The organism is Pseudomonas sp. RIT409, assembly GCF_003052515.2.
Taxonomy (GTDB): domain Bacteria; phylum Pseudomonadota; class Gammaproteobacteria; order Pseudomonadales; family Pseudomonadaceae; genus Aquipseudomonas.
This window is the reverse complement of record NZ_QARE02000020.1, coordinates 56,571-105,051: the sequence shown is the minus strand read 5'-3', so window position 1 is coordinate 105,051 and position 48,481 is coordinate 56,571. Positions and strand designations below refer to the sequence as shown.

Annotated in this window: 45 protein-coding genes and 2 pseudogenes; 21 read left to right on the top strand and 26 right to left on the bottom strand. The window is 61.4% G+C overall.

The annotated features are described in order from the left end of the window. Together DBP26_RS21815 and DBP26_RS21810 are read left to right on the top strand one after the other, a co-directional pair. Positions 1-240, top strand: a pseudogene (locus tag DBP26_RS21815) (MFS transporter); the annotation flags it as partial. A 9-nt stretch (positions 241-249) separates the two neighbouring features. Next, entirely contained in the window at positions 250-771 is a 522-nt protein-coding gene (locus DBP26_RS21810; protein WP_108239508.1) for a single-stranded DNA-binding protein, read from the top strand. A 116-nt stretch (positions 772-887) separates the two neighbouring features. On the opposite strand, the gene DBP26_RS21805 is transcribed toward DBP26_RS21810, so the two are convergent. Further along, on the bottom strand, positions 888-1,364 hold the full coding sequence (locus DBP26_RS21805) for a nuclear transport factor 2 family protein (RefSeq protein WP_108239509.1): 477 nt from the start codon (positions 1,362-1,364) through the stop codon (positions 888-890). A gap of 61 nt (positions 1,365-1,425) precedes the next feature. After that, a complete protein-coding gene (locus tag DBP26_RS21800; protein WP_108239596.1) occupies positions 1,426-1,998 on the bottom strand; it encodes a TetR family transcriptional regulator in 573 nt (190 codons plus the stop codon). A gap of 189 nt (positions 1,999-2,187) precedes the next feature. Between DBP26_RS21800 and DBP26_RS21795 the strand changes: the two genes are divergently transcribed. Beyond that, positions 2,188-4,338, top strand: coding sequence for a mechanosensitive ion channel domain-containing protein (locus tag DBP26_RS21795; protein WP_108239597.1), 2,151 nt, complete (start codon positions 2,188-2,190; stop codon positions 4,336-4,338). Between the two features lie 87 nt (positions 4,339-4,425). Here DBP26_RS21795 and DBP26_RS21790 read toward each other — a convergent pair whose 3' ends face one another. Next, complete coding sequence (locus DBP26_RS21790) at positions 4,426-8,730, bottom strand: DEAD/DEAH box helicase (RefSeq protein WP_108239510.1); 4,305 nt, start codon at positions 8,728-8,730, stop codon at positions 4,426-4,428. 222 nt (positions 8,731-8,952) lie between these two features. On the opposite strand from DBP26_RS21790, the gene DBP26_RS21785 reads away from it, so the two are divergent. Both DBP26_RS21785 and DBP26_RS21780 read left to right on the top strand, forming a co-directional pair. Next, positions 8,953-9,837: a sugar nucleotide-binding protein gene (locus DBP26_RS21785; RefSeq protein WP_108239511.1), complete on the top strand. Its 885-nt coding sequence runs from the start codon at positions 8,953-8,955 to the stop codon at positions 9,835-9,837. Next, a complete protein-coding gene (locus tag DBP26_RS21780) occupies positions 9,830-10,759 on the top strand; it encodes an NAD-dependent epimerase/dehydratase family protein (RefSeq protein ID WP_108239512.1) in 930 nt (309 codons plus the stop codon). The genes DBP26_RS21785 and DBP26_RS21780 overlap by 8 nt, the downstream gene beginning before the upstream one ends. A 79-nt stretch (positions 10,760-10,838) precedes the next feature. Here the strand turns inward: DBP26_RS21780 and DBP26_RS21775 are convergent, their stop codons facing one another. The 5 genes from DBP26_RS21775 to DBP26_RS21755 all read right to left on the bottom strand — a co-directional run bounded on the left by DBP26_RS21775 (position 10,839) and on the right by DBP26_RS21755 (position 14,825). Then, positions 10,839-11,525, bottom strand: a complete 687-nt coding sequence (locus DBP26_RS21775; protein WP_108239513.1) for an OmpW family outer membrane protein — start codon at positions 11,523-11,525, stop codon at positions 10,839-10,841. 212 nt (positions 11,526-11,737) lie between these two features. Next, complete coding sequence (locus DBP26_RS21770) at positions 11,738-12,259, bottom strand: DUF3299 domain-containing protein (protein WP_177411112.1); 522 nt, start codon at positions 12,257-12,259, stop codon at positions 11,738-11,740. Between the two features lie 10 nt (positions 12,260-12,269). Continuing rightward, on the bottom strand, positions 12,270-13,535 hold the full coding sequence (locus tag DBP26_RS21765) for an ABC transporter permease (RefSeq protein WP_108239515.1): 1,266 nt from the start codon (positions 13,533-13,535) through the stop codon (positions 12,270-12,272). A gap of 1 nt (position 13,536) precedes the next feature. Further along, on the bottom strand, positions 13,537-14,247 hold the full coding sequence (locus DBP26_RS21760) for an ABC transporter ATP-binding protein (protein WP_108239516.1): 711 nt from the start codon (positions 14,245-14,247) through the stop codon (positions 13,537-13,539). Positions 14,248-14,249: 2 nt separating this feature from the next. Further along, positions 14,250-14,825, bottom strand: a complete 576-nt coding sequence (locus DBP26_RS21755; protein ID WP_108239517.1) for a DUF2796 domain-containing protein — start codon at positions 14,823-14,825, stop codon at positions 14,250-14,252. 200 nt (positions 14,826-15,025) lie between these two features. Here DBP26_RS21755 and DBP26_RS21750 point away from each other — a divergent pair, with 200 nt between their 5' ends. Beyond that, positions 15,026-15,382, top strand: a complete 357-nt coding sequence (locus tag DBP26_RS21750) for a hypothetical protein (RefSeq protein ID WP_108239598.1) — start codon at positions 15,026-15,028, stop codon at positions 15,380-15,382. 47 nt (positions 15,383-15,429) lie between these two features. Here DBP26_RS21750 and trxA read toward each other — a convergent pair whose 3' ends face one another. From trxA to DBP26_RS21735, 3 genes are all read right to left on the bottom strand, one after another. Further along, on the bottom strand, positions 15,430-16,302 hold the full coding sequence (gene trxA, locus DBP26_RS21745; protein WP_108239518.1) for a thioredoxin: 873 nt from the start codon (positions 16,300-16,302) through the stop codon (positions 15,430-15,432). 98 nt (positions 16,303-16,400) lie between these two features. Then, complete coding sequence (locus DBP26_RS21740; protein ID WP_108239519.1) at positions 16,401-17,054, bottom strand: 50S ribosomal protein L11 methyltransferase; 654 nt, start codon at positions 17,052-17,054, stop codon at positions 16,401-16,403. Further along, the gene (locus tag DBP26_RS21735) at positions 17,051-17,503 is read right to left on the bottom strand and encodes a YbaY family lipoprotein (RefSeq protein ID WP_108239520.1); all 453 of its coding nucleotides are present in this window, start codon (positions 17,501-17,503) and stop codon (positions 17,051-17,053) included. Before DBP26_RS21735 ends, DBP26_RS21740 begins: the two co-directional genes overlap by 4 nt. A gap of 163 nt (positions 17,504-17,666) precedes the next feature. Between DBP26_RS21735 and nrdR the strand changes: the two genes are divergently transcribed. The 11 genes from nrdR (at position 17,667) to DBP26_RS21680 (ending at position 26,114) form a co-directional block, all read left to right on the top strand. Continuing rightward, positions 17,667-18,131, top strand: a complete 465-nt coding sequence (gene nrdR / locus DBP26_RS21730) for a transcriptional regulator NrdR (protein ID WP_167362104.1) — start codon at positions 17,667-17,669, stop codon at positions 18,129-18,131. Positions 18,132-18,133: 2 nt separating this feature from the next. Continuing rightward, on the top strand, positions 18,134-19,273 hold the full coding sequence (gene ribD / locus DBP26_RS21725) for a bifunctional diaminohydroxyphosphoribosylaminopyrimidine deaminase/5-amino-6-(5-phosphoribosylamino)uracil reductase RibD (protein ID WP_177411106.1): 1,140 nt from the start codon (positions 18,134-18,136) through the stop codon (positions 19,271-19,273). Positions 19,274-19,306: 33 nt separating this feature from the next. Further along, the gene (locus DBP26_RS21720; RefSeq protein WP_108239522.1) at positions 19,307-19,978 is read left to right on the top strand and encodes a riboflavin synthase; all 672 of its coding nucleotides are present in this window, start codon (positions 19,307-19,309) and stop codon (positions 19,976-19,978) included. 18 nt (positions 19,979-19,996) lie between these two features. After that, entirely contained in the window at positions 19,997-21,088 is a 1,092-nt protein-coding gene (ribBA, locus tag DBP26_RS21715) for a bifunctional 3,4-dihydroxy-2-butanone-4-phosphate synthase/GTP cyclohydrolase II (RefSeq protein ID WP_108239523.1), read from the top strand. A gap of 134 nt (positions 21,089-21,222) precedes the next feature. Further along, complete coding sequence (ribE, locus tag DBP26_RS21710; protein WP_108239524.1) at positions 21,223-21,699, top strand: 6,7-dimethyl-8-ribityllumazine synthase; 477 nt, start codon at positions 21,223-21,225, stop codon at positions 21,697-21,699. Then, a complete protein-coding gene (nusB, locus tag DBP26_RS21705; protein ID WP_108239525.1) occupies positions 21,696-22,196 on the top strand; it encodes a transcription antitermination factor NusB in 501 nt (166 codons plus the stop codon). Before ribE ends, nusB begins: the two co-directional genes overlap by 4 nt. A 36-nt stretch (positions 22,197-22,232) precedes the next feature. After that, a complete protein-coding gene (gene thiL, locus DBP26_RS21700) occupies positions 22,233-23,198 on the top strand; it encodes a thiamine-phosphate kinase (protein WP_108239526.1) in 966 nt (321 codons plus the stop codon). Then, a complete protein-coding gene (locus DBP26_RS21695; RefSeq protein ID WP_108239527.1) occupies positions 23,195-23,704 on the top strand; it encodes a phosphatidylglycerophosphatase A in 510 nt (169 codons plus the stop codon). The genes thiL and DBP26_RS21695 overlap by 4 nt, the downstream gene beginning before the upstream one ends. 24 nt (positions 23,705-23,728) lie before the next feature. Then, positions 23,729-24,517: a transporter substrate-binding domain-containing protein gene (locus DBP26_RS21690; RefSeq protein ID WP_256601889.1), complete on the top strand. Its 789-nt coding sequence runs from the start codon at positions 23,729-23,731 to the stop codon at positions 24,515-24,517. Between the two features lie 111 nt (positions 24,518-24,628). After that, on the top strand, positions 24,629-25,246 hold the full coding sequence (gene ribA / locus DBP26_RS21685; RefSeq protein WP_108239528.1) for a GTP cyclohydrolase II: 618 nt from the start codon (positions 24,629-24,631) through the stop codon (positions 25,244-25,246). 82 nt (positions 25,247-25,328) lie between these two features. Then, entirely contained in the window at positions 25,329-26,114 is a 786-nt protein-coding gene (locus tag DBP26_RS21680) for a cobalamin-binding protein (protein WP_108239600.1), read from the top strand. A 60-nt stretch (positions 26,115-26,174) separates the two neighbouring features. Here DBP26_RS21680 and DBP26_RS21675 read toward each other — a convergent pair whose 3' ends face one another. From DBP26_RS21675 to DBP26_RS21640, 8 genes are all read right to left on the bottom strand, one after another. Next, the gene (locus DBP26_RS21675) at positions 26,175-28,058 is read right to left on the bottom strand and encodes a TonB-dependent receptor (protein WP_108239529.1); all 1,884 of its coding nucleotides are present in this window, start codon (positions 28,056-28,058) and stop codon (positions 26,175-26,177) included. Between the two features lie 150 nt (positions 28,059-28,208). Then, positions 28,209-30,098, bottom strand: a complete 1,890-nt coding sequence (gene dxs / locus DBP26_RS21670; protein WP_108239530.1) for a 1-deoxy-D-xylulose-5-phosphate synthase — start codon at positions 30,096-30,098, stop codon at positions 28,209-28,211. A gap of 186 nt (positions 30,099-30,284) precedes the next feature. After that, positions 30,285-31,172, bottom strand: a complete 888-nt coding sequence (ispA, locus tag DBP26_RS21665; protein WP_108239531.1) for a (2E,6E)-farnesyl diphosphate synthase — start codon at positions 31,170-31,172, stop codon at positions 30,285-30,287. Continuing rightward, positions 31,169-31,411, bottom strand: coding sequence for an exodeoxyribonuclease VII small subunit (locus DBP26_RS21660; RefSeq protein ID WP_108239532.1), 243 nt, complete (start codon positions 31,409-31,411; stop codon positions 31,169-31,171). Before DBP26_RS21660 ends, ispA begins: the two co-directional genes overlap by 4 nt. Before the next feature lie 173 nt (positions 31,412-31,584). Continuing rightward, a complete protein-coding gene (gene nfsB, locus DBP26_RS21655; protein WP_108239533.1) occupies positions 31,585-32,238 on the bottom strand; it encodes an oxygen-insensitive NAD(P)H nitroreductase in 654 nt (217 codons plus the stop codon). Positions 32,239-32,342: 104 nt separating this feature from the next. Next, positions 32,343-33,350: a zinc-binding alcohol dehydrogenase family protein gene (locus tag DBP26_RS21650; protein WP_108239534.1), complete on the bottom strand. Its 1,008-nt coding sequence runs from the start codon at positions 33,348-33,350 to the stop codon at positions 32,343-32,345. 159 nt (positions 33,351-33,509) lie between these two features. Continuing rightward, the gene (locus DBP26_RS21645) at positions 33,510-35,294 is read right to left on the bottom strand and encodes an IlvD/Edd family dehydratase (RefSeq protein WP_108239535.1); all 1,785 of its coding nucleotides are present in this window, start codon (positions 35,292-35,294) and stop codon (positions 33,510-33,512) included. A 91-nt stretch (positions 35,295-35,385) separates the two neighbouring features. Next, a complete protein-coding gene (locus DBP26_RS21640; protein WP_108239536.1) occupies positions 35,386-36,570 on the bottom strand; it encodes a fumarylacetoacetate hydrolase family protein in 1,185 nt (394 codons plus the stop codon). Positions 36,571-36,693: 123 nt separating this feature from the next. Between DBP26_RS21640 and DBP26_RS21635 the strand changes: the two genes are divergently transcribed. The 4 genes from DBP26_RS21635 (at position 36,694) to DBP26_RS21620 (ending at position 41,019) form a co-directional block, all read left to right on the top strand. Then, a complete protein-coding gene (locus tag DBP26_RS21635) occupies positions 36,694-37,635 on the top strand; it encodes a LysR family transcriptional regulator (protein ID WP_108239537.1) in 942 nt (313 codons plus the stop codon). A 131-nt stretch (positions 37,636-37,766) separates the two neighbouring features. Then, positions 37,767-39,152, top strand: coding sequence for an MFS transporter (locus DBP26_RS21630; RefSeq protein WP_108239538.1), 1,386 nt, complete (start codon positions 37,767-37,769; stop codon positions 39,150-39,152). Positions 39,153-39,299: 147 nt separating this feature from the next. Continuing rightward, positions 39,300-40,052 carry an Asp/Glu racemase gene (locus tag DBP26_RS21625; protein ID WP_108239539.1) on the top strand — a complete coding sequence of 251 codons (753 nt, stop codon included), beginning with the start codon at positions 39,300-39,302 and terminating at the stop codon, positions 40,050-40,052. 58 nt (positions 40,053-40,110) lie between these two features. Next, positions 40,111-41,019 (top strand): LysR family transcriptional regulator, encoded by a 909-nt coding sequence (locus DBP26_RS21620; RefSeq protein ID WP_108239540.1) that lies wholly within the window; start codon positions 40,111-40,113, stop codon positions 41,017-41,019. A gap of 58 nt (positions 41,020-41,077) precedes the next feature. On the opposite strand, the gene yiaY is transcribed toward DBP26_RS21620, so the two are convergent. The 7 genes and pseudogenes from yiaY to DBP26_RS21585 form a co-directional block, all read right to left on the bottom strand. Further along, complete coding sequence (gene yiaY, locus DBP26_RS21615; RefSeq protein ID WP_108239541.1) at positions 41,078-42,226, bottom strand: L-threonine dehydrogenase; 1,149 nt, start codon at positions 42,224-42,226, stop codon at positions 41,078-41,080. Positions 42,227-42,680: 454 nt separating this feature from the next. Beyond that, positions 42,681-43,406, bottom strand: coding sequence for an XRE family transcriptional regulator (locus tag DBP26_RS21610; RefSeq protein WP_108239542.1), 726 nt, complete (start codon positions 43,404-43,406; stop codon positions 42,681-42,683). Positions 43,407-43,811: 405 nt separating this feature from the next. Further along, complete coding sequence (gene ppa, locus DBP26_RS21605; protein ID WP_108239543.1) at positions 43,812-44,339, bottom strand: inorganic diphosphatase; 528 nt, start codon at positions 44,337-44,339, stop codon at positions 43,812-43,814. Between the two features lie 101 nt (positions 44,340-44,440). Beyond that, a pseudogene (locus DBP26_RS21600) lies at positions 44,441-45,276 on the bottom strand (zinc-dependent peptidase). A gap of 3 nt (positions 45,277-45,279) precedes the next feature. Next, entirely contained in the window at positions 45,280-45,927 is a 648-nt protein-coding gene (locus DBP26_RS21595) for a DedA family protein (protein WP_108239544.1), read from the bottom strand. Between the two features lie 252 nt (positions 45,928-46,179). Beyond that, a complete protein-coding gene (locus DBP26_RS21590; protein ID WP_108239545.1) occupies positions 46,180-46,632 on the bottom strand; it encodes a GNAT family N-acetyltransferase in 453 nt (150 codons plus the stop codon). Positions 46,633-46,838: 206 nt separating this feature from the next. Further along, a complete protein-coding gene (locus tag DBP26_RS21585; RefSeq protein ID WP_108239546.1) occupies positions 46,839-48,359 on the bottom strand; it encodes an aldehyde dehydrogenase family protein in 1,521 nt (506 codons plus the stop codon). Between the last annotated feature and the right edge of the window lie 122 nt (positions 48,360-48,481).

Here is a 48,481-nt window from a genome sequence, read left to right as displayed (position 1 = left end):
CTGGCATTTGCTGTTACCATGCGTGAACCCCCCTATGTCACCAGCCTTCGCCTGCCGTTGTCGCCCGAGGCTCAACGCGATACAGGGCTTGCCGATCGTGTACTGGCGGTGCGTGGGGTAACAGATGCAGTGGTGGTGGTCGACGAAGGCGCCATTTATATCAAATTTGACAAAGAACAGTTGGATCGGGCGTCTTTCGACGAAGTGGTCAATCCAGCGTCGGAAACGTGTGAAGCCTAGGAGAACGTTATGGCCCGTGGGGTTAACAAAGTCATATTGGTCGGTACATGCGGCCAGGATCCTGAAGTTCGCTATCTGCCTAACGGAAATGCCGTGACGAATCTGAGTCTGGCGACCAGCGAGCAATGGACCGACAAACAGACGGGCCAGAAAGTCGAACGGACCGAATGGCATCGCGTCTCGATGTTCGGCAAGGTCGCCGAAATCGCGGGTGAGTACCTGCGCAAAGGCTCCCAAGTCTACATCGAAGGTAAATTGCAGACGCGTGAGTGGGAAAAAGACGGCATTAAGCGCTACACCACCGAGATCATTGTCGACATGCAGGGCACCATGCAGCTGCTGGGCGGCCGTCCTCAAGGTGATGCGCAGCAGGGCCAGGGTGGCGGTGGCTATCAGAATTCCGCACCTCGTCCGCAGCAATCGCGCCCGCAATCGGCACCACAGCCGCAGCGTGAGTCGCGCCCGGCCCCACAGCAAGCGCCTCAGCCTGCACCTGATTTCGACAGTTTCGATGATGACATTCCGTTCTGAGGAACCGTCCTACCGGCGCTGACGCATCAAAAAAGCCCCCGCACAGCCTAGCTGCACGGGGGCTTTTTAATGGGGCACCCATACCGAAGTGCCGTGCTCGAACCTTGCGGCAGGCGTTACAGCCCTAGTTCTGACAGGCCAGGATGAGTGTCAGGACGTCGCCCCAGTGGCCAATGGAATTTGCGCTCCGATTCCTTGATGGGCATGTCGTTGATGCAAGCGAAGCGGCGGTGCATCAAGCCGTCTTCGTTGAACTCCCAGTTCTCGTTGCCGTAAGAGCGGAACCAGTTTCCGGAGTCGTCGTGCCATTCGTAGGCGTAGCGCACCGCAATGCGGTTGTCGGTGAATGCCCAGAGTTCTTTGATCAGGCGGTAGTCGAGTTCCTTTTTCCATTTACGCGTCAGAAAGGCCTTCGCTTCCTCGCGGTTGGTGGCGAACTCGGCGCGGTTACGCCATTGAGTGTCGAGGGTATAGGCCAGCGATACTTTTTCCGGATCACGGCTGTTCCAGCCGTCTTCGGCAAGTCGAACTTTTTCGATGGCCGATTCACGAGTGAAAGGGGGAAGTGGCGGGCGAGTCTGAGCGTTGGACATGGCAGAGCCTCCAGGGGAAATTGGATACAGCGGTCATTGGAGCGTTCTTGGAGCTCAGGCCCTATGGCGGAGTGGCCTGTTTCAGTAATAACTGCGCAACATCCCTTGCGCTATTTGCGGCGTCGTAATCACCCATGACGCGGGCGGTTGTGATCGCGCCCTCCATGAGCACCAGCAGCTGTTTGGCCAGCACTGCCGGTTGCGCGATGTTCAGTTCCTCGGTCAGTTCCTGGGTGTAGTCGAGCAGTTTCTGCTTGTGCAACTTGGCGATCAGCCGGATTGGGTCGTTTGGATCGCCCACTTCCCCCGCGGTGTTGATGAATGCGCAGCCGTGGAAGCCTTCCGATTCGAACCAGCCTTTGAGCACCGTAAACATATTGAGGATGCGGCCTTGCGGGGTGTCGGCCTTATCGGATTCTGTCCTGAACCAGTTCATCCAGCGCACATCGCGGGCATTAAGCGCGGCGGCGGCGACTTCATCCTTGGTTGCGAAGTAGCGGTAAATACTTTTTCTGGCCACGCCGGATGTCTTTACCAGCAGGTCCATGCCAGTGGCATGAATCCCGTTTCGATAAATGAGTTGTTCCGCCGTCGCGAGAATTCTTTCGCGTGTATCAGTCAGGGGTGCGTTCATGAAATTAAAGGTAGAACGATCGTTCTCCTTGGTCAAGCGGCTTTTGAAAATTTCCTGCTTTGCAAGATCGTTGGCCGAAGTCGGCAGATGAAGCTTGCTCAAACCGCCGAACTTGCAGGGTAAATTTCGATCAGTTCCTGAGGGCTTTGATTTTGCCGTCCTCATGACTGACAGGGAGTGACCTGCGTTTTGTCGAATCTTTTCAAATCCGTTCTGTTTCTGTTCCTCGTCTTCGGTTTCGGCAGCTTCAATGTGCAGGCGGCAGATCCGCCCGCTGCAGCCACGGCCCAATCGAGCGCGCCCGCAGATGCCCCGGCCGAGCCCGAAAAACCGGAGATTCTGGTCGAAGGCGGCCTGCTGGGGGCGCTCAGTTCGAGCATTGACAGCGTCCAGGACAAGCTTGATTTGGACAAGCATCTGCTGGATTCCTGGCGATTGCGGGCCGATCGTGCGGCCGACGAATTGGGCGTGCTGGTCAACAAGCCTTCCTCCCGTTCACGTTGGGCAATGGTGGGGGATTTCCTCATCTTGTCGACGGTCTGGATTGGGGCGTTTCTCCTGCTGAACTGGATCGGCAGGTTTGCCGCCAGCCGTTTGGCTCGGCATCGGTTTCTTCAAAGGCGTGAGCGGGTCAACGGCGTATTGAGTTACGTGTTGCCGTACATGATCCCGGCACTGATTTGCCTTCCGCTCACGCTGTATGTGAGTCACTTCATGCCAGTGTCGATCGGGCGCGCGCTGGCGCTGTGCCTGGCCTACTCCACCAGCAGCGGTATCTTTTCAACGTCGGTGCTGATGTCGGTCATCATGCTGTTCAACGCTGGGCACAAGCGTCCGGCGGTTCGGGTCATTCGAGGCTACGCGCCGCACCCGCTATTCATTGTCGGGTTCTTTGCGGCCCTGAGCGACGCACTGACCAGCCCGCAGATTTCTCGGCAGATTGGCGGCAATGTCACCACCAGTGTTGCGGCATTTACCGGGCTGATGGCCTCGATCATGTTCTGCATCGTAGTGATTCGGATGCGTCGCCCCGTCGCGCACCTGATCAGAAACCGGCCGTTGAGCGCCCGGCTTTCTCAGCCGGCATTGCAACAAACGCTGAAGATATTTTCGAGCCTGTGGCATTTGCCTATCTTGCTGATGATTCTGGTCTCTGCGGTAAGTCTGATTGGCGCTGGAGAAGACAGCCAGGAAGCTTTGCGCTGCGCGATCCTCACTACGATTCTGCTGATCGGGACGGTGTTTCTCAGCACGCTTTTCCAGCACATGTTCAAGCCGGTGGAAGCCCGCACAGGGCGTGTCTATAAGGAGCGGCTGCTCAGTTTGCTGCATGCGGTACTGCGAATCGGACTGGCCATCGGCTTCATCGAGCTGTTGGGACGGATCTGGGGGTTTTCGCTGTTCGAGTTTGCTCAGCGCAACGCCTTGGGCAAGGTCATCAGTGACTCACTGAGCAGTATCGGCCTGATCCTCCTGGTGACCTGGCTGCTGTGGGTCGTCATGGACACGGCCATTCAGGAGGCGCTCAAGCCGCCCACCAATGGCCGTTCCGCGCGTCAGCCCAGCACCCGAGTCAAGACCATCCTGCCGCTGCTGCGCAATGCCATAAAAATCATTTTGGTGGTGATCTGCACCATCACCACAATGGCCAACCTCGGCATCAACGTTGCCCCTCTGCTGGCGGGTGCAGGGGTGGTCGGTCTGGCCATCGGTTTCGGCTCGCAGCAATTGGTGCAAGATGTGATTACCGGGCTGTTCATCATCATTGAAGACACGATTTCCATCGGCGACTGGGTGGTGCTGGATTCGGGGCACGCCGGCACTGTGGAAAGCCTGACCATCCGCACGCTGCGGTTGCGCGACGGCAAAGGGTTCGTTCATTCGGTGCCCTTTGGCCAAATCAAGGCAGTGACCAACCAATCCCGACAATTTGCCTATGCCTTCTTCTCGTTCCAGTTCACGTACGACTCGGACATCGATTCGGCCACCTCGCTCATCCGTGAGGCCGGGCAGGCGATCAGCGATGACTTCCTGCTGTCGAGCAAACTTCAGGGGCCATTGGAGGTGTTCGGTCTGGACCGCATGGACATGAACGGTATCGTGATCACGGCCCAGTTCCGGACTTCATCGGGCGGGCAATATGCAGTGAGCCGTGCCTTCAACGATCGACTCAAGCGTCTGGTGGACAAGGCGCCTGACGTCCGCTTCGCGCAGACCTATCCACAGCTCGTGATGAGCCCGCACAATCCTCAGCCCCCACAGGAAGAGGGGAGCGTCCAAGCACCTGTGCCCGGCAAAGCCACGGTGGTTAACAAGGATGGTTCGGAAAGCCCCATCTGATCGCCCTTCGTGTGAATGGCCTCTTAGAGGCAATGCGCTCCCCGGAAGATGCCGAACCGGGGGGCGATCACTCAGGCGTTGTGGAGGTCATCTGAAAAGCCGTTCCCGCACCTGCAGCATCAATTCGGCGTCTAGCTCGCCCCAATATTGGGGCTTGCCGGCGATCACGGCGGCAATGGGTACGCCGTCGCAGTACACCAATCGATTTCCGACCACCGCGGGGACCTTGACGCCGGGCAGCAGCGTGCCCGCCAAGTTGAGCGGATCGACGCCACTCACACCGATCAGGCTGCCGTCCAAGGGCCGTTTGCGCACTTCTCGCAACACCGGAATCGCTTCGGGCAACGCGAACTGCTCCCCCGCGAGCCCGGCGACGAATCGGCCGCCCCGAATCACGCCACGAGCCTCCAGGCGATGGAAGGTACGCAGCAGCTCGCGCCAGCTTGGCAGCCAGTCCGCTTCGCGTTCCAGCAGGCGCCAAAACACCACGCCGTAGCGTCGCAGCAGCGTCATGGCAATGTGTTCAAGGGTATCGCTATCCGGTTTCGGAGACGGACCACCGGGCGCGCGCCGCAACAATGCCCAACGCCCTGCATCGTCCATCCCGCCGATGAATGCCCCTCGATTGCGCCGATGGGACGGCACTGTACGTCGGCTGGCGGGCGCAATGAGCGCGCGCAAGCCGGCGAAGCTGTCAGCGTTGACCAGGCCTGCGCCCACCAGCTCCTGTAAAGCGTTCTCCAATTCGGTACGCAGCAAGTGCGCCTCGGCACTGAGTTCATCGAAGAACATGGCGCCCTGAGTCGACAGCACCTCATGCACCCGCTGTGCCCGCAGGGACAACTCGGTGGGAGCCGGTTGCTCGGTAAGAGCGCTCCACAGTCGCACCTGTGGGCGGGGCAGCAGGACAATGGGCGTGCTTTTCAGTGCGGCGCTGCTCACCTTGTTGCGGCTGGTGAGACGCATCCATACCACCTTGCCGGAGCGGCACAGTTCATCCAGCCAATGGGCGGAGTAGTCCTTCAGACGCGCGGGGAGAATGTCGCTGTCCCATGCGCTGGCGGCCGCGGAAAACCCTTCCAATTGGCCGACCACTTCTGGCAGCGCGGCTTTGCCCTGACTTTGCGCCGCGCGCGACACATGCTGCCAGTCGAAAAGGAAACGCACGAGGTCTTGCAGCGACACCGGTTCGATTTCCCGGCGCAGCCGCTTGACGGTGTAGCGATGGATACGGGACAGCAGATGCCGCTCGCACCATTGCTCTTCGTCGGCACCGGGGCTGAAGCGACCTCGCAAGACGTAGCCTTCGCTTTCCAGACGGGTCAGCACCTGAACAATGTCGCTGGTCGATAACGCCAAAGGTTCGGCAATGGCGCGGACCGTCAGAGGACCAAACCCGCTGAGCCGTGCACGCACCAGTTCGACCCTGGCTTCGTCTTCGTTCCACGTTTCATCGAAGCCAGGCAGTGCGGCCAGTGGGGGATGCATTTCCGCGCAGGGATAGACCGCCTGCACACATGCCAGGCGCTCCAAGGCAATCCACACGGCCTGATCGGGCGTCACCTGCAACCGGGTCGCGTGGCCCGAACGAGCAAGGCTTTCCAGCCACGACATCCAGCCGGTTTGATCTCGGGCCTCGGTGCCACTGATACAGCCCAGGCTCATCAAGGCTTCGTGCATCTCATCAGCGCCCTGCGGCTGTGGCCAGGCTTCCTCGGCCACAGCACGTATGGCTTCATCGTCCAGCGCGCCCAAGTCGTCGGCCGATTCCGGGTCGCTCCAGCGTCTGCTGAGGACGGCTTGGGTGCGCCGTTCCTCCAACGGTGCGTCGTCGAGGAACGTGTAAGGTTTGGCATTCAGGATCTCGGCGGCGAGCGGGGAAGGGGCCGGCAGGTCACGGCTGATCAGCCGGACCTCACCCGTTTCCATGCGCCGCAACACCGTCAGCCAGCCTTCGGCGTCCATCGCTTCGTGAAGGCAATCGTCAAGGGTCTGCTCGACAAGGGGATGGTCAGGGACTTCACGCTCGCCCACCAGGTTTTCCAGGCAGGCGATCTGGTCGGGAAAGACCGTCGCGATCAGGTCTTCGCTTTTCATCCGTTGCAATTGCGGTGCGACCTTGCGCCCGCCTGCGTAACGCGGCAAGGCCAACGCCACACCGGCATTCCAGCGCCAGCGCACGCCGAACAACGGTGCATCGAGCACTGCCTGGGTCAGCGTGTGCTCGGCAGTGTTGGAATGCAAGTAACGCCAGACCTCGTCCAGCGGAAAACTGTGGGTGGTAGACAGCGACAGTACGATGGTGTCTTCGCTGGCCGCCGCCTGGAGTTCGAAGTTGAAGGTGCGACAAAAGCGTTTGCGCAGCGCCAGGCCCCAGGCGCGGTTGATGCGGCTGCCGAATGGGGTATGAATCACCAGTTGAGTGCCGCCGGATTCGTCGAAAAAGCGCTCCATGACCAGCGTGTCCTGGGAGGGCAGCGCGCCCAGAACGTTGTACGCCCGCGCCAGGTACTCCACCAATTGCTCGGCGCTGTCGTTGCCCAGGCCCAAGGTGCTCATCAGCCATTCGACGCAGGGGCCGGGCTGGCCGGAACTCTCGCCGAGTCGATGATCGATCGCCGCCTGCAAGCGCGCCACGGCAAATGAGAGTTCATCGCTGCGCCCAGGCGCTTCTCCGAGCCAGAATGGAATGTTCGGCGGTGCGCCTTGGGCGTCTTCGACCCGTACGCGGCCCGATTCGACACGCAAGATCCGGTACGACGTGTTGCCCAACTGGAAGATGTCTCCAGCGATGCTTTCCACTGCGAAATCTTCATTGACCGTGCCGATGTTCAAAGCCTGTGGCTCAAGGATCACGCTGTAGTCGGCATTGTCCGGAATCGTCCCGCCGCTGGTCACTGCCGTGAGCTTGCTGCCTCGGCGCCCCCGCAGCGTGCGAGTGACGGCGTCACGGTGCAGGTAGGCGGCCCGCACGCCCTGACGGCCACTGTAGCCTTCGGCGAGCATGGCCAGCAGCGCTTGGTAGTGGCCTTCGTCTACTTCTGCGTAGGGGAACGCTTTGCGAAACATCGCCAGCAGCGCCTGCTCTTCCCACTCCTGGCAGCTGACCTCGGCGATGATTTGCTGGGCCAGCACATCCAGCGGAGCCTTCGGAATCGACAGCGTGTCAAGTTCGCCCCGGCGTACGCAGTCCAGCAGGGCCGCGCACTCGATCAGGTCGTCGCGAGAGATGGCAAACAGTCGCCCCTTGGGGGTTCCGCCGACATGGTGGCCCGAACGTCCGACGCGTTGTAGAAAGGCGGCGATGGAACGTGGGGAACTGATCTGGCACACCAGGTCGACATCGCCGATATCGATCCCCAGTTCCAGTGAAGCCGTGGCGATCAGGACCTGCAATTCACCGCGCTTGAGCCGTTGCTCGGCGTCCAGGCGCTGCTCCTTGGCCAGGCTGCCGTGGTGGGCCGCCACGGCTTCCTTGCCCAAGCGCTCACTCAGATGGCGTGCCATGCGTTCGGCCAGCCGCCGCGTGTTGACGAAAATCAGCGTGGTCCGGTGCTCGCGCGTCAGTTCGGCCAGACGGTCATACACCAGTTGCCAGACGTCGTTGGCCATCACGGCGCTCAGCGGGACGGGAGGGACTTCAATGGCCAGATCGCGAGGGCGAGCATGGCCGATGTCGACAATGGCGCAGGGCCTGCTGACCGGGTCGGCCCCCACCAGAAAGCGCGACACCCGCTCGATGGGTTTTTGCGTGGCTGAAAGTCCGATCCGCAGCAAGGGTTCGGCGCACAGCGCCTGCAGACGCTCCAGGCTGAGTGCCAAGTGGCTGCCGCGTTTGCTGGCGGCGATCGCGTGGATCTCATCGACGATGACTGTTTGGGTACCCGACAGCATGCGTCGCCCCGATTCAGAACCCAGCAGCACGTAAAGCGATTCGGGGGTGGTCACCAGAATGTGTGGCGCGGACTTGCGCATGGCGTTGCGCTCTTTCTGCGGGGTGTCGCCGGTGCGCACGGCAGTGCTGATCCGCAATCCCGGCAGGCCCTGCTTTTCGAGCTGCTCCGTGATGCCGGCCAGCGGGTGCTGAAGGTTGATCTGGATGTCGTTTGACAGCGCCTTGAGGGGGGAGACATACACGACGAAGGTCTGGTCAGGCAATTGCCCGCCCATGGCCAGGCCTTGGTGAACCAAATCGTCGATTACCGCAAGGAACGCCGTCAGGGTTTTGCCCGAGCCCGTAGGGGCTGCGATCAAGGTGGATTGGCGCTGCTTGATCAGCGGCCACGCCTGGGCCTGCGCCGTGGTGACGGCGGCAAAGGTGTGCGTGAACCAGTCGCTGACCGCCGGGTGAAAAGCGTCAAGCACCGGGTCCGGGGACTTGAGAAAATTCATGAGAGCTTTATGCGGGCGCCGGGCCGCAGATGCAAGGCCCGGCGATCGGCGCTTGCACCCCTCTCGCCGTGGACGGCAAGCGATGGGCAAATGCCTGCACAGAAGGGGCGCCATTGCATTGCAGCCCGTGCACCTCTTGGGGCTTGTCCCTGGTACGTGTTATGTTTGCGACCGTTTTTCACTTCTTTTTCAATTGAATCCAAGACCGAGCCTGCTGACTCTATGCGAATGCGCCTTATGCTGTTGGGCGGTGGGAATGCCCTTGGGCAGGCGTTGATTCGTCTGGGTGCCGAGGAGGACATTGGCTTCCTCGCACCGCGTCCACCGCAAGACGGATGGGATGCGGCAAGCCTGACGCAACTGCTCGATGACACCCGCCCGGATGCCTTGATCAACCTGGCCTACTACTACGACTGGTTTCAGTCGCAGAGCGTGAGTGCTGAACGCCTGGAGGGCCAGGAGCGTGCTGTCGAGCGTCTGGCCGAGCTGTGCCAGCATCACAATATCATTCTTGTCCAGCCGTCGAGCTATCGCGTGTTCGATGGCTCGCGGGCGACGGCTTACAGTGAAAAAGACGAACCCATGCCGCTCGGCGTCAGGGGCCAGGCATTGTGGCGTATCGAACAGAGCGTTCGCGCAGCGTGCCCTCAGCATGTGCTGGTGCGTTTCGGCTGGCTGCTGGACGACAGCGCCGATGGCGTGCTCGGTCGCTTCCTGACCCGGGCCGAGACGGCGGGCGAGTTGTTGCTCGCTGACGACCGCCGCGGCAACCCGACGCCCGTCGATGACGCGGCTCGTGTGATCATCTCGGTGCTCAAACAGCTCGACTGCGCAGCGCCTTTGTGGGGCACCTACCATTACGCCGGTCACGAAGCCACCACGCCGCTGGCGTTGGGTCAGGCCGTGCTGACCGAAGCGCGACTGATGCGTGAGCTGGCAATCGAAGCACCCACCGCTCAAGCCCATGCCGCGAGCCCTGATGCTGCCGAAGAGCCGCAGAACGCGGTGCTCACCTGCAAGAAAATCCTTCACACCTTTGGTATCAAGCCCCGCGCATGGCGTGCCGGTTTGCCCAGCTTATTGGACCGCTATTACCGTCATGTCTGACGCACCTGTTCTCATCACCGGCGGCGCCGGTTTCATCGGCTCGCATCTGGTGGACGCCTTGTTGGCCAAGGGGTACGCGGTGCGCGTGCTGGATGACCTGTCTGCCGGTAAACGCAGCAACCTGCCACTGGACAACCCGCGGGTCGAATTGATCGAGGGCGACGTTGCCGATGCCGCATTGGTCGCGCACGCTGCCAAAGGTTGTCGGGCGGTGGCGCATCTGGCGGCGGTGGCATCGGTTCAGGCGTCCGTGGATGACCCGGTAAGAACGCACCAGAGCAATTTCGTCGGCACGTTGAATGTCTGTGAGGCCATGCGCCTGGCCGGGATCCAGCGTGTCGTTTTCGCTTCCAGCGCTGCCGTCTACGGCAACAATGGCGAAGGTGAGGCGATTACCGAAGACACCCCCAAAGCCCCGCTGACGCCTTACGCTGCGGACAAACTGGCCAGCGAGCACTATCTGGATTTCTACCGGCGTCAGCACGCGCTGGAACCGGTGATCTTCCGCTTCTTCAATATTTTCGGGCCCCGGCAGGATCCTTCCTCGCCATACTCTGGCGTGATTAGCATCTTCGCCGAGCGGGCCGAGAAGGGGCTGCCGATTTCGGTGTTCGGCGATGGCGAACAGACTCGGGACTTTTTCTACGTCGAAGACCTCGTCGACATCGTGGTGCAAGGGCTGGAAATGCCGGGCATCGAAGAAGGGGCGGTCAATGTGGGTCTCAATGCCACCACTTCGTTGAATGAGTTGCTGGCTGCGTTCGGCCAAGTCGTGGGCGATCTTCCGCCGGTGACCTATCTGCCCGCGCGGTCGGGCGACATCAAACATTCGCGAGCCGACAACCGCCGCTTGCTCGCGCGCTTCAAGGTCCCAGAGCCGACCCCGCTGAACGCCGGGTTGGCCCGCCTGTTGGGGCGCTGAGCCCATAAACGCAAAAAGGCTCCGGTGAGCGGAGCCTTTTCTGACGCTCCCCAGGCAGTCTGGCTGGGGGCAAGAGCGTTTAGAACTTGTAGCCGAAACCGACCATGTAGACCCACGGGTCCACGTCCACACTGACCTTGGTGCGGCCGACGCCCAAGGCGGATGGGCCGTCCAGAGTGGCCTGGGTGTCGATATCGACATACCAGACGGCGGCGTTGATCATGATCTTGTCGGTCAGCATGTAATCCATGCCCACTTGACCGGCCCAACCCCAGGAGTTTTTCAGGCTCAGGTTGTTCATCCCCTGGGCTTTACGGTTGCTGCTCAGGTTCTCGTCATAAAACCAGGTGTAGTTGACCCCAACGCCCGCATACGGCTGGAGCCTGGAGTTGGCGTCCAGCGGGTAGTACTGCAAGGACAGCGTCGGCGGCAATTGCTTGACGTCCGCCAACTTGCCATCCAGGCCCGGGCCGAGGCCCTTTACCCCGACGGTGTGCTGAAAGGGCGTCGCGGCCAGCAGCTCGACGCCAACGTGGTCAGTCAGCATGTAGGCGAAGGTCAGGCCCAATTGGGTGTCGCTGTCCAGCGTGGCTTTGGTACCGGGTGCCTTGGCGCCGTCGAGCTTGAGGTTGCCGCTGTCCTCGTTCGGAGCGGTCGTCGCGGCTCCGGCACGCACAATGATGTCTCCAGCCTGGTGGGCTTCGGCGACAACGGGAATGCCGAGGGCGAGCGCAAGGCACGACGCGCCAAGCAGGTATTTGTTCATGGAAGGCTCCGTAAGGGCGTTTGAAAGGGATGCCTTAATGGTACGGAGCGGGTGGCGCGGGCTTTTTGATTCAGCTCAATGGAAGGTCATTTAATTCGACTGCGATGAAACTCACTCGAGGGGGGGATGCAGCCATTTCTATCGTCTTCAAGCGCCATCCCATCGGGTGGACGCCTTCAGGAGCACCTCCATTCGCGGCATAAGCCCTTCGATTACTGATCTGGAAGCTCATAGACCAAAATCTTGTCCGCTTCCATTTGGTACCCCGCATCGGCCAGGTCAGTGCGGGTGGACTTGACCTGCATGGGGCCTTCGATCCAATAGGGCTGGTACAGCTCGTCGACCTTGACGCCCAGTTCGCTGGTGACGTGGACAATCTGGTTGGGCGGTGGTGGCGGCACGTGGATGCAGGCCCCGAAATAAGGGACCAGCAGGAAGTCCGTCACCCGGCCTTCTTCGCTGACTTCCAGCGGCACGATGTAGCCGGGCAGGCGGACCGTCTGCCCGTCGAGGGCCTTGACTACCGGCGCGTCTGGCGCGAGTTGATGGGCGGCAGGGGCGGACTCCACCGAAAGGGTGTCGGCCATTTTCGAGAGGTCGTGTATCGGTGCCGTGATCAGTTTCACAGGGGGCGCATCGGGCGGGATCATCTCCTCCCATGTCAGCACCCGCAGGTCTTGTGCCCACGACGCGCTTGCGAACAACAACGACCACACCAGCCACCCTTTACGCATCATCACACCCTCATAAACGGATCGACAGGCCGTCGGCCAGCGACTGACGGTACGCCCGCCACGCGGGCACCGTGCCCATCAGCAGAGCCGCGGCGAGGATGCCGCCCAGCAACGTCCACTCATAAGCGCTCGGCAGCGACAGGGGCAAGTACAGCCCGTAATTGGCCTGGACGTAGCCCTGAGCCGCAGCAATGCCGACATACAGCAACGCCAGGCCGCTGACTGCTCCAGCCAATGCCAGTGCGAAGGCTTCGAGAACCAGAAGGCTGGCGACATGCCACGGCCGCGCGCCCACCGAACGCAGGATGGCCATCTCCCGGCGGCGCTCATTGAGGCTGGTAAGGATCGCCGTCAGCATGCCGATCAGGCCGGTCAGCACCACGAACAGCGAGATCACGAACAGAGCTTTCTCCGCCGTGCCCATCAGGCTCCATAGCTCTTGCAGTGCCACACCCGGCAGGATCGCCAGCATCGGCTCGCCACGGAATTCGTTGATCTCCCGCTGCAATGCGAAGGTGGAAATCTTGCTGTTCAGGCCCAGCAGAAACGCGGTGATCTGGGTCGGCGTCAGGTCCATGTTACGCGCCTGATCGGCGCTGATTCGGCCGGCGCCTTGCGCGGGCACACCGTTGTGCCAGTCGATATGGATCGCTTCCATGCCGCCCAGGCTGATGTGCAGCGTGCGGTCCACCGGCGTGCCTGTGCGCTTGAGGATACCGACCACCGTAAAGGGCTTGTCGTCATGCTTGACCAAGCTCACCGTCGCCACGCCATGGGCCAGTACCAGCTTGTCGCCGAGTGTGTAATGCAGCGCCTCAGCGACCTCGGCACCCAGCACCACCTCGAACGGATCGGTGGCGAAGGGGCGGCCATCGGCGATTTCCAGATGCTGCTGCCGACCGTACTGGTAATGCTCGAAATAGGACGAGTTGGTGCCCATCACGCGATAGCCGCGATGACTGTCACCCAAGGAAATCGGGATGGCCCATTTCACCTGCTTGCTGTTGGCAAAGTGCTCGAAACTGTCCCAGCGAATATTGTTCGTGGCGTTACCGATGCGGAACACGGAATACAGCAGCAGATTCACCGAACCCGAGCGGGCACCGACGATCAGGTCCGTACCGCTGATGGTGCTGGCGAAACTGGCGCGAGCCTCGGTACGCACCCGCTCCACCGCCAGCAGCAGGCAAACGGAGAGGGCGATGGCAAACGCCGTTAAAAAGGCCGTGAAACGGCGATTGGCGAGGCTGGCCAGCGCCAGGCGAAGAAGATACATGTCAAACCTCGGTGACGACGGCGGCGCGATTGAGCTCGGCCAATGACAGATTGCGGTCGAACAGCGGTGCCAGGCTCTGATCATGGCTGACGAACAGCAGGCTGGCCCCGGCTTCCCTGCATTCGGCGAACAATAACCGGATGAAAGCTTCCCGGGCGTCGGCGTCCAGTGCCGACGTCGGTTCGTCAGCGATCACGAGCTCAGGCTGACCGATCAAGGCACGCGCCGCAGCGACTCGCTGTTGCTGGCCGATGGAGAGCGAATCTGCGCGTCGCTCCAGCAACGGCGAATCTTTGAGCCCAAGGTGAGCGAGCAGGGTCACTGCAGCCTGCTCGACACTGCCATGGCGCTGCGTCGCCCGTGCGGTGCGCAGCTTCGAGAAGTGACACGGCAGTTCGACGTTTTCTCTCACCGACAGAAATGGCAACAGATTGAATTGTTGAAAGATGTAGCCCGTGTGGTCGACTCGAAAGCGGTCGCGGGCGCTGGCCGAAAGCTGAGTCAGCTCCTGGCCGAGCAGCCGGATGGTGCCCCGATCCGGTTTTTGCACACCGCCCAGCAACCCCAGCAGGGTCGTTTTACCGCTGCCACTGGGCCCCTTGAGGAACAGGGTTTCGCCTGTCTCAAGCCGGAAGGCCGGAATGTCCAGCAACGGCCCATGGCCCGGCCAGGCGAAACCGAGGTCGGAGAGTTCGATGAGCGCTTGGGTCATGGTCAGAATTTGACGACGGGGTTGCTCGGACGCACTTCTGCGCCCATCTGGCGTTTCGGCGTCACCAATTGGACCTGGATCGTCTGGGTGGCCGGAAAACTGTTGAACAGTTGAGTCAGATCCAGTTGGTTGAGGACGGCGGGCGAAGTGCAGGTGAACTGATAGTGGCCATGGATTTCGCTGTGTTCATGTTCGTGTTCATCCGCGTCCCCGTCGTCATGGTCGTCATCCTTGTCACCGAACAGGGGGCTTTCCAGCTTCGCCTTCACGGCAGAACACCCCGCACCCTCTGGAATGCTGAACAGGCCGTGAGGCTTGAGCAGGGTTTCCCGGGCCAGGGCGAGTTTCATCTTGTCGGCATCGGTCGTAGCAGCGTGCTCGAAACCGACGATGTTCATGGCCGGCGAGTCCAGTTCGAGCTCCAGGGTATGACCGTCCAGCGCCATGTCCAGCCGCGCCACGCCGTGCACATGTGCCCCCAGGCTGCCGTGCTCGTGATCGTGATCGTGTTCGTCGGCGGCATGGGCAATGGCGAGGGGAAGCAGCGCGAAAGGCAAGGCAAGTAGCAGACGACGCATGGGGGAGCTCCGACAGGGTTACGAATTGTTATGTGATCTTATAACAATGTTGCGCATTGGTTCTTAACTTTTTCCATCATGAGGATGCGATATGAACGCGTCGGCCCTGATGAGCGCGGCCTCGATTGCCTCGCAGCGGTTATGATGCAGCACCCAGGCGCCGGTGGGACCCTGCTACGGCGCCGCTTAGAGGAGACATTATCTTGCGAATCCGTGGAACCATTGGCGCGCTGCCAGTGGACCTCACTGTGGAAATGGATGAGGACGATTGGGCCAGGCTGGGAATGCAGTGGGGCACCCAGCCCGCAAACGTTGACGCTCAGCCTGCCGCAGCCTCTAAACCACCCCCTAACCGTAATGATGCGGTGTGGGACATCGCACAGGAACTGTTACGCAAGGCTGGGCATCTGAGCGGCCCGGAATTGCTCGGGCAACTGGAGGGGCTGGCGGGCAGCACTGCGGCGGGCAAGCGCCTCATGGTGCGCATGCGCCACAGCGCCAACGTCAGGGTCGAAAGCCATGGCGATGCGCCGGAATATTTCTGGGTCGAATCCTGAAGACGATGCGGTGGCAATACGGCCGTACTGCCACCGAGAACAGCGACTCAATAGAGCGCTGCGAACAGTTTGCGCCGGTAGGTCGTGACCAACGGATGGTCGTTGCCCAGCAGGTCGAACACCTGCAGCAGGGTCTTGTGTGGCAGGCCCTCGTTGTAGCTGCGGTTACGGGTGAACAGCTTGAGCAAGCCGTCCAGCGCGCCTTCGTATTGCTGACGGGACAACTGCTGAATCGCCAATTGATAGGCTGCTTCGTCGTCCTGCGGGTTTTGCGCCAGGCGCGATTTCAGCTCGGCAGCATCGGGGAGTGCCGATGCTTCACCGAGGAATGTCAGCTGCGCCTTGGCACCTGCCAGCGCGGCCTTATGGTCATCGCCTTTCACGGCGTCGAGGACTGCGCGGGCTTCGGCCAACTCGCCACGTTCGGCCAGGCACCGCGCATAGAGAATCAGGGCGGCGGCATTGGTGTTGTCTTCGGCCAGAATCGTCTGCAGGACGGCCTCAGCTTCCGCGAAATGGCTGTCAGCGAACATCGCCTGAGCGGTCTGCAGCGGATCGGCTGCGGCGGGTGGCGGCAGCTTCACATGGGGCTCGAGCAGTTTGCGGATTTCTGATTCAGGTTGCGCCCCGGCGAAGCCGTCGACCGGCTGACCGTCCTTGAACAGCACGACGGTCGGCAGGCTGCGGATGCCGAAGCGCCCCACGATTTCCTGCTCGGCATCGCAGTCGACCTTGGCCAGCAGCAACTCACCCTGGTAGCTCTCGGCGATCTGCTTGAGCAGCGGCATCAGCACCTTGCACGGTGCGCACCACTCCGCCCAGAAGTCCACCAGAACGGGTTTGTGAAAGGAATTCTCGATGACCAGCTGATCGAAGGTGGCGGTGGTCGCATCGAAGATGTACGGCGTTTCCTGGCTCATCAGACGTCTCGAAAAAAGGCTCAATGGCGCCAACTATAAAGGGCTGAGGGCAATGTCGGAAGCGTGGCGATCGGAGGCTGAGCCGGGCGTACGGGGGGCTACCGCTTGGCGTGATACAGGCTGACGTTGCGAAACTCCCAGGGCTCTGCCAGATCCGGCAGGGTGAGCGCTTCAAAAATGCCCAGTCGGCGATAGGCCGGGTGCTGAAAATCGCGTACCCGCGAATCCGCTACCAGGGCCTCTTTACCGCGGGTAAGAAAGTGATCCAACAGCGGCAGATTGGCGCGGTCGTACAGCACGTCGGCGACCAGAATCAGATCGAAGCGGTCCTGTTCGGCGAAGAAGTCCGTCGAGTAGCCGAGCGTGACATCGTTGAGTTGCGCATTGGCCGCACAGGAGGCGAGCGCCGCTGGATCAATGTCGCAGGCCACCACTTCCAACGCCCCCGCCTTCGACGCGGCAATGCCTGCGACGCCGGAACCGGCACCGAAATCCAGCACGCGCTTGCCTTCGACCCACTGCGGGTGCTCGGCCAGGAATCGCGCCAGCGCCAGGCCGCTGGCCCAGCAAAAGCTCCAGTAGGGTGGCTCGTCGAGGATGCGCCGTGTTTCTTCGGGGCTGAACGCGCGGTCCATGTTCGCCGCATCGATCAACCACAGCTTCAGGTCGGTTCCGGGCAGCGGTTCGGCCACCAGTTTCGCATCGCCCAGCAGTTCGCTCAGTGTCCTTTGCAGAGCGGACGGTGGCGTCATGGGGCGGCGACGAACTGTAGCTGCCCGACGGATTGGGTGTCGGGGCTGGCAATCAGCACTGAGGGCAGGTGCAGGATCAACTGGCCGGATTGGCTAGCCCGGCCACGCAGCTCGACCCGTGCGCCGACGGGGAATGCTTCGGGATTGAAGCGCAACTGAAAGGGCAGCGACTGGTTATTGCCCGTCAACTTGGTGCTGCTCAGCAGTTTCTGAGGACGATTACGCTCATCGATCACCAGCACGGCCAGCTCCACTTCCGCACCCGCAGGCACACCGAGCAGTTGGCCGCTGATTTCCCGCTGATAAGCAGGCAAAGGGCCCGGGCCGGCGGGCAGTTTTATTGCGTTGGGCGCGGGTTTGGCAGGCGCCGACGCTTTAGGCGCTTCAGGGGTGCTACAGGCGGCGAGCAGGCCGACCAGGCTGAATACGGCAAGCAAACGTAGCGTCATGAATGGCTCCGGCAAGAAACGAAAAAACGGGGGGCAGGCGCAGTATCGCCGAGATGAAGCGCTTTCGCTGCGCGAATGGGCGTCTATATACCTCAAAGGTCGATACTTGTCTTGCGAGCGGGATGCGCTACCATGGCCCTCCCTTTTTTTGTTGCCTGCCACCATGCACTGTCCCTTCTGCGGTGCCAACGACACCAAAGTCATCGATTCGCGCCTCGTTGCCGAAGGCGATCAGGTCCGCCGCCGTCGCGAGTGCGTGGCCTGCGGTGAGCGTTTCACCACTTTTGAAACCGCTGAGCTGGTGCTGCCCCGTCTGATCAAACAGGACGGCAGCCGCCAACCTTTCGACGAGGAGAAGCTGCGCGCAGGCATGCAGCGTGCGCTGGAGAAGCGCCCTGTCAGCGTCGAGCGTCTGGAAGCTGCACTGGCGCATATCAAAAGCAAGCTGCGGGCGACCGGCGAGCGCGAGGTCAAATCATTGATCGTGGGCGAGTTGGTAATGGCCGAGTTGCAAAAGCTCGACGAGGTCGCCTACATCCGCTTCGCTTCGGTGTATCGGCGGTTTCAGGACCTCAACGAATTCCGCGAAGAAATCGACCGACTGGCGCGAGAGCCGGTTAAAGAGTGAGCATGCCTTCCACTGAACAAAGCGTGCTCGACGCCTTTTACATGAGCCGGGCCCTGGAACTGGCGCGCAAGGGTGTCTATTCGACCCACCCCAACCCGCGTGTCGGCTGCGTCATCGTGCGTGAGGGGCAGATCGTTGGCGAAGGCTGGCATGTGCGTGCCGGCGAGCCCCACGCCGAAGTCCACGCCCTGCGTCAGGCGGGTGACAAGGCCCGCGGCGCGACTGCCTACGTCACGCTCGAACCGTGCAGCCATCACGGTCGGACTCCACCCTGTGCCGATGCACTGGTCAATGCCGGCGTCGGCCGCGTGGTCGCCGCGATGCAAGATCCCAATCCCGACGTCGCGGGTCGGGGTCTGCTGCGCCTGATGAGTGCTGGCATTGCCGTGCAGAGTGGCGTCCTGGAATCTGAAGCTCGCGCGCTTAACCAAGGTTTCCTCAAGCGCATGGAGCACGGTTTGCCGTATGTGCGGGTGAAGCTGGCGATGAGTCTCGACGGGCGCACGGCCATGGCCAGTGGCGAAAGCCAATGGATCACCGGGCCCCAGGCGCGGTCGGCGGTGCAGCGGCTGCGCGCGCAATCGAGCGTGATCCTTACCGGCGCCGATACCGTATTGGCTGACGATGCCCGGTTGACCGTGCGCCCTGACGAGCTGGGCCTGAATGCTGAGCTCACGGCGTTGGCCGGTACCCGCCCCCCTCTGCGTGTGTTGATCGACGGGCGCTTGCGCGTGCCGCTGCAAGCACCGTTCTTCCTGGCCGGCAATGCGCTGGTTGCCACGTGTGCCGCTGCCTCGGCCCGCGAACGCTATACCGCCGAAGGCCACGAACTGCTGGCACTGCCGAGCAGTGGCGGCCATGTCGATTTGCGCAAGCTGCTGGTCGAACTGGCGGCGCGCGGCGTCAACGATGTACTGGTCGAGGCCGGTCCGAAGTTGGCGGGCGCGTTCACGCGGCTGGGGCTGGTCGACGAATACCAGATTTTCGTGGCCGGCAAGTTCATGGGCTCGTCTGCGCGGCCGCTGCTCGATCTGCCACTGGCGCAAATGAGCGAGTCGCTGGAGTTGAAAATCGTCGAAATGCGCGCCGTCGGCAATGACTGGCGAGTCATTGCACATCCTGTCCCGAGCGCGAGCGTATAATTCCGCTTCTCGCCCCGCTCTCCTGGAGGACCCATGTTTACCGGCATCATCGAATCCATCGGCAGCATCCGCGCCATCACTCCCAAGGGCGGCGATGTCCGCGTCTACGTCGAGACCGGCAAGCTCGACCTCTCCGACGTCAAGCTCGGCGACAGCATTGCCGTGAACGGCGTGTGCCTGACTGCCGTCGAGCTGCCGGGCGACGGTTTCTGGGCTGACGTCAGCCGCGAGACCCTGGACGTGACTGCCTTCGTCGATCTGAAAACGGGCAGCCGCGTCAACCTGGAAAAGGCTCTGACGCCGACCACGCGGCTGGGCGGCCATCTGGTCAGCGGCCACGTCGATGGCGTCGGCGAAGTCCTGTCTCGCGAAGAAAACGCTCGAGCCATTCAGTTCCGCATGCGCGCCCCCCGGGAGCTGGCCAAATACATTTCACACAAGGGCTCGATCACCGTCGACGGTACCAGCCTGACCGTCAATGCGGTCAACGGCGCCGAGTTCGAATTGACCATCGTCCCGCACACTCTGGCCGAAACCATCATGGGCGACTACCGGCCGGGTCGTAAGATCAACCTTGAAGTGGATCTGCTGGCGCGTTACCTGGAGCGTCTGCTGCTCGGTGACAAAGCCGCCGAACCGACGCCTGCCCAAGGCGGGAACATCACTGAAAGCTTTCTGGCCGCCAACGGCTACCTCAAATCCTGAATCGAAGGGGGGTGCCGCGTGGCGCTCAATAGCATCGAAGAACTGGTTGAAGACATTCGCCAAGGCAAGATGGTCATCCTCATGGATGACGAAGATCGCGAGAACGAAGGCGATCTGATCATGGCCTCCGAGTGCGTCAAGGCCGAGCACATCAACTTCATGGCGCGTTATGCCCGCGGCCTGATTTGCATGCCGATGACTCGCGAGCGTTGCGAAACCCTCAAGTTGCCACTGATGGCCCCACGCAATGGCTCCGGGTTCGGCACCAAGTTCACCGTGTCCATCGAAGCCGCCGAGGGCGTCACCACCGGTATTTCCGCGGCCGACCGTGCGCGCACCGTTCAGGCTGCCGCCGCGAAGGACGCCAAGGCAGAAGATATCGTCAGTCCCGGCCACATCTTCCCGCTGATGGCGCAAGCCGGCGGCACGTTGTCCCGCGCCGGTCATACGGAAGCGGCCTGCGACCTGGCGCGTATGGCCGGTTTCGAACCGACCGGCGTCATCTGTGAAGTCATGAACGACGACGGCACCATGTCCCGTCGCGCTGAGCTCGAAGCTTTCGCGGCCGAACACAACATCAAGATCGGCACCATCGCCGACCTGATCCATTACCGCATGATCCATGAACGTACCGTTCAGCGGATTGCCGAGCAGCCTCTGGACACTGAGCAGGGCCACTTCAACCTGGTCACTTATCGCGACTCGGTCGAGGGCGACGTTCACCTCGCATTGACGTTGGGCAAGATTTGCGCAGAAGAGCCCACCTTGGTCCGGGTGCACAACATGGACCCGCTGCGCGACCTGCTGATGGTCAAACAGCCTGGCCGCTGGAGCCTGCGAGCCGCAATGGCTGCGGTGTCCGAGGCCGGCAGCGGCGTGGTGTTGCTGTTGGGCCACCCGCTGGATGGCGATGCCGTGCTGGCCCATGTCCGGGAAACAGCGGGCGCCGCACCGATCAAAACGCCGACCACCTACAGCACCGTGGGTGCCGGCTCGCAGATCCTTCGCGACCTGGGCGTGCGTAAAATGCGCCTGATGAGTTCGCCAATGAAGTTCAATGCGATATCCGGTTTCGATCTGGAAGTTGTAGAATACGTGCCCTCCGAATAAAGACCGGCAGGTTCTGGACCGTGAAAACCCTGTATTTTCATCCCGTCCAGCCCTGCGGTCGCCGATTCGTGGCCTAAAATCCCTGAAAGCGCGCCCCGCTGCGCGCTTGCTCTTTAATGACGAGATCCAGCCGAATGACCCTGAAGACCATCGAAGGTACCTTCATCGCCCCACAAGGTCGCTATGCCCTGGTGGTTGGCCGCTTCAACAGCTTCGTCGTGGAAAGCCTGGTGAGCGGTGCCGTTGATGCACTGGTTCGCCATGGCGTGAGCGAAAGCGACATCACCATCATCCGTGCACCGGGTGCGTTCGAAATTCCGCTGGTCGTGCAGAAAGTCGCTCAACGCAGTGAATACGCCGCGATCATCGCCCTGGGCGCCGTGATCCGTGGTGGCACCCCGCACTTCGAATACGTGGCCGGTGAGTGCACCAAAGGCCTGGCTCAGGTTTCCATGGAGTTCGGCGTACCGGTCGCCTTTGGCGTCCTGACCGTCGATTCGATCGAGCAGGCCATCGAACGTTCCGGCACCAAGGCCGGCAACAAAGGCGCAGAAGCCGCGCTGTCCGCCCTCGAGATGGTCAGCCTGTTGGCGCAGTTGGAGGCCAAGTGATTAACGACGAAAGCGATCGCTTCAACCCTCGCGAGCCGCGCCCAGCGGACGCTGGCAAGCCATCGAAAAGCGAAAAACGCCGTGCGGCCCGCCAATTGGCGACCCAGGCCCTGTATCAATTGCACATGGCCAAACAGTCGCTGAACGAGATCGAAGCGCAATTTCGCGTGGATAACGATTTCACTGAAGTCGACGGTGCGTACTTCCGCGAGATCCTGCATGGGGTGCCTGCGAAGAAGGACCAGATCGACGCCGCGCTGGCGCCTTGCCTGGACTTGACGATAGACGAACTGGACCCAGTCGAACTCGCCGTCCTGCGCCTGTCAACGTGGGAACTGCTGGAGCGTATCGACGTGCCGTACCGCGTGGTCATCAACGAAGGCATCGAACTGGCGAAAGTCTATGGTTCGACCGATGGTCACAAGTTCGTCAACGGCGTACTCGACAAGCTGGCTCCGCGTCTGCGCGAAGTCGAAGTGAAGGCCAACAAGCGCTGAGGCGTCTGGGTTTCCAGAACCTCTGCGTCTGACGCCATGGGCGAGTTCGAGCTGATCCGCAACTACTTTGCCGCCGCGCCCTGCGCGCAGCCCGGCGAAGGCGTCGCGTTGGGGATCGGCGACGACTGCGCCCTGTTGTCCTTGAAGGCCGGTGAGCAACTGGCTGTCTCGACTGACACGTTGGTCGCCGGGGTGCATTTCCCCGAAGTGTGTGACCCCTTCCTGCTGGGCCAGCGCGCCCTCGGCGTTTCCGCCAGCGATCTGGCCGCCATGGGCGCCAGTCCCCTTGCCTTCACCCTTGCCCTGACCTTGCCTGCCGTTTCTGCGACCTGGCTGGAAGCGTTCGCCCGTGGATTGAACGCCATGGCCCAGCAGTGCTCCCTGCGGTTGGTGGGCGGGGACACGACCCGCGGCCCGTTGAGCCTGACCGTCACGGTCTTTGGTGCCGTGCCCGTGGGGCAGGCGTTGACGCGGGCTGGGGCGCGGCCCGGGGATTTGCTGTGTGTGGGTGGCACGCTGGGGGATGGCGCTGGTGCGCTGCCGTTCGTGTTGAACCAGCGTAGCGCCGAGGCGTCTACCACTCAGGCCTTGCTGGCCCGCTACTGGTCCCCGCTGCCGCAGCTCGCATTGGGCCAGGCGTTGCGGGGCAAGGCGACCTCGGCGCTGGATATCTCCGATGGGCTGCTCGCGGACTGTGGGCATATCGCGCTGGCCTCAAGCGTAGGCTTGAGGGTGGAGCGTGACAAGGTGCCAATGTCTGACGCGCTGCTGGCGCTTTTCAATCCTGACGAGGCGCTGAATGCCGCGCTAAGTGGCGGCGATGACTACAGACTGGCTTTCACCCTCCCGGCATCATGCTTGGCTGAACTGATCGACGCGGGCTGGTCGATCCGCGTGATCGGTCAGGTAGTGGAGGGGCAGGGCGTGGTGCTTGTCGACGGGCTTGGCCATGACGTCACGCCATCGACTCGGGGTTACCAACATTTTCGGGAGACACGGTGACAGATCATCCTAATCAGGTCCCGGCGGAAAACGTCCCGCCCTCGGTATGGACCAATCCATGGCATTTCCTGGCCTTCGGTTTCGGTTCCGGGACCTTGCCCAAAGCGCCGGGCACCTGGGGTTCCATGGTCGCGGTGCCCTTCATTCCGCTGTGGCAAATGCTTCCGGATTGGGGCTACTGGTTGATGCTGGGTATCACCATGCTGTTCGGCTTCTGGCTGTGCGGCAAGGTGGCCGACGACTTGCGCGTGCATGACCACGAAGGCATCGTCTGGGACGAAATGGTCGGCATGTGGATCACCCTGTGGCTGGTGCCCGAAGGTTGGGTATGGTTGCTGGTGGGTTTTCTGGTCTTCCGGTTCTTCGACATTCTCAAACCCTGGCCCATCCACTGGGTCGACAAGCATGTGCATGGCGGCGTGGGGATCATGCTCGATGACGTTTTGGCGGGCGTTTTTGCATGGCTCGCCATGCAGGGTCTAGTCTGGGTATGGGGTGTGATTTAGGCAACGACCGGGAAACGACCGATGATGGGCGTGGGGATGACAGGGTTACGGGGCCTGTTGCTGCTGATCGCGGGCCTCTGGCTAGCCAATGTTCCCGTGCATGCCGAGTCTGTGCCTGAAAAGCCGGCTGACATCGTTTTGGTCAGCGAGCAGTGGAACGCTTACACCGAAGCCGATGGCTCAGGGCTGGGGTGGGACCTGATGCGTGAAATCTTCGAGCCTGCAGGCGTCCAAGTGGCCTTGCGAATCGAACCCTACACGCGCGCAGTCGGGCTGGTGCAACGTGGCGAAGCCGATGCGTGGGTCGGTGCCTACCAAAACGAGGTCGACGGTACCCTCTATCCGAAATGGCACTACGATACTGACGAGATCTATGCGCTGACCCTTGCCTCTCGGCCTGCTCCTACGCTGAGGTCATTGGCGAGCTACCGGCTGGCCTGGGTGCGAGGCTACGCGTTCGATCATTACCTGCCCAACGTCGTTCACTTCAATGAGGTCCCACGGCGGGACCACATTCCGACGATGCTCGAGCATGGTCGCGCCGACGTGTATATCGACGCAAAGCCCGAAATCGGCTTTATCCTCGCGCAAACCCAAGAGCCGCAACGCTTCCGAACAACCTATCTGACGGCGATCCCGCTCTACCTGAGCTTCGCCGACAATGACCGCGGTCGTTATCTGCGGGATCTGTTCGATCGGCGCATGGCGCAACTGGTCCGTTCCGGCCAGTTGCGTCCCATCTTCGCGCGCTGGAAGCAGCCCTATCCGTTCGATGCAGACGATGGTGCAAGCCAGGTCGGCGCCAGCCAATGATCACACTATCCGATCTGATTAGCCGACAATTCAGCCTAAGCTTCTACCGGAACCTGCTGTTACAATGCGGCCTTGCTTATTTCCAGCCCTCATACTGATCAGGAGCACACGGTGCCCGTCGTATTTGTCGCGGCTTCCAAGCTGCCTACCCCTTTTGCCACTTTCAAAATGAACGGCTTCCTGGAGCAGGAAACCGGTCGAGAACACGTTGTACTTAGCCTGGGCGATGTATCCGACGGCGCGCCGGTCCTTGGTCGTGTGCACTCCGAGTGCCTGACGGGCGATGCCTTGTTCAGCCAGCGTTGCGATTGCGGTTCCCAGCTTGAAGCGGCGCTGCGCGCGATCGCTGCCGAAGGCCGTGGTGTGTTGCTGTACCTGCGCCAAGAAGGGCGCGGCATCGGTTTGATGAATAAGATCCGCGCCTATGAGTTGCAGGACGGCGGAGCGGATACTGTTGAAGCGAACGAGCGTCTTGGTTTCGCCGCCGACCAGCGTGACTACGGGATCTGCCTGCCGATGCTGGAGCACCTGGGCGTGAAATCCCTGCGGTTGATGACCAACAATCCCCGCAAGGTCAAAGCCCTGACTGAAATGGGCATCAAGGTCGCGGAGCGCGTCCCGCTGCACACCGGCCAGAATCCTCATAACAAGCTTTATCTGGCCACCAAGGCAGGCAAGCTGGGCCACATGATGGGCAACGAGCATCAAAGCGAGGTCGATCCCGCGTGAGAGGTGGCGGTCAGCGCCGAGGCCTGTCGATGACACATGTTGTCGTTCCGTCCCTGTGCTGCAGTCTTCGCCCGTCGACCTGATGCGCCGCGTTTTTGCCTGTCTGCTGCTGATGGCGGCATTGCCGGTCGAGGCGGCCGAACGCGTGATCAGCCTTGCGCCGTCCTTGACGGAAATCGTCGTTGAACTCGGTGCCGCCGATCGGTTGGTCGGTGTGCTGGACGGCGGGGAGCGGCCGGCCGCCGTCGCTCAGTTGCCCTCGGTCGGTCGTTACGGGCAGCTTGAGGTGGAGCGCCTGCTAGGCCTGCGACCCGATTTGCTGCTGCTCTGGCCCGGCAGCGTCAGCGCTGCCCAGCGTGACCAACTGCAGCGCCTGCACATTCCCTTATTCACCGCCGAGCCTCATACCCTCGACCAGTTGGCCGATCAGATCGAACAGGTCGGCGAGCGGCTGGGCCGTTACGAGCGAGGGCGACAGGTCGCGGAGGCGTTTCGTCAGCGGCTGGCGGAGTTGAGAACCCGCTATCGCCGAGATACCCCCATCAGCGTGTTTTATCAGGTCTGGAATCAGCCGCTGTACACCGTGGGTGGCGGGCAAATCATCAGCGATGCGTTGGCTGTGTGCGGGGCGCGGAACGTTTTTACTGATCTGACCCTACCGGCCCCGCAGGTTGGCGTTGAGTCGGTCTTGCAGCGGGCGCCGGAAGTGATCGTCGCCAGCACGGCGTCTCAACTCGACATGTGGAAAGCCTGGCCATCGCTGAAGGCACGGTTGGAAACGGTGCCGGATAAGGGTATCGAGCGGCCGAGCGGGCAGATGATCGAGGCGGTGGCAAAACTCTGCAGAGCCCTTGCCCCAGATCGTTGATCCACGGACATGGGAGTGGTGCCCGCCGAGCATCGATCCTCTGGCTGACGACCTGGCGTTTCAGCGTTCGGGCGTCCAGGTTATGCCCAACATCCATGTCCGACCTTCTTCCCGATATCCATGGTCATAGCCATCAAAACTGTACAGCGTGCGGCTATAGCGCTTGCCCAAGGCGTTATCCACTTTGAAGTCCAACTTCACTTCGTCGCTGGCTTTCCAACTGCTGCGCAGCCCAATCAGCGCGTAGCCGCCGATGCTACGGGTATTGGCCTCGTCGTCGAAACTGCCGCTCACCGCCTGCCAGCTTGCCCCGACGCCAAGGCGGTTGAATTGGCGATCGATATCCAGGTTCAGCGTCCGGCGCGCGCGGCGGTTCAATGTGTGGCCGGTGTCGCGGTCGCGCGGGTCGATGATCGAGGCCCCCAGTTCCCCGGTCCAGCCATACAGTCGCTGTTCGAACGACGCTTCAAAGCCGTTGATCCGGGCTGAACCAATGTTTTGTGGACGGTAGTTGCTGTCCAGCGCAATGGCATCCTCCAGATCGGTCCGATACAGCGAGGCTTCCAGTGAACGGCTATCGCTCAGGCGGCTGCGCCATTGCAGTTCGTAGCTCTTCGAGTGCTCGGGCTTTAGGTTCGGATTGCTGAAACCGGGGTAGTACAGGTCGTTGAACGTCGGGGCGCGGAAGCCCTCGCTGTAGGAGGCCAGCAGATCGTTGGCGTCATTCAGCGCCAGGGTCAGCGTGCCGCTCCAGGTGTCCTGACTGCCGAATTGCTGATTCCGATCGCGGCGCAGGCCCAGTTCAGTGGACACCGGGTCGCCCTTGAAACGGTGCTGGATGAACAGCGCACGGTTCCAGCGGCTGTCTTCGTCGAACGCCGTGCTGCTGTTGACCCGATCCTCGTACGCTTCGGCACCGAGCATCAGGCTGTTGTGGGCGTCCAATGCCAAGTCGTGTTGCCAGTTGACCGAGTCGCGATAGGTATTGAAGACGTATTGGTCGTCGCTGAGCTTGTCGAAGGTCTTTTCTCTATTCTCGCTGTGGCCCAGTTCCAGCCGCGTCTTCCAGTATTCATTGATGCGAGCGTCCAAGTACGTTCCCAGGCTGTTGAGCTCGAAATCACTGTATTGCTGCTGGCCCACGGTGTCGAAGGTCACCGGGTCGAACAGGCCGAACGGGTTGTCGAACTCGGTTTTCCCTCGGTTATCCAGCGCGTTGAGGCCGACCTCCACGTCATCGTTCAGCCAGTGGGTCAGGTTCAGGCTGTAGGCTTTGTTGCGGTAGGCATCGTGATCGGCGTCGCTGAGATAGGACGGCCCGGTCCGGTCGATGCCATCGGTCTCGTCCAGGCTGGTGCTGAGGCTGAAGCGGGTTTGCGCATTGCCACCGGACAGCCCCATGCTGCTCTGCCTCGTACCCCGATTGCCAACGCCCGTGTGCAGCCGGGCTTGCAAGCCTTGTCCGGCACTGCGGCGGGTGAAGATCTGAATCACGCCGCCAATGGCATCGGCGCCGTACACCACCGAGCGTGAGCCGCGCAGCACTTCCACCCGTTCAATCTGCTCCACATTGAGGTATTGCAAAGCGCTGTCGGCAGATGTGGCATTGGCGATTCGCTGGCCGTCGACGAGCACCAGCGTCTGCGCGGACTTGGTGCCGCGGATCGAAATGCCGGGCAGGCTGCCTCGCCCGCCGCTGGGTGCGACCTGCACGCCAGGCACCCGATCGAGCAGGTCAGTGACACTGGTCGGCTGTAGGCGCTCGATGTCGGCGCGGGTGAACACGGTGTTGGCGGCGGTACTGTCGCTTCGCGCTTCGACCTGCCGATCGGCACTGATCAGCACGTCGGGAAGTTTGAGCGCGTCTGCACGGTCAGTCGGCTCGGCGAAGGCTTGTGCCGTTGGCAGCAGGGAGAGCGCGAGGGCGAGACGGGATAAGGTCATATGTTCAGCGAGATGATGATCGTTCCCACGCTCCGCGTGGTAACGGTAGCTCGGACGCTCTGCGTCCAGACAGGATGATGCGGAGCGTCACAGGATGCGTTCCCACGCAGAGCGTGGGAACGATCATGCTTGCCCCGACCGGGCAGCGGTTTAGATGATGTCCAGCCGCTTACGGATCGACGCCTCGATTCCGTCCGCATCCAACCCGCACTCGGCCAGCATCTGCGTCGGTTTTGCATGTTCGACGTAAACGTCGGGCAAGCCCAGGTGCAGTACCGATTTGAGCACGTTTTCCCGTGCAAGGAATTCGCTGACTGCCGCGCCAGCACCACCCATGATGGCGTTTTCTTCGATAGTCACCAGCAAGTCGTGGCTGGCAGCCATTTCGCGCACAAGTGCTTCGTCCAGTGGCTTGACGAAGCGCATATCGACCACGGTGGCATCGATGTTCTCGGCGACTTTCAACGCATCCGCCAGTTGTACACCGAACACCAGCATCGCGACACGGCTGCCCTGGCGGCGCACGACGCCCTTGCCGATTTCCAGCGGCTCCAAGGCGCTGTCGATGACCGCATTCGGGCCTGTGCCCCGTGGATAGCGTACTGCGGCGGGGCCGTTGAACAGGTGTCCGGTCGTGAGCATTCTGCGCAGTTCGTTCTCATCGCTCGGCGTCATGACCAGCATGCCGGGAATGCAGCGCAGGTATGACAGGTCGAAGCTGCCAGCGTGGGTAGGGCCGTCTTCGCCCACCAGGCCGGCCCGATCGATGGCGAAGAGCACGTCCAGGTTTTGCACGGCGACGTCGTGAATCAGTTGGTCGTAACCACGCTGCAGGAAGGTCGAGTAGATCGCCACGACCGGCTTGGCGCCTTCGCAGGCCATGCCCGCTGCCAGGGTCACAGCGTGTTGCTCGGCGATGGCCACGTCGAAATAGCGCTCGGGGAAGCGCTCGCTGAACGCCACCAGGTCAGAGCCTTCTTTCATGGCCGGCGTAATGCCGACCAGTCGCTCGTCCGCCTGCGCCATGTCGCACAGCCATTGGCCGAACACGCCGGAATACTTCGGACCACCCGCCTTTTTGGGCGTCGAGGGCGCGTTGACCGGATCGAGTTTGGTGATCGCGTGGTAGCCGATCGGGTCGATTTCTGCTGGGGCGAAGCCTTTGCCTTTCTTGGTGACAACGTGCAGGAACTGCGGCCCTTTCAAGTCGCGCATGTTCCGCAGCGTCGCAATCAGGGTCGGCAGATCATGCCCGTCGATCGGACCGATGTAGTTCCAGCCGAGCTCTTCGAACAGCGTGCCGGGCACCAGCATGCCCTTGGCATATTCCTCGGTGCGGCGGGCGATTTCCCACGCGCCGGGCAGGCGCGACAGCACCTTCTTGCTGCCTTCGCGCATGCTGGCGTAGGTGCGGCTGGAGAGGATCTTGGCCAGGTAGTTCGAGAGACCGCCGACGTTGCGAGAGATCGACATGTCGTTATCGTTGAGGATCACCAGCATGTCAGCCTTGACTTCAGGCGCATGGTTCAACGCTTCGAATGCCATGCCGGCCGTCAGCGCACCGTCACCGATGACGGCGATCGCCTTGCGATCGATGCCTTGCAGGCGATTGGCGAGGGCCATGCCCAATGCGGCGCTGATCGAGGTGCTCGAGTGGCCGACGCCAAAGGTGTCGTACTCGCTCTCGCCGCGGCGGGGGAAGGCCGCCACACCGCCTTTCTGGCGCAGGGTCGACATCTTTTCGCGGCGACCGGTCAGGATCTTGTGCGGGTACGCCTGATGGCCGACGTCCCAGACCAGCCGGTCGTCGGGCGTATCGAAGACATAATGCAGGGCTACGGTCAGCTCGATCACGCCGAGCCCGGCACCGAAATGCCCGCCGGTCTGGCCAACGGTGTAGAGCAGCTCCAGTCGCAGCTCGTCGGCGAGCGCTTCGAGCTCGGCTTCACCTAACCGGCGCAGACCGTCTGGCGTCGCTGCGTTATCAAGCAGGGGCGTGGACGGGCGCTCGCGGGGAATCTCTTTGAACGTCGTGGGCATCAGGCGAATCGTTATAAGTAAATGACGCGGCAGTTTACCTGATGCATCGCGACCTGCCCATGAACAGCAGTCGATGGATGCTCAAATCAACGTGCCGAAGCGGCGCAATTCCCCGTAGGAGCGCGCTTGCCCGCGATGGCCGCCCAAACCAAGCGCGCCGCTACAGACCCGAATCGCGAAAACGGATCAGTTGCGGCGTTCGACGATATAGCGCGCCAAGGCCCGCAGAGGCTCGGCTGCCGCGTCGAAAGGTCGCAGCGCATCCAGCGCCTGGTCACGCAGTTCCAGGGCGTAATGCTTGGCCTCTTCCAGCCCCAGCAGCGCCGGGTAGGTCGGTTTGTCCCGTGCGATGTCCGCGCCTTGGCGCTTGCCGAGGGTGGCCGTGTCGCTTTCGACGTCGAGGATGTCATCCTGAACCTGAAACGCCAGGCCGACGGCGCGAGCGTAGATCTGCAGGGCGTCGAGTTGCACTTGGCTGGGACGGCCGCTGGCCAGCGCGCCGAGCCTGACGCTGGCTTCGATCAAAGCGCCAGTCTTGTGCCGATGCATGAATTCAAGGGCTTTCTGGTCCAGCTTGAGACCCACGGAGCCCAAGTCGATCGCCTGCCCGCCTACCATGCCAGCCGGGCCAGCGGCGCGGGCGAGGGTGTGGACCATCTTAAGGCGGGTGTCGGCGTCCTGGGGCGTCAATGCTGCGTCGCTGAGAACGCTGAAGGCCATGGTTTGCAGGCCATCGCCAGCCAGGATGGCGCATGCTTCGTCGAAAGCCTTGTGAGTGGTGGGCAGCCCGCGACGAAGGTCGTCGTCGTCCATGGCGGGCAGGTCGTCATGGACCAGCGAGTAGGCATGGATCAGCTCGACTGCGCAAGCCGCGCCGTTGGCCTCCTCGGCATTGCCGCCCAGGGCTTCGCAGGCTGCGTAGACCAGCAACGGCCGCACACGCTTGCCGCCGTTGGTCACGCTGTAGCGCATGGCTTGGTACAAACGGGTCAGTTCAGGCGCGGAAGCAGTGAACAAGGTATCCAGCGCGGCGTTTACGCGCGCCTGACTCAGGGCCTGATACTCGGCGATCATTCGGGCTGTTCCGCGTCGAAAGGTTCTTCCGCCAGTTCGCCGTCACGCTCCAGCAGCACCTGAACTTTCTGCTCGGCCTGGGCCAACGCGCTCTGGCATTCGCGAGTCAGGCGGATGCCTTGCTCGAAGGCGGTCAGGGAGTCTTCCAGCGACAGCTCGCCGTTCTCCAGACGCTCGACCAGCGTTTGCAAGTCCGCGAGGGACTGTTCGAAATCCAGTGCTGCTTTCTTGCGGGCCATGGCGGCTATCCCGGTAGAGGTTAAACCGGCGCGACACTAGCAGAGCAACGGCATTGGGGCAAATGAGAGGTGCTGGGCGGGACGGCGCCGGCGCTGTTCAATGAGCGCCATCGCCAAGCGGGAGCGCTACCAGGTCGTTGAGTGACCGGGCAGCGCGCCGTCTGTTTTCACTGTCACAAGTGGGTGAATACCGCTTGCGCTGACAGACGTGATTTTGGCAGTTTGGCGTTGAAGTCCGTCTCGCTGCGGTACCCGAGCGATACTACGACCAGACTGCTAAAGCCTTTCTCGCGAAGACCCAGTTCGGCGTCCAATTTCTTGAAGTCGAAGCCCTCCATCGGTGTGGCATCCAGGCCCAACGAGGCTGCGCCCAGCAGCAGCGTACCGAGCGCCAGGTACGTCTGCTTTTCCATCCAGTGCTGCAGATCCTTGAGGTCGTATCTGTGCAGGTTCACGTAGCTGCGACGGGTGGTGTCCTGGCCTGCCTTGGCGTCTACGGTGGCGAAGCGACCGTCTTGTTCTTCCTGCGCCAGAACCGCTTGCAGATGGTCCTCGGACATTTCAGTGCGCGTGCACAGAACGATGACGTGCGATGCGTGGAGGATTTTCGCTTCATTGTAGGCGAACGCGCCTTCCGCCCCTTTGGCGATGCGCGCTTTGCCCTGTTCGTCGGAGGCCACGATGAAATGCCATGGCTGCGAGTTCACTGACGAGGGGCTGTGGCGCAGTTGGTCGAGCAATGTGTCGATGGTCTCTTGCGCAACTTTGCGGGTCGCGTCATAGGCCTTGGTGGTGTAGCGAGTTTTGGCAAGCGCGGTGAGCTGCATGGCATGAATCCTGAGGCGAAAGGGTGGGATGGAGGCCGACGCCGCCGGCGACCGGCCCGAAAAGGCGCCGATCTTCACATGCGACGGGTGGGTTGAACAGGGGTTCAGAAACCTTCGAGCACGATCTTGCCTTTGGCTTTGCCGCTCTCGATCACCGCGTGGGCGCGGCGCAGGTTCTCGGCGTTGATGGTGCCGAAATGCTCGCCCAGCGTCGTTTTCAGGATGCCCTGATCGATCAACTGCGAGACGCGGTTGAGCAACTCATGCTGGGCGATCATGTCGGGGGTTTCATAGAGCGAGCGCGTGAACATCAGCTCCCAGTGCAGCGACAGCGCCTTGCGTTTCATGGGCACCACATCGAGTGTCTTGGGATCGTCGATGAGCGCCAGTTTGCCTTGTGGACGCAGTGCGTCGATCAGTTGAGGGAAATAACTGTCGGTGTGGGTGAGGCTCGCCACATGGCTGACCTGCCCCACGCCAAGGCCTTCCAACTGCGCGACCAGGGGTTGGCTGTGATCGATGACGTGATGCGCGCCGAGGCCTTTGACCCACTCGCGGGTTTCATCGCGAGAGGCCGTGCCAATGACGGTCAGGCGGGTCAACTGGCGTGCCAGTTGAACCAGCATCGAGCCTACGCCACCTCCCGCGCCAATGATCAGCAGGCTGTCGCCTTCACCTTCGCCTTCCTTGACGCCGAGTCGATCGAACAACAGCTCCCAGGCGGTGATCGAGGTCAGCGGCAAGGCTGCGGCATGAGCGTTGTCGAGGGATGTCGGCTTGCGCCCCACGATGCGTTCGTCCACGAGATGAAATTCGCTGTAGTTACCGGGGCGGGCGATGGAACCTGCGTAAAACACCTCGTCGCCGACCGTGAACAGCGTCACGTCACTGCCGGTTTCGCGAACCACGCCGACGGCGTCCCAGCCCACGACTTTAGGGGCGGTGGCGGCCGAGCCTGCCCGGACTTTGGTGTCGACCGGGTTCACGGAAATGGCCTGCACTTCGACCAACAGATCCCGCGGGCCGGGCGTTGGTTTGGGCAAGTCCATGTCCTTGAGGGCATTTGGGTCTTCGATAGGCAGGCCGTGCTGGGTGAAGGCGATGGCTTTCATGGCGATCTCTCTGAAAGGGGGAGGCTTGAGTTGCCCCTATCTTGGTCTTCTCCCGCGATGAAAAACACCGGCCTGATGCGGCAACACTTTCATGGAAGCGATGAAAATGGACCGCATCGGACGGGGGCAAGCGCCTTGAGCGCCGGCCCCATGTCATCCTCAGTGCGAATGCCTTGGCTCGCCGTTTCGGGCGATGACCCGAAGGTGCAACGTGGCCGGCTCAAGGCAGCCGCCGGTGGACAACTGCCCCACCAACTGGCGATACAGTTCCTGCCACGGCGTCTGCGAGGCGGGCATCTTCGGCTCGAACTGTGCGCGGCGTTCGGCCATTTCCTCCTCACTGATCAGCACGTTGACGCTGCGGTTGTTGAGGTCCACACGCAGGCGGTCGTTGGTTTTCAACAGCGCCAACCCGCCGCCCACCGCCGCTTCCGGCGACATGTTGAGAATCGAGGGGCTGGCCGACGTGCCGCTCTGGCGACCATCTCCAAGGCAGGGCAGCGAATCGATTCCTCGCTTGATCAGTTCGGCAGGAGGCGCCATGTTGACCACTTCGGCGCTGCCGGGGTAACCCACGGTGCCTGCGCCGCGAATCACCAGAATGCAGCGTTCGTCGATGTCCAGCGAAGGGTCGTTGATGCGCGCGTGATAATCCTCTGGGCCTTCAAAGACGATTGCCCGTGCTTCGAAGCTGTTTTCCGCGCCGGGTTCTGACAGGTAGGTCTTGCGGAACGCCTCGCCGACCACCGACATCTTCATGATCGCGCTGTCGAAGAAGTTGCCGCTGAGTACGATGAAACCGGCGCGGTGCTTGAGCGGGTCTTCATAGGAGCGAATCACGTCCGCGTCATGGGTGACGGCAGCGGCCACGATCTCGCCCACCGTCTTGCCCGATACCGAGTGGCAGGCCTCATGCAGCTTCCCGGCTTTCTGCAGTTCGTGCATCACGGCCGGGACGCCTCCGGCGCGATGGAAGCCTTCGCCCAGGTATTTACCCGCTGGCATGCAGTTGACTAGCAGTGGAACGTCTTCACCGACGCGCTGCCAGTCGTCCAGGCTCAATTCGACTCCCATGTGCCGGGCGATGGCGATCAAGTGCGGCGGGCAGTTGCTGGATGCACCCAGGGCAGAGGCAACGGCGATGGCGTTCTCGAAGGCTTCGCGGGTCATGATCTGCGAAGGGCGGACGTCCTCGCGCACCAGGTCGCAAATGCGTTTGCCAGTCATGTAGGCCATCTGGCCGCGCTCGCGATACGGCGCCGGGATGCTTGCACAGCCTGGCAACGACATGCCCAGGGCCTCTGCCAGCGCATTCATCGAAAGTGCCGTTCCCATGGTGTTGCAGTGGCCGACCGAGGGCGAAGCCGCGGTGGTCATTTCCATGAAGCCTTCATAGTTGATTTCGCCGGCCGAGAGCAGGTTGCGGGCATGCCACAGCACCGTGCCCGAGCCGATCAGCTCACCCTTGTGGCGACCGTCGAGCATCGGCCCGCCAGAGAGCACGATGGCGGGCAGGTCAGTGGTGGCGGCGGCCATCAGGCAGGCGGGCGTGGTCTTGTCGCAACCGGTGGTCAGCACCACGCCGTCGAGCGGGTAACCATGGAGAATTTCAACCAGCCCCAGATAGGCCAGGTTGCGGTCAAGCGCGGCCGTGGGGCGACGGGTCTGCTCGGCGATAGGGTGGACCGGAAACTCCATCGGAATGCCGCCGGCATCGCGAATGCCGGCCTTGACCCGCTGGGCCAATTCCAGATGGTGACGGTTGCAAGGCGTCAGGTCGCTGCCTGTCTGCGCAATCCCGATGATCGGCCGCCCGGACTGCAACTCTTCGCGGGTCAGGCCATAGTTCATGTAGCGCTCGACATACAGCGCCGTCATGTCGGCGTGGTCAGGGTCATCAAACCATTGCTGGCTGCGCAGGGGGCGTTTCAGGGCTTCGGACATGGTTCGGGTTTCTCTTGTTATCGGGGTAACGGTCGACGCTCATTGGGCGGCGCACCGGTTGTCGGCGAGGAGGGGCGTTGCGTCGCAGGACTCACTGCCGCGTCAGCAAACCACGCGCCGTCAGGTTACGGAACAATGCGCCAAGACCGAACGTCCAGGGAGTGGCCTGGCTGCTATGCGTCACTCCGTTGTGCAGGCTGCCCAGCAAACGGCTGCTGATGCTGACCTCGTCTCCAAGCTTGTGAGTGAAGCCGCCCCCCACGTGGTCACGGTCTTCAGTGGGCGCGAACAAGGTGCCGAGGTACAGCAGAAAACCGTCGGGATACTGGTGGTTTTCGTTGAGGGTCTGGGCGGCAATGTCTTCCGGGTCCCGGCTGATCTGCGACATGGAGCTTGAACCCTTCAGCACGTAGCCGTCACGGCCCCTGACCTGCAGGTCGACCACGCAATTGCGCACGTCGTCCATCGAAAAGGTTTCGTCGAACAGGCGGATGAACGGGCCGATCGCGCACGACGCGTTGTTGTCCTTGGCCTTGCTCAGCAGCAAGGCGCTGCGGCCTTCGAAGTCGCGCAGATTGACGTCGTTGCCCAGCGTGGCGCCGTGAATTTCCCCGTGACTGTTCACCGCGAGAACCACTTCGGGCTCGGGATTGTTCCATTCGGATTTGGGGTGGATGCCGATCTGACTGCCGCTACCGACAGCGGCGAGAACCGGGGCCTTGGTGAAGATTTCCGCATCCGGGCCGATGCCGACTTCCAGGTACTGCGACCACATTTTCTGTTCGATCAGCAGCGCTTTCAGGGCGCTCGCCTGTTCCGAGCCCGGTCGGATGCTGCGCAGGTTGTCGCCAATGATGTCATGCACGATCGCGCGCACGCTTTCGGCCTTGGTCGGGTTGCCCGCGGCTTGTTCCTCGATGACGCGCTCGATCATGCTCGCCGCAAACGTCACGCCTGCCGCCTTGATGACCTGAAGGTCAGCGGGGGCAAGGAGGAAGGGCGCATTGGCATCTGGGTGGGTGCCAGAGTTGGCCAGCAGCGCTTCGACGCTGCAGATCAGCGTGCCCTGGGTTTCGCGCACGGCCTTGAGCGGCGATTCGGATTCAAGCAATTCGCTCAGGGTGGCAAAGCGCTCGGACAGATCGAACACCCCGTCGCGACGCAGGACAACAGGCGAAGGACCGGCAACCTGACCGGGCACCCACGCCCGGCCGATCAATGTGCCATCGAGGCCGTCGGCAGGCAGCGTGTTTTCAGGGGTGAGTCGAATTGACATGGGACGATCCTCGGAAGTTCTTATGCTTTTGCTGCCGACCCTAGCCAGCCAACGCGATAAACTCCAATGACATCTGCTCAATTATCGATAACATGGGGTTATCGAATCCGAAGGCTGCTCACTATGTCCGACATCTCGTTCTCGACGGTCTGTAACTGGCTCAAGTTCAAGCATCTGGTGCTGATCGATACCTTGGCTCGCACGCGCAACATGCACGCGGCCGCGTTGCACATGAACCTGAGTCAGCCCGCCGTCAGCAAGATGCTTCGCGAGATCGAGCGGTTATTGGGGTTCGACCTGTTCGAGCGGCTGCCTCGCAACATGCCCCCCACCGCACTGGGGGAGCATGTGGTGCGTTACGCGCAGATTGCGCTGAATGACGCCAACAAGTTTGTCGACCAGATCAGTAGCCTGCGCGAAGGCGGTCATGGCTTTCTCAAGGTCGGAGCGATTTTCGCCGCCACGGCCGTGGTGTTGCCGGATGCCATCGTGCAGTTGAAACGGCGCTGGCCGTTGCTGTCCATCGAGATCGTCGAGCAGACCAGCGATCATCTGATGGAAATGCTCGACGACAAAAAACTCGACCTCGCCGTGGCCCGTTACACCGACGAAAGCCAGCAGCAAGTCTATGACTTTCAGGCGTTGGCGCCTGAGCCGTTCTGCATGGTAGTCAACAGCCGTCACCCGCTCACCGAGTTCGAGGAGACGCCGCTTCAGGAACTGGGCAACTGGCCGTGGATTCTCTACCCGGTTGGCACGCCGATCCGTGCGCGCATGGAGCAAGCGTTCGCCAAGGCCGGCATCCCGCTGCCGCGGAACACCATCGATACCATCTCCATGCAGACGTTTTTGCAGGTGTTGCAGTCCGGCCCGATGATCGCCATGTTGCCCGCGTCGATGGCCCAGCCGCATCTGGAAGGGGGCTTGTTGAAAGTGCTCAACACGCCGCTGAAACTGGCCCCCCAGGATTATGGAATTCTCACGCGACGTGGCGAGCCGCTGTTAGGTGCCGCCTCGGAATTCGCCAATATTCTGATCGCCAACGCGAAAACGGTCCCCCGCTAGATCAATAACCCTGGGTTATCGATCAATGGAAACATCTCATTATTCTTCATCTGTCGCTTGTCAGTACCATCCGCTCGTGTCTTGACCCCATAAAAACAACACAGGCGCAACCAGTGCCTGGAGGTCCTACCATGGCAACTGCATCTGATCGCCTGCCCGAACACTCGGGCGCCGGGCACGCCAGCTTCGAAGATCGTACCTACCGCAAGGTCATCCTGCGCATTCTCCCTGTCTTGCTGCTGTGCTACATGGCGGCGTACCTGGACCGCGTCAACATTGGTTTCGCCAAGCTGGACATGCTCAACGACCTGCAATTCAGCAACACGGTCTACGCCTTGGGCGCGAGCATTTTCTTCTGGGGCTACTTCATTTTCGAGGTGCCCAGCAACCTGCTGCTGCATCGCTTCGGCGCCCGTTTCTGGATCGCGCGAATCATGCTCAGTTGGGCCATCGTCTCAATGGCCGTGGCCTTCACCGTGCCGTTGGCGAAGTTTTTCCACATCGAGTCGGAAACCATGTTCTATGTGCTGCGCTTCTTGCTCGGCATCTGCGAAGCAGGGTTCTTCCCAGGCGTCATTCTCTACCTCAACTACTGGTTCCCGACGCGCCGTCAGAGTCGCGTGATGTCTGGCTTCCTGATGGCCATGCCGATCAGTCTGACCCTGGGGGGCGTTGTTTCCGGCTGGTTGATGACCAAGATGCAAGGCGTACAAGGCATGGCCGGTTGGCAGTGGCTGCTGATCATCGAAGGCCTTCCTTCCGTGGTCATGGCGTTCGTGGTGCTGGCGTTCATGGCGAACAACATCGATGCCGCGAAATGGCTGTCGCCGGAAGAAAAAGCCATGCTCAAGGCCAACCTGCAGCACGACAGTAAAGGCAAGGCGTCGAGCCTGCGCGAAGTCCTGTTCAATGGCCGGGTGTGGTTGTTGGTGCTGATTCTGTTGACCTTCAACACAGGCTTCTACGGTTTGGCGTTCTGGATGCCGTCGATCATTAAAAGCGCAGGCATTTCCAACCCGCTGGACATCGGCCTGTTGACTGCAATTCCCTACGGAATCGCCGTTATCGCGATGACGCTCAATGCCCGTCACTCCAACAAGACCGGTGAGCGCCGCCTGCATGCGGCGATTCCTGCGGTCATTGGCGGAATCGGCCTGATCCTCAGCGCCTACTTCGCCAACAACGTGGTGTTATCGATCATCTTCCTCAGCGTATCCGCCTCCGGTGTGCTGAGCCTGATGCCGATCTACTGGACCCTGCCTGGCACCGTTTTGTCCGGCGTCGCCGCAGCGGCGGGGATCGGCATGATCAACGCCATCGGTAACTTGTCGGGGTTCACCGGTTCGATGATCACGGCTGTCGCCGAGAACCTCACCGGGAACATCAATAACGGGACCTACGTGCTGGGCGCGTGCCTGTTCGTCAGCGCGGGCTTGATCCTCTCGATTCCCAAGGCGATGCTCGGCAACCACAGGGTCGAAGCTTCGGAGCCTGCGGGGGCGCTCTCCAACGCCTGATTTCCGCCTGCCCCCCACCTGACACCCATTGCCTGCCATCGCCAACCGCGATGGCAGGCTCGCCAATGCTTGATATACGCCCCTTTCCAGCGCTCCTAACATCGGTCCCCTGTGACCCCTCGCCCCAAGCGAAATGAAGGAGAGCCCGTGAAAAACTTTCGAATCGGCCAGATCGTCCCCAGCTCCAACACCACCATGGAAACCGAAATTCCGGCGATGCTGACTTCGCGTTATGCGTTGTTTCCGGAGGAGCGTTTCACCTTTCACTCCTCGCGCATGCGCATGATGCACGTCAGCCCCGAAGAGCTGAAAAAGATGGATGTCGACAGCGACCGCTGCGCGCTGGAACTCAGCGACGCGCGGGTGGACGTCATGGCGTATGCCTGTCTGGTGGCGATCATGTGCCAGGGCGCGGGCTATCACACGGTTTCTCAGGAGCGTCTAAGCAAGACCGTTGCCGCGAATACCTCCAGCGCCCCGGTGCTGAGCTCGGCGGGCGCCCTGATCGACAGTCTTCACATGCTCGACTACAAGAAAATCGCGATCATCACCCCTTACATGAAGCCGCTGACCGCCCAGGTGATCGATTACATCGAAGCGGCGGGCATCGAAGTCGTGGACGCCATCAGTCTGGAAGTCTCGGACAACCTCGCCGTGGGGCGGCTCGACCCGATGAACCTGGTGGCGCACGCCGATAGACTGAACATCGGGCAGGCGGACGGGGTGGTGCTGTCCTGCTGCGTGCAGATGCCGTCGCTGCCCGCGATTCAAGTGGTCCAGGACCGCCTCGACAAACCGGTGTTGTCAGCCTCGGTCGCGACCGTTTACCAGATGCTGAAGACCCTTGGCCTGAAAGCCCAGGTGCCGAACGCCGGTCATCTGTTGTCCGGGGCGTTCTGACGCTGTGCCTGACGGGGTACTATGGCGGACATTCTGGCCTGCACGCCCGGTACCCCACATGAAGCTCGACCCCGTTTCGCTGCGCCTGTTCGTCAGCGTCGTTGAAGAAGGCACCATCGCCGCTGCCGCCAAGCGCGAGCACATCGCGGCGGCGGCGGTGAGCAAGCGCCTCAGCGAATTGGAAGAGCTGCTCGATTCGCGTTTGCTCACGCGCACCAACAAGGGCATCACGCCGACCGACGCGGGGCTGTCGCTACTGTTCATGGCCCGCAGTGCGTTGAACAACCTCAACGAGATCGTTGTACAGATGCGCGATTACTCCCATGGGCGTCGCGGGTCGGTGCAGGTGCTGGCCAATGTCTCGGCCATTACCCAGTTCATGCCGGGGTTGATTCAGTCGTTCATGGCGCTGTACCCGCTGATCACTGTCAGTCTCGAAGAACAGCAAAGCCTTGCGATCACCAAAGCCGTGGCCGAGAACCGCGCGGATATCGGCATCTTCACGCGCCTGCCCCATGGGGCGGACATCGAAGTCTTCCCATTTCGCACCGATCGGCTGGTGGTGCTGGTGCCCAACGGTCATCCGCTGGCCGGGCGCGAATCGGTGAGCTTCAGCGAAACCCTCGCTCACGACCACGTCACCCTGCGCAGCGGCACGCACTTGAACTTTCAGTTGATCAAGGCCGCCAACGATTTGGGACGTTCGCTGAAAATCCGCATGGAAGTGTCCAGTTACGACGCGCTCTGTCTGATGGTTCAGGCGGGAGTGGGGGTCGGCATCATGCCGGAGGGGAGCGTGGCGATTTACAAGCTCAACGGTGCCCGTGCCGTGAACCTGAGTGATGACTGGGCCAGCCGTGAACTGAGCGTTTGCGTAAGATCGCGGCAGGGATTATCCAGCGCTGCGCTGTTGTTCCTCGACCACATCCTGGCGCCGCCTCTGGTCCCGCCGGTAGCGGCGGAATGAGGCTTATCGCCGGAAGCGATCAGGAACCGTAAGCGGCTCCTGATCGCGAAGCCCTTCTCTACATCGCAGTGCGGAAGATTTCCTCGATCTGCTCCTGAGTCGCAGGGCGCGGGTTGGTGAAGCCGCAGGCATCTTTCATGGCGTTGGCCGCCAGCGTCGGGATGTCATCGGCTTTGGCGCCCAGTTCGGTCAGGCCGGCCGGAATGCCAATGTCGCCCGACAGCTTGCGGATGGCCGCGATGGCCGCAGCCGCGCCCTGGGTGTCGTCCAGGCGCTGGGTGTCGATGCCCATCGCCGCTGCCACGTCTTTCAGGCGTGCTGGACAGACACTGGCGTTGAAACTCTCGACATGGGGCAGCAACACCGCGTTGCACACACCGTGGGGCAGATCGTAGAAGCCGCCCAACTGGTGGGCCATCGCGTGCACATAACCGAGCGAGGCATTGTTGAAGGCCATGCCGGCGAGGAACTGGGCATATGCCATGTTTTCTCGCGCAGGCATATCGCTGCCGTTGGCCACCGCGGTGCGTAGGTTGGCGGAAATCAGCTCCACCGCTTTGAGCGCGCAGGCGTCGGTGATCGGGGTGGCCGCCGTGGAGACGTAGGCCTCGATGGCATGGGTCAGCGCATCCATGCCTGTGGCAGCGGTCAGCCCTTTGGGCATCGCCGCCATCAAGGAGGGGTCGTTGACGGACAGCAAGGGCGTGACGTTGCGGTCCACGATTGCCATTTTCACATGACGGGTTTCATCGGTGATGATGCAGAAGCGCGTCATTTCGCTGGCCGTGCCCGCAGTGGTATTGATCGCGATCAATGGCAACTGCGGCCTGGCCGATTGATCCACCCCTTCGTAGTCACTGATTTCCCCGCCGTTCGCCGCCACCAGCGCAATGCCTTTGGCGCAGTCATGGGGCGAGCCGCCACCCAGGGAAATGATGAAGTCAGCGCCACTGGCCTTGAGCTGCCGCAGGCCGTTCTCCACGTTGCTGACGGTAGGGTTTGGTTTGGCTCCGTCGAAAATCGTGGCGTTGATGTCCTGCTCTCGCAGCAGCCCGGCCACCTTGTCAGCCACACCGGCCTTGGCCAGTCCCGCATCGGTGACGATCAGCGCATGGCGAAAGCCATATTTGCGGATGGCATCGACCGCCTCGCCCAGGCTGCCGATACCCATCATGTTCACGGACGGAATGAAGAACGTGCTGCTCATTGACTGATCCTCTTTCTTATCATTGTTGGCTTCGGCCGGTTGGCCGGAGGGGTACTCATCGAGACAGGACCATCCTAGGCGCCACGGGAACGGGGCTAAATGGTTCTTTGGAGGGGGCAGGCGGGGGTCTTTGGTCGTAGTGGCGCGGCGGGTTTCTGATCTCTGGACGAGGCACTGCGCGCAAGGGCGAATAAGCAGCGCTCATTAAAAAGCCGGCTTGTGGCCGGCTTCTCGGTGACAGGTTTGGCGAGTTTTTGGCTCACCGCACCCATCCGCAAAAGTGCGCGCTGCATGCAGGCGCTTGTCAGGTAGACGAGACGGGCCGTGGGCCGGGTGTCAGGTCGATCACCCTTCGGCGGGTAGCCAACGGGTGGTGAAACGAAGGCGTGCAGGATACGCAGGTTCGCGGCGTCTGCCCAGTCTTCGTGTGCAGCCTCGGGTCTTTTCCTGCACATCAGGGAAGGGCCGCGGGGTGGCGACGGTGATTGAGGGTCGACCACCAGAAGATCCAGCCCAGCACGTGGATGCGTTGTTCCTGGACCTGCTCGGCGCTGAAGATTTCGTCCGGGTATTCGGCCGCGTTGTGGCTGCGCAGGCGCAGGCCGCCGCCGGGCAAGCGATAGAGGTATTTCACTCGCAGCATGCCGGCGTGTTCGAGGGCGTACATCTCACCGTCGATGATCTGCACGCGGCCTCGGTCCACACCCATCAGCGAGCCGTCTTGAATTTTGTCTGCCATGCTGCTGCCCACCATGGCCACACAGATCGCGTTGTGCAGTTCGACGTCCATGGCGTCGAGGATGCGTCGGGCGAGCCTGATTTTCTGGTGGGGCGCCTCCGCGACACAGGCGCGACCGCTGGGTTGCGTCTGCAATTCGGTATAAAGCGGCAGTTCCAGTTCTTCGCGGTCGCCAGGCCGCTCGCCCCGCCGCCTCCCCGGGCCGTCTGTGCCGTGCTTGTCACGCGTGTCCCCGGGGTGCTTGGGCCCCTCGCCGCTGCGCAACCAGCGCACATTGACGCTCAGCAGTTCGGCGACTTCCTCCATGCGGGCCATGGGGATACCGCGCTTGAACCAGTTGTTCACGTGCTGCGGCGTCACCTTGCGGTTGGCGGCGAAGTCTGTAGCGGAGAGATGGCACTCTCGCAGAAGAATGCGTAGTCGATCACCTGATGTATTCATGGCACAAAGTTTACGTGCCGTTCAACTTCGTTTAAATGAACGAAGTGTTCAAATGCGCACGAGATCAAACGGGTGGTGAATAGTAAGGACTACAGTAAGGCGTTAATAATGTAGGGCGTTTCTTAAGTTGTTGGCTTTTCGTCAACAATGCCAAGAAGCAAGACTTTGCGCGGTATGGGGTAACGACGAGATCAGGACAGGTCTTAGAGCGGCCGAAGCCTGGAGTGGGGCAATAGTCTGTTGCAGGAAAGGCCAAAACGAACGATTGAAGTGAACGCTTTGTTTGAGAGGCGTCAATTTAAACGCGGCGAATAAATAAAAAAGTAGGTGGACGTGGCGGGGTGTAGCGGGGAGTTGAGCCGATGGCCTCCGAAGCGTCAGGCGCTTCGGAGACTTTGAACCGGATCAACCTTTGTAGGCGGCAACCGATTTGGTGATGGCTTCGCGAGCGGCGTCTGCGCCTCCCCAGCCTTCAATCTTGACCCACTTGCCTTTCTCGAGATCCTTGTAGTTCTCGAAGAAGTGTTGGATCTGCTTGATCAGCAGTTCAGGCAGGTCGGTGTATTCCTTCACGTCGACGTACAGTTGGGACAGCTTGTCGTGCGGAACGGCCAGGACCTTGGCATCGCCACCGCCGTCGTCGGTCATGTTCAGAATGCCGACCGGACGTGCGCGAATCACCGAACCTGGGGCCACTGGGTAAGGCGTCACGACCAGCACGTCGAGCGGGTCACCGTCGTCTGCCAGAGTATTCGGGATGTAACCGTAGTTGGCCGGGTAGAACATGGGCGTGGCCATGAAACGGTCAACGAACAGGCAGTCGCTGTCTTTATCGATTTCGTACTTGATCGGCGCGTGGTTGGCCGGGATTTCGATGGCGACGTAGATGTCGTTCGGCAGGTCTTTGCCAGCCGGAATCTTGCTGTAGCTCATTGGGCTTTGCCCCCTTGGTTGACCATTCGGAATTCGGCATGCAACGCCAAAAAGTGGGCCGGATTATAGGCACATTTGGGAAGCGTTACCATGTACCACGATCAGCGCTGGGCATCGTCGGGCGTCGAGTAGACCGGATCCTCGGCCTGAAGTGCCCTGAGCCGCGTCAGAGGGTCCTGCCGATAGAATGCCTTGAGTTGCGTTAGACTTGCGGATATGCCTCGGCCAGCACATCAGGTGCGCTGAAAAAGTACTCGCTGGTGACGGCAAAGAACTCGGCTGGGTTCTCCGCTGCGTAGGGATCGATCGCCGTCTCGGCATCCGGGTCGGCATCCACTTGGCGATTGAGATCGTCGTAGGCGCCTTGCATCGCGCTGGCCCAGTCGGCAATGCGCATGTCGTTGTGTAACGGCGGCAGACCATTGGCTGTCCCGTTGAGCATGTCCAGTTTGTGGGCCAGTTCGTGAATGACCAGGTTATAGGCTTCCCAGCCACCGCTCGCCAGCACGCCGGGCCAAGCGAGGATGACCGGACCTTGCGACCAGGCTTCGCCGCTGTGTTCGCCGTCCCACTCGTGCTCGATGCCGCTGGCGTCGCGGTGCCGTTGCGGGCTGATGAAGTCGTCCCCGTAAAGGATGATTTCATGAAAGCCCTGGTACCAGTTGAGGTCGCCGAGGGCCAGCAGCGGCAACTGAGCCTGGGCGGCGAGGAACAGGCGGGCTTCGTCATCGAGCTCGACACCTTCCAGCGCCGTGAGATGTTTGGCTTGGAGGAACAACACGCTGCTGTCCAGCAGATGGCGGTCCTGCTCGACGCTGAGTCCGTCGAGCATCGGCAAGCGCTCGCGCACGCGAGCCCACAGTGCGGGGTCGACCGGATGACGGGCCAGCGTGCGCCGCCTGAGCCAGCCGCGCACCGACCACCCTTTCAAGCCCATGACTCAGCGCGCAGGGGCGGAGCGGCCCATGCGGCTGCGGACCAGGCCGACGATCATTGGCAGCAACGACAGCAGAATGATTGCCAACACCAGCAGGGTGAGGTTTTTCTTGATGAAGGGGATGTTGCCGAAGAAGTAGCCGAGGGCGACCAGGCTGCCTACCCACAGGATCGAACCCAGCACGCTGAAGCCCAGGAAGCGCAGGTAAGGCATCTTGCCCAAACCGGCGACGAACGGGGCAAAGGTGCGAATGATCGGCAGGAAGCGCGCCAGTGTGACGGTCTTGCCACCGTGGCGGTCATAGAACTCGTGGGTTTTGGTCAGGTAGTCACGGCGGAAGATTTTCGAATCCGGGTTCTTGAACAGTTTGTCGCCGACCGTTCGGCCGATCACGTAGTTGGTGCTGTCGCCAATGATTGCGGCCGCCATCAGCAAGCAAGCCAGCAGCACTGGGTCCATTGCGCCGCCCGCGGCAACGGCGCCGGCGATGAACAGCAGTGAGTCGCCGGGCAGGAAGGGCGTCACCACCAGGCCGGTTTCGCAGAAGATCACCAGAAACAGAATTGCGTAGACCCATGTGCCGTACTGGGTCACCAGCATGTCGAGGTAAACGTCGAGGTGGAGGATGAGGTCAAGCGGGTTGAAATCCATGTACGGCACCTGATTGGAAGACCCGATGCGGGTCACGTGCGGGGTCGGAGAGTACTGCTGATGTGGCCGCATTATAGAGGTAAGAAGCGACCTGTCGCTGGACGCGGTTTCTGAAATGAAACATTTGGTATTGATGGAACGAAAATTTCCGTAGGAGCGCGCTTGCCCGCGACAGCACAGTGTCAAGCACTAACGATGCGTCTGACAGCCCCTTGTCGCGGGCAAGCGCGCTCCTACAAATCGAGGTGCGACTCAATTAATCGGTAACGTGTAGTTCTTGAATTGAGTGTCCTCGCGAAACCCGATCGACTCGTAGACTTTCTGCGCGACTTCGTTGTTCGCGCTGGTCGATACCCGCATCCGCACGGCCTGCGTTTCGCGTGCCATCTTCTTGGCCGTTTGCATCAGGTGATCGGCGACCAACTGACGACGGGCATCTTCGGTTACGTAGATGTCATTGAGGATCCAGACGCGTTTGAGCGAGAGCGAAGAGTAACTGGGATACAACTGACAGAACCCCAACAGCCTGCTGTCGTCATCGTCGGGAAAGGCGAGGTAGATGACAGACTCTTCACGCTTCAGGCGTTTTTCGAGGAAGTCCCGGGAGGAATCGGGGAAGGGCAGTTCGCCATAGAATTCGCGGTATCTGACGAACAGCGGGGTCAGCAGGTCCAGGTGCTCCAGGGTGGCTTTGATGATCCGCATGGTTGGGCCTCAGCTTCATTGTGCAATGCATGAACAGGGGAGGGCGCGACTGGCACGGGGACAGACCGTTTCGACTGTGCCTAAGCGGTTTAGAAAGCGCAATCCAAAAGCCGCGGGATGGCGTCGATGTGCCTACCGCTCTTCAGCGTGCACAGTGATGAAAAACGGCCTCCGAAGAGGCCGTCCTTTGATGCATTGGCGCCGGATCAGAAGAAGCCCAGCGGATGGGTGTCGTAGCTCACCAGCAGGTTTTTGGTCTGTTGATAGTGTTCCAGGGCCACTTTGTGCGTTTCGCGACCCACGCCGGACTTTTTGTACCCCCCGAATGCCGCATGGGCCGGATACAGGTGGTAGCAGTTGGTCCAGACGCGTCCGGCCTTGATGGCACGCCCCACGCGGTAGGCGCGGTTGATGTCGCGGGTCCATACGCCGGCGCCGAGGCCGAACTCTGTGTCGTTGGCGATGGCGATGGCCTCGGCCTCATCCTTGAAGGTGGTGACGCTGACCACCGGGCCGAAGATTTCCTCTTGGAAGACGCGCATTTTGTTGTTGCCTTTGAGCAACGTCGGTTGGATGTAGTAACCGGTCGCCAGGTCGCCCTGCAGTTTTTCCACCTTGCCGCCGGTCAACAGCTCAGCCCCTTCGCCCTGCGCGATGTCCAGGTACGAGAGGATCTTGTCGAACTGCTGCTGCGAGGCTTGTGCGCCCACCATGGTGTCGGTATCCAGCGGGTCGCCGCGCTTGATCTTCAGCACCTTCTGCATCACCGCTTCCATGAATTGCGGATAGATCGATTCCTGCACCAGGCAGCGGGAAGGGCAGGTGCAGACTTCGCCCTGGTTGAAGAACGCCAGCACGACGCCTTCTGCGGCTTTCTCGATGAATTCCGGCTCGGCGCTCATCACGTCTTCGAAATAAATGTTCGGCGACTTGCCGCCCAGCTCGACCGTGGACGGAATGATGCTGTCCGCGGCCAGTTTCATGATGTGCGACCCTACCGGCGTGGAGCCGGTAAAGGCGATTTTGGCGATGCGCTTGCTACTGGCCAGGGCCTCACCGGCTTCACGGCCATAGCCTTGCACCACATTGAGCACGCCCTTGGGCAGCAGGTCGCCGATCAGCTCCATGAGCACACTGATGCCCAGCGGGGTTTGCTCGGCGGGTTTGAGCACGATGCAGTTACCGGCGGCGAGGGCGGGTGCGAGTTTCCACGCGGCCATCAACAGTGGGAAGTTCCACGGGATGATCTGGCCGACCACGCCCAGCGGTTCGTGAATGTGGTACGCCACCGTGTTGCCGTCGATTTCGGCGGCGCTGCCTTCCTGAGCACGGAGTGCGCCGGCGAAATAGCGGAAATGATCCACTGCCAGCGGTATGTCGGCGTTGAGGGTTTCACGAACGGCCTTACCGTTGTCCCAGGTTTCGGTCACGGCCAGCAGTTCGAGATTCTGCTCGATGCGGTCGGCGATCTTCAGCAAAACCAGCGAGCGCTCCTGAACGGATGTCTTGCCCCACGCGTCGGCAGCCGCATGGGCGGCGTCAAGCGCCTTATCGATGTCTTCGGCGGTGGAGCGAGGAAATTCTGCGATCAATTTGCCGGTGATCGGCGAGGTGTTTTCAAAATACTGGCCTTTGACCGGAGGCACGAACTCGCCGCCGATGTAGTTACCGTATTTGGCCTTGAAGGTCACGATCGAGCCTTCAGTACCGGGGTGTGCATAACGCATGGTGAATATCTCCTTGCTCTTGTGATTGTGCGGGGATAACGCGCTGCTGCGCTTGATCAAAGCGTAGAGCAAAGGGCGGGCCACTGCCGTATGGTGGCTGTTTTACAGGGGGTTCATCCGGA

Excerpts from the sequence above, each read along its gene's own strand:
- DBP26_RS21810 (WP_108239508.1), top strand. The coding sequence starts at position 250 with ATGGCCCGTGGGGTTAACAAAGTCATATTGGTCGGTACATGCGGCCAG.
- DBP26_RS21805 (WP_108239509.1), bottom strand. The coding sequence starts at position 1,364 with ATGTCCAACGCTCAGACTCGCCCGCCACTTCCCCCTTTCACTCGTGAA.
- DBP26_RS21800 (WP_108239596.1), bottom strand. The coding sequence starts at position 1,998 with ATGAACGCACCCCTGACTGATACACGCGAAAGAATTCTCGCGACGGCG.
- DBP26_RS21790 (WP_108239510.1), bottom strand. The coding sequence starts at position 8,730 with ATGAATTTTCTCAAGTCCCCGGACCCGGTGCTTGACGCTTTTCACCCG.
- DBP26_RS21785 (WP_108239511.1), top strand. The coding sequence starts at position 8,953 with ATGCGAATGCGCCTTATGCTGTTGGGCGGTGGGAATGCCCTTGGGCAG.
- DBP26_RS21780 (WP_108239512.1), top strand. The coding sequence starts at position 9,830 with ATGTCTGACGCACCTGTTCTCATCACCGGCGGCGCCGGTTTCATCGGC.
- DBP26_RS21775 (WP_108239513.1), bottom strand. The coding sequence starts at position 11,525 with ATGAACAAATACCTGCTTGGCGCGTCGTGCCTTGCGCTCGCCCTCGGC.
- DBP26_RS21770 (WP_177411112.1), bottom strand. The coding sequence starts at position 12,259 with ATGCGTAAAGGGTGGCTGGTGTGGTCGTTGTTGTTCGCAAGCGCGTCG.
- DBP26_RS21765 (WP_108239515.1), bottom strand. The coding sequence starts at position 13,535 with ATGTATCTTCTTCGCCTGGCGCTGGCCAGCCTCGCCAATCGCCGTTTC.
- DBP26_RS21760 (WP_108239516.1), bottom strand. The coding sequence starts at position 14,247 with ATGACCCAAGCGCTCATCGAACTCTCCGACCTCGGTTTCGCCTGGCCG.
- DBP26_RS21755 (WP_108239517.1), bottom strand. The coding sequence starts at position 14,825 with ATGCGTCGTCTGCTACTTGCCTTGCCTTTCGCGCTGCTTCCCCTCGCC.
- trxA (WP_108239518.1), bottom strand. The coding sequence starts at position 16,302 with ATGAGCCAGGAAACGCCGTACATCTTCGATGCGACCACCGCCACCTTC.
- DBP26_RS21740 (WP_108239519.1), bottom strand. The coding sequence starts at position 17,054 with ATGACGCCACCGTCCGCTCTGCAAAGGACACTGAGCGAACTGCTGGGC.
- DBP26_RS21735 (WP_108239520.1), bottom strand. The coding sequence starts at position 17,503 with ATGACGCTACGTTTGCTTGCCGTATTCAGCCTGGTCGGCCTGCTCGCC.
- nrdR (WP_167362104.1), top strand. The coding sequence starts at position 17,667 with ATGCACTGTCCCTTCTGCGGTGCCAACGACACCAAAGTCATCGATTCG.
- ribD (WP_177411106.1), top strand. The coding sequence starts at position 18,134 with ATGCCTTCCACTGAACAAAGCGTGCTCGACGCCTTTTACATGAGCCGG.
- DBP26_RS21720 (WP_108239522.1), top strand. The coding sequence starts at position 19,307 with ATGTTTACCGGCATCATCGAATCCATCGGCAGCATCCGCGCCATCACT.
- ribE (WP_108239524.1), top strand. The coding sequence starts at position 21,223 with ATGACCCTGAAGACCATCGAAGGTACCTTCATCGCCCCACAAGGTCGC.
- thiL (WP_108239526.1), top strand. The coding sequence starts at position 22,233 with ATGGGCGAGTTCGAGCTGATCCGCAACTACTTTGCCGCCGCGCCCTGC.
- DBP26_RS21690 (WP_256601889.1), top strand. The coding sequence starts at position 23,729 with ATGGGCGTGGGGATGACAGGGTTACGGGGCCTGTTGCTGCTGATCGCG.
- DBP26_RS21680 (WP_108239600.1), top strand. The coding sequence starts at position 25,329 with ATGCGCCGCGTTTTTGCCTGTCTGCTGCTGATGGCGGCATTGCCGGTC.
- DBP26_RS21675 (WP_108239529.1), bottom strand. The coding sequence starts at position 28,058 with ATGACCTTATCCCGTCTCGCCCTCGCGCTCTCCCTGCTGCCAACGGCA.
- dxs (WP_108239530.1), bottom strand. The coding sequence starts at position 30,098 with ATGCCCACGACGTTCAAAGAGATTCCCCGCGAGCGCCCGTCCACGCCC.
- ispA (WP_108239531.1), bottom strand. The coding sequence starts at position 31,172 with ATGATCGCCGAGTATCAGGCCCTGAGTCAGGCGCGCGTAAACGCCGCG.
- DBP26_RS21660 (WP_108239532.1), bottom strand. The coding sequence starts at position 31,411 with ATGGCCCGCAAGAAAGCAGCACTGGATTTCGAACAGTCCCTCGCGGAC.
- nfsB (WP_108239533.1), bottom strand. The coding sequence starts at position 32,238 with ATGCAGCTCACCGCGCTTGCCAAAACTCGCTACACCACCAAGGCCTAT.
- DBP26_RS21650 (WP_108239534.1), bottom strand. The coding sequence starts at position 33,350 with ATGAAAGCCATCGCCTTCACCCAGCACGGCCTGCCTATCGAAGACCCA.
- DBP26_RS21645 (WP_108239535.1), bottom strand. The coding sequence starts at position 35,294 with ATGTCCGAAGCCCTGAAACGCCCCCTGCGCAGCCAGCAATGGTTTGAT.
- DBP26_RS21640 (WP_108239536.1), bottom strand. The coding sequence starts at position 36,570 with ATGTCAATTCGACTCACCCCTGAAAACACGCTGCCTGCCGACGGCCTC.
- DBP26_RS21635 (WP_108239537.1), top strand. The coding sequence starts at position 36,694 with ATGTCCGACATCTCGTTCTCGACGGTCTGTAACTGGCTCAAGTTCAAG.
- DBP26_RS21630 (WP_108239538.1), top strand. The coding sequence starts at position 37,767 with ATGGCAACTGCATCTGATCGCCTGCCCGAACACTCGGGCGCCGGGCAC.
- DBP26_RS21620 (WP_108239540.1), top strand. The coding sequence starts at position 40,111 with ATGAAGCTCGACCCCGTTTCGCTGCGCCTGTTCGTCAGCGTCGTTGAA.
- yiaY (WP_108239541.1), bottom strand. The coding sequence starts at position 42,226 with ATGAGCAGCACGTTCTTCATTCCGTCCGTGAACATGATGGGTATCGGC.
- DBP26_RS21610 (WP_108239542.1), bottom strand. The coding sequence starts at position 43,406 with ATGAATACATCAGGTGATCGACTACGCATTCTTCTGCGAGAGTGCCAT.
- ppa (WP_108239543.1), bottom strand. The coding sequence starts at position 44,339 with ATGAGCTACAGCAAGATTCCGGCTGGCAAAGACCTGCCGAACGACATC.
- DBP26_RS21595 (WP_108239544.1), bottom strand. The coding sequence starts at position 45,927 with ATGGATTTCAACCCGCTTGACCTCATCCTCCACCTCGACGTTTACCTC.
- DBP26_RS21590 (WP_108239545.1), bottom strand. The coding sequence starts at position 46,632 with ATGCGGATCATCAAAGCCACCCTGGAGCACCTGGACCTGCTGACCCCG.
- DBP26_RS21585 (WP_108239546.1), bottom strand. The coding sequence starts at position 48,359 with ATGCGTTATGCACACCCCGGTACTGAAGGCTCGATCGTGACCTTCAAG.